Here is a 55,917-nt window from a genome sequence, read left to right as displayed (position 1 = left end):
GACGGTGAGGCGCATCTCGCACCAGCGCAGGAACTCCTCACGCGAACCCCGGAAACGCTCGCCCTCGGCCCGGCGGGTCTCCTCGGTGCGGTAGCGGCGCACGCGCTCACGTGACTCGGGGGTGACCTCCCGGCCCTCGAACGCGGCCAGCAACGCGGGCACGTCCTCGGGGGCGAGGGTGCGCACGCCCGGCAGGAGTGCCTCGACCTCGGCGCGCTCGTAGGGGGAGTCGTCGACCAGGAGCAGGGCGTCCACCGCTATGCCGAGGTCCTTCGCGATGATCCGCAGCGACTCGCTCTTGTCCTGCCAGGACACCTGCGGGGCCAGGAACCGCTCACGCAACGCCGGCACGGTCTCCAGCCGGTCGAGCACCGAGGGCGCGCTGCGGCTCGCGATGCTGCTGAGCACGCCGAGGGCCGCCAGCGCGTCGATCGCGGCGAGCGTCCCGGCGCGGGGCGTGGGCAGCGCGTCGGTGGCCGACTCGACGGCGACCTCGTCCCACAGGGTGCCGTCGAGGTCCCAGACGACGCACTTGACCCGGTCCGGGTCGAAGCTGTCCGTGACGCTCATCGTGCGCCGTCCTCCTTCGGCAGGAACAGCTTCATCGACAGGCTCGTCGGATCGAAGCCGAACTTGCGGTAGACCGTGCGCATCGGGACATTGCCCACGTGCACCCGGCCGACGACCTCGGTGATGCCGTTCGCCAGACAGAACTCCAGGCCCGCCGTCAGCAGGAGTTCGGCGACGTCGCTGCGGTTGTCCACCGGGGAGGCCGCCAGGGAGCGGAAGTTGGCGTAGCGGTCGCCGGTCATCGCGTTCTGGTTGATGCTCACCCAGCACCAGCCGACCGGTTCCTCACCCGGCCGGTGGGCGACGATCATGCCCTCCTTCGACTTCTCCATGGCACGGCCGAGACGGGACTCCCAGCGGGCCGGGTCGTCGATGGCGTCCTCACCGAACGACACCCGGGCGATCTCGGCCTCGAACCGCCCGATGGCCGGCAGATCGCGCTCGTCGGCCTGCCGGGTGACGTACGGCCGCGCCCGCTCGGCGAGCGCGGCGCGGTCGGCGTCGGTCGGGGGACGCCAGCCGTACGCGCGTCCGGCGGGGGCGGCGGGGACGGTGGCGGGCGCTACGGCGGCGGCGGGGGCGGTGGTGGCGGCCGCGACCGCGGTCACGGGTGACTGGGCGGGGGATTCCGGAGCCGTGGTCGTGACCGGGGCCGCGGCTTGTCCTGCCGGGGCCGGGGCCGGGGCTTCCTCCACCGCCACCAGGCGGCCCGGGCGGAAGGGGCCCTTGCCGCATTCGGGGCAGCCGTCCTCGCGCAGGGCGGCGACCGACGTCCAGCGGGCGCCGGGGCCGACCCGCACCCGGGCGTCGCACGCCACGCACGTGTACTCGCGCTGACGGGTCCGCTTGTCGCCCGTGTAGAGGGGGCCGCTGAATTCGCCCTGCTGGGACGGGGCGGTCGAGCTGGTGGTGAGGAGGTGCTGGAAGAAGCCGACCCCGCCGAGGATGCCGCTGCCCTCGTACTCGTTGAAATTGCGGATGTAGCCGTTGGTGACCAGGCCGAGCGCCATGATCTCCCGCTGCACCTCCAGCATCTCGTCCGGGCTCTTGCCGCCGAAGGAGAAGAAGACGCTGTGCGCGGGACCGGGCCGCAGGCCCTCCACGGCACGGGAGAGGAAGAGCCGGGCGCCTTCCGGGGTGTACGGCGGGTCGGTCATGGCCACGTCGTGCCGGCCGTGGAGCTCGGCGGGCAGCGGAGCACGCAGATCGTGCTGGACCGTCTCGACGCGTGTGCCGAGGCCGGTCGACATCTTCTGGATGTGGTCGAGGATCTCCGGGGAGATGTCCACGACGGTGATCCGCTCCACGATGGGGCCGCCGAGGACGTCTCCCACCACGGCGACGGCGAGGGAGACGAGGTCGTCGTCGCCGATCAGCAGCAGCGAGCCGCCCGGCAGCGCGCCCGCCGTGAGCAGCGCGAGCACCCGGCGCACCTTGGTCTCGGCCGTGCAGTGCGACTGGTCGATCGCCATGTCCGCGGCGGGGCCCGACTCCATGAGCGCGCGCAGCCGTGGCACGGCCTCGGCCAGCACGTCGGGGATGACCAGCTCGCGTCCGTCGCAGGTGCGGCAGGTGGCGTCGAGGACGAGATCCATCCCCAGCCGGGCGACCAGGTCCGCCCCGGCCTCGGTCAGCCGGGACGGACGCGCCTCGGTGACCAGGCCCCGGCGGCGCAGCTCGTTGCCCAGGGCCGCCACGATCGGGACGGGCAGACCGGTCGCGCGGCTGAGTTCCTTCGTGGAGGCGGGGGCCAGCCGGCGCAGGGCGCGCAGGACGGACCGCACTCCGGGCGGACCCTCCTGGAGCCGGACGGCGTCCGCGACTTCCGTGAGCACGGAATCGGCGGTGGTACTCCGAGGATGCCGACGCGCGTTCGTCACAATGCTGCTCCAGGCAAGCTGATTGGTGGATTCCGGGGCTATCGAGTATACGGGCTGGTGGGGAGCCGTCCGGCCCCGCTCCGACGGCGGGGAAACGAGGGAGGGGCCGCGGGGATAAAGAGAGAGGCGCGGCGGGGAAAGGAGAGAGGGTCGGCGGGGAATTCGAGTAGGTGAAAAGGGAAACCGAGTATTTCGAGCCGAGGCTCTCCCCGTTCTTCTCCATCCTGTTTTCCAGGGAGGATCGGGCGGGGGATCGGGCGGGGCTTTCCGGAAGGGCTCGGGCTGGTTTTCCGCTGAATCCGTCCGGTACCCCCCGGCCCCCTTGCCCCTCTGTGCGCGCGAGCCCCGGGGCGTCCCGGATGCTACCCTGGGCACCACCGAGCGCCTATATGAAAGGAGACGGGGGCAGCGGTTCGTCACCCCCGGTTTCCCCATGACCAACTCCGCCAGCCTCGCCACCGAGGGTATAAACGTCGACGATCTCTGCTCTTATGCCGTCGACGTGTGGGTGAGCGACCACAGCATCCTGACCGACGAGGAGCGCCTCCTCCAGGTGCTGCGCACGGCCGCCGAAAAGGGAAACGCCACGGTACTCGGTGAGGCGTCGCACGTTTTCCCGAACGGTGCCGTCACCGCGATTCTTCTTCTTTCCGCCTCGCATCTGAGCATTCACACCTGGCCCGAATTCAGCCTGGCCAACGTGGATCTGCTCGCCTATGGCCGCCTCAACGGCGAGCGGATGATGCAGAGCGTGGAACTCGGCCTTTCGCCGACGCGCATCAACGTGACGCGCATGCTGCGCGCCGTGCACTGATCGGCCTTTCGCCTCCGCCGTCCGGACGAGGCCCCGCGCCGGGACACCCCGTGCAGGTGTGGTGGGCCCGTCTGGACGACGCCCGCGCGGCTCTCCTGGGACTTCTCGACCCCGTGGAGCGCCGCCGGTACGAGACGACCGTCGACCAGGCGGCGCGGGAGCGGTTCCTGGTCGGCTGCGCCCTGAGCCGGCTGGTCCTGGGCGAAGCGCTCGGCCTGCCCCCGGCGGACGTCCCGCTGCGACGCGTGTGTCCGCGTTGCGGCGGCCCGCACGGCAAGGTCCGGCTGGCCGTGCCGTCGGACGAGCCGTCGAACATGCCGCCCGACACGCCCCGGGAGGGGCCGGCCGAGGAGCCGCCGGCCGGTCGGCCGCCGTACGACTTCTCCGTCACCCACAGCGGCGCGCTGATCGGCGTCGCCCTCTGCGCACACGGACAGGTCGGCCTCGACGTCGAGGAGGCCGACGTCCGTCTGGACGTCGACTCCGCCGCCCGCGTCGCACTCGCCGACTCCGAACTCGCCGCGCTGTACGGCCGTCCGCCCGCCGAACGGAAGTCCGCCTTCCTGCGCACCTGGACGCGCAAGGAGGCCGTGCTGAAGGCGCTCGGCGTGGGCCTGGGGGCCCCGCTGCGCGACCTCGAGCTGTCCGGCCCCGAACAACCCCCGGCGGTGCTCGCCTGGCCCGGACGGCTCAACGCTCGGCCCGACACGCGTCTCACGGACCTGCTCGTGGACGGCGTGCATCCCGCGGCGGTCGCGGTGGTCGGTGTCCCGGGGAGTGTGGGCGCCACGGAGGCGATGGGCGGGATGCGAGTCGTCCCGCGGAACGGCTCGGCGGTTCTCGCCGAGTACGTACGGACAGCGACCCTCCCATGAACGCCGCAGTCGTGCGGGTCCGGCCGACGGGAGGCGTCCCTTCACCCGGTCACAGCCACCCGGGGGCCGCTGACCACGGAGGAGAAGACCTCGTGGTTCTCCTGACGGCCGGTCACCCGGACCGCGGCGACAGAGCTGCCCCGGGTGGGCAGCGGCGTGGCCTCGATCCAGCAGGGTGAGTCCAGTTCGGCGTAGCGGTAGAACGTGGTGGAGATCGCTGACGGGCGCATCGGGGGGACGGCGCGGTGACGGGTCGCCGCCTGCCGGGCCGCCTCCAGCAGCACCATCCCGGGCAGATGGTCGCCGGCGTGGTCGAACAGCACGGGATGGCCCGGATCCGGGGTGAGCAGCCACCTGTTCGGCCGGGTGGTGGAGGAGAGGACCACGTCGCTCGGCCTGAGCCGACCCCCCGGCGGCGGCACGGCGACGCTCGACCGGTCCGCTCCCGGGCCGCGCAGCCTGCGGTACACGGCCGGCGCGACGCAGGTGAACTGCCCGCCGCCGGTGGCGATGACCGCGCCGTCGCGGCGCAGCGTCAGATCCATGCGGAACCCGCCGGTCGTGCGGCCTCGGCGGGTGATCTCCCCGCAGACGGCGGTCAGCGTTATGTCCGTGGGCGTCAGACCGACGGACAGCCGGTGAAGTCGGGCGGCGAACGCCAGATCGCGCATGACGAAATGGTGACCGAGCGGTACGCCCAGCTCGGTGTGCGCCAGGAAGAGACCGGTCTGCCGGAAGGTTTCCGCGACCAGCAGCGGATCGTGCTCCCTGCCGTCCGCACTCTGGAAGAAGGTGTGTGCGCGCGGCCATTGGCCGGTGAGTTCGAAGTGCGTCCCGTCCTGCTTGGTGCAGGCGGTGAGAAAGACCTCGGCCAGACTCGCTCTGTGGACGTACTCGCGGGGAACGGTCGACGTCAACCGTGGCAGTTGCGCGGCGGGCGCATCGATGGGGGGCTGAACCAAGGTCATCGACATCTCCACTGATCGAGTGAAGGACGGGTAGCTGGTGCCGGGCCCCTAAGATACGTACCTACCGGTTTTCTTCTCAACTGCCGCCTGGGTAAAAGTCGTTTCAAACCATGCGGATGGCGATATTCCGTAAATGAGGGTCATTGTGCGCCTTTTCCTGGCTGTGTCGTGTCAGTAGGTTGGGCGGACCGGCCGCTCGGTCCCCGAGCGGCCGAAGCGGCCCACGACATTGCGAGCTGCCCATGGCGAAAAGAACCGACCGTGCGGTAACGAAACCAGTGACGCTGGACCCGACCGGGCGAGACGTCCAGGCGGAGGCGGCGCTGCTACGGGACCGCGGCCCGGTCACCCGCGTGCTGCTGCCCGGCGGGGTGGCGGCCTGGGCCGTCACCCGGCACGCCACGGTCAAGCAGTTGACGGTCGATCCCCGGGTGTCGAAGGATGCCTACCGGCACTGGCCCGCCTGGATCGACGGCGAGGTCGACGACTCCTGGCCCCTGGCCATGTGGGTGTCGGTGCGCAACATGCTCACGGCCTACGGAGACGAGCACGCCCGGCTGCGCAAGCTCATCGCCCGGGCGTTCACGGCTCGGCGCACCGGCCAACTCCAGCCCCGGATCGCCGACATCACCGAGACTCTGCTCGACGGGTTGTCCCGCCTGCCCGCGGACCGACCCGTCGATGTGCGACGGGAGTTCGCCGTCCCGCTGCCCATACAGGTGATCTCCGAACTGCTCGGCCTGCCCGAGGCCGTCCGGGAGGACCTCCACCGCGTGGTCGACGTCCTGTTCACCACGAGCACCACCTCGGAACAGGCCCAGTCCAACCAGGCCGAGCTGTACGCCCTGTTGAGCGATCTCGTGGCCCACAAACGCGCCCGCCCCGCCTCCGACATGACCAGCGACCTCATCGCCGTGCGCGACGACGAGGGAGCCGGGCTCTCCGAGAAGGAACTCGTCGACACGCTGTTGCTCGTCATCGGCGCCGGCCACGAGACGACCGTCGGCCTGCTGGACCACGCGATCACCGTGCTGCTGGCCGAACCCGGGCAACTGCGCCTGGTCCGGGACGGCGGCGTCGACTGGGAAGCGGTCGTGAACGAGACGCTGCGCTCCCAAGGTCCGATCGCCAACGTCCCGTTGCGCTTCGCCGTCGAGGACATCGACGTCGACGGGGTGAGGATCGGCAAAGGAGAACCGATCCTCCTCTCCCTGGCCGCGGCGGGACGCGACCCCGACCGGTACGGGCCCCACGCCGACCGCTTCGACCCCACCCGGGCCGCCTCCCACGACCACCTCGCCTTCGGGCACGGCGTCCACCACTGTCTCGGCCGACCGCTGGCGATGGCGGAGGCGACGACCGCCCTGCCCGCCCTCTTCGAGCGTTTCCCCGAGATGGCCCTTGCCGTTCCGCGGGAGCGCCTGCGCCCGCTCGAATCGTTCATATCCACCGGTCACCGCGAGCTTCCGGTGCTCCTCGGGCCATCCCGCGCGGTCCGGTCGCGATCCGACCGAGAGAGGGGCTGACGTGCCCGTCCCCTTGCAGCACCTGCGACTCGCCGCCGTCAACATCGACGGAGTCCTGCTCAACGACACGTTCAGCCCCGTCATCCGGGAGATGGTGATCGCCCACGGGGGCGCGTACACGTCCGAGGTCGAGTACGCCCTCCTCTCCCAGCCGCAGATCGCCGCGGCCACCGTGTTCGCCGAGGCGACCGGGGCGAGCGTGCCTCCCCGCGAACTGGTCGCCGAGTACCTCGCACGGCGGGACGAGTACGTGACCCGGCACCCGGTGCGGGTGCGCGAGGGGGCCGAGGAGCTGTTGCGGTCGCTGCGCGACCTGGGCTTGCTGGTCGTGTGCTACGGAGGTCTCGACAGGTCCCACTTCGACGGCTGTCTCGGCGCGTTCGCCTCCCTCTTCGACGGCCCCGGCTACATCTGCACGGACGGCTTCCGCCCAGGCGTCCACGAGATCACCCGCGACGTCTTCGGCCTCGGATACGACCGGGCCGTCTTCGTCGACGACGTGGCCCGTGTCGCCGAGACCGCCCGATCGCTCGGCGTGCCGTTCATCGGGCACCCCAGCGCCGAATCGGCTCACCAGCGCCGCCTGATGGCGGCGGCCGGGGTGCGGCACGTCGTCGACGCGCTGAGCGACATCGACGAGAGTCTGCTGCGGACCGTCGACCGCGAGGCGGCGACCGGGACGGCGTGGAGTCGCGGGCCGGACGGCGACGACCGTCCCGCGACGGAGGGGGTGGACGATGGCCGGTGACCGGGCGCCGCTGGGCGAGAAGATCGTGCTCATCACGGGCGCCGGCAGCGGCATCGGCGAGGCGGCGGCCCACGTCTTCACCCGGCAGGGGGCCACCGTGGTCCTCGCCGGACGCCGGGCGGAACGACTGCGCCGGCTCGCCGAGCGACTGCGGGAGAAGGGGGCGTCGGTGAGCTGGGTCGCCGCCGACGTCGTGGACCCGGCCGACGTCCGGGCCATGGTCCAGTTCGCGCTTTCCGAGTACGGCCGCCTGGACGCCGCCTTCAACAACGCGGGGGTCGGCGTGGAGAAGAGACCCCTGCACCTGACCGACGACGCCGACTACCGACACGTCATGGACGTCAACGTGACCGGGGTGTGGAACTGTCTGCGGCACGAGATCGCGGCGATGCTGCCGAACGGGAGCGGTTCCATCGTCAACACCAGCAGCGTGGGCGGGCTCGTAGCCACATCGGTGGCCGCGCCCTACATCGCCTCCAAGCACGCGGTCATCGGATTGACCAAAGCGGCGGCGGTCGAATACGCGGAACACGGCATCCGCGTCAACGCGCTGGCTCCGGGGCTGACCCGCTCCGAGATGGTCGACCAGTGGTTCACCGTGCACCCGGAAGCCGAGCAGGCAGCCCTTCGGTCCGCTCCGCAACGGCGAGCCGCCGATCCCGACGAGGTGGCCGAAGCGGCCGCCTGGCTCTGCAGCGACCGGGCCTCCTTCGTCACCGGTGCCACCCTCACCGTTGACGGGGGGCGAACCGCCTGGTGAGCCCGGCCCTCCTGGTGATCCGGACGTCTCCTCAACGGGAGCCGGCTGCATTAAAATACGTGCTATTCGGTTTGATATCGGCGGGAAGGCTCCCCGGTGGCTCAGCAGGAACGTGCTGTACGTACCCGCCGTGCCGTGTTGGAGGCCGCCGCGGCGGTCTTCGCCGAACGCGGCTACGCGGCAGCCACGATCGTCGAGATCCACAATCGCGCCAAGGTGACCAAGGGCGCGCTGTACTTCCACTTCGACTCGAAGGCGGCGCTCGCCCAGGGTGTGCTCGAGGCCCAGATAAGCGATGAGTACCGGCTGCCCCGCGAACTCAAGCTGCAGGAGTGGGTGGACGCGGGCATGACCCTCGCGGCACGTCTGCCGCGGGAGCCGATGCTCCTCGCCGGAGTTCGGCTCTCCTCGGATCTCCAGGGCCGCGACATCTTCGGCAGCGCGTGGCCGGCCTGGACGGAACTCACCGCCGGTTACCTCTCCGAGGCCAAGGCGCGGGGCGAGGTGCTTCCCCATGTGGTGCCGGAGCGGACCGCGGAGGTCTTCCTCGGCGCGTGGATCGGCGTGCAGTTCGTCTCGCAGGCCAGGTCCGGGTGGGCCGATCTGGAGCTGCGCATGTCCGAACTCTTCGACCACGTCCTGCCGTCCATCGCGACACCGGCCGTGCTCGTGCGGCTCGACACCTCGCCGGACCTGGGGGGCCGGGTCCTGGCGGAGGTGCACGCGGCGTCGGCGGAGGCGGGCGCCGACGCGGACGTCTGACCCGAGGAACGCGAGTCCTCACCCGGTTCGATCCCGGTTCGATCCCGGCTGGGCGCGGCCGTCCGACCGTTCCACGCGCGCACACGTCACCAGCGACTCCGGACCGGCTCTCGAGCTGTTCCCGGTCAACTCATGATCCGGATGCGGCCGAGCATTAAAAACCGTCTATACGGTTTGCTAACTTGGTCGGGCAGGTGCCGTAGAGGAGGCGGGGCGAGGCGGTCGGCCGCGGCCGCGGGCGTTCCGGAGCCGGGGAGGCGTGGATGGCGAGGCAGGGCCGTGCGATTCGAACCCGTGAGGCGTTGGAGCAGTCCGCAGCCGAGATATTCGCCAGGGAGGGCTTCGCGCGAGCGTCGCTTCCCCTGATCAGCCAGGTCGCCGGGGTGAGCAGGGGGGCTCTCCACTTCCACTTCGGCAGCAAGGACGACCTGGCCAGAGCGATCGAGGAGGAGGCCGGAGCGCGCGTGGAACGCGTCCTGGAGCGCATTCAGGGGAACGGCGGGCAGGCAGCGTTACAGCTGGTGGTCGACGCCACGCACGGGCTCATGGAGGGCGTGGAGAACGATGCTGTCGTACGTGCCGGCTTCCGGCTGGACGCGGACGTCGCTCGGGAGAGCAGCGTCGATCTGTGGGGGCGCTGGCAGGCCTGGGTGCGGGCGATGCTGGTGAAGGCCGAGGAGTCGGGGGAGTTGGCGGCCGGGGTGTCCGGGCCCGCCGTCGGTGCGGTCGTTCTGGCCGTGATGGTCGGTTTCGAGACGCTGGCGATGAGGGACGAGGCGTGGGTTTCCCGCGAACGGCTCGACCGTTTCTGGGGTCTGATGCTTCCTCTGTTCGCGGCACATCCGTACCGGACCCGGGCGGCGTCGCGGGCCGGGTCCGGTACGGCCGGGACTTCTGGCGTGGCCGGGGGGCCGGGGACGTTCGGGGCGTCGGAGTTCTATGGGGTGCCGGAACACATGGACGAGAAGAAACCGTCCATCTAGTTTCTTAACGGTGAGGTAAATCAAGCTTTGCCGTTTCATTGCTCGCACTTCCAATGATCCATTGAGGAAATTTCGTCCGCCTTTCACCTTGTTTGTGGAGGTGACATCGCGGGTCGGGCTCGTCGAACGGGGTGTCTCCTGCCTTCGTTGACAAACCGTCTGGATTGTTTTTCGATGACGTGGTCACTGGGATCCGTTGTTCGAACGGGACCGCGCAGCCGACAGCGACAGGGGGACAAGGCGTGCACATCCAGGTACTGGGCACATTGGCCGTATCGGTGAACGGGATGACCGTGACTCCGACCGCACCCAAGGCACGGCAGGTACTCGCTCTGCTGGCCGTACGGGCGGACCAGGTGGTTCAGGTGGACGCGCTGGCCGAGGAGCTGTGGGACACGGACCCGCCGCGTAGCGCACGGACCACCATCCAGACGTACGTTCTCCACCTGCGGGAGCTGATCACCACGGCGCTCGAGAGCTCGCCCGAGGGGGAGGGGCGCACTGCCAAGGACGTCCTGATGACCCTTCCGGGGGGCTACCTCCTCCGAAGCGGTGACGGCACCAGTGACGTCCACGAGTTCGAACGGCTGTCGGGCCTGGGCTACCGGGCCATGGACGCCGGCGACTTCTCGCAGGCGGCACGGTATCTGTGCGAGGCGCTCGCCCTGTGGAGCGGCCCCGCCCTCGTCGACATCCAGGCCGGCAAACAGCTGGAGACGGAGACCCGGCGGCTGGAGGAGACCCGGCTGTGCGCCTTGGACCGGCGCATAGAGGCCGAACTGAGGCTGGGGCAGCACAGGTCGCTGCTCGCCGAACTGACGGTGCTGGTCAGGCGGTATCCCACCCATGAGACGCTGTGCGGCCAGTACATGCTGGCCCTGTACCGGTCGGGCCGGCGAGGGGAGGCCCTCGACGCCTACCAGCGCCTGCGCAACACCCTGGTGCGCAGCATGGGACTGGAGCCCTCGGCCTGGCTGCGCAAGCTTCAGCGCTCCATACTCATGACCGGCGGGGACGGCGGCCGGTCGGCCAGGGACGAACACGGCGACGTTCGGCTCAGCACGGTGGGCTGACGCCGGCGACCCGTCCTGCCTGCCCAGCCCCGCCCGTGGCTCCACGTGCCTGCCCGTGCCGGTTCCGGGTCCCGTCAGGCCCTGCCCCGGGTGTTCCGCCGGTCGCTTTTCCGGTCCTTCAGAGGAACATGAGACGCCGGCCTCAGGCTTGCCGCCGGCGTCTCACCGCGGGATTCCGGAGGGAGTGCACGTGGCGGCTACGGAGGTACTGATCGTCGGGGCCGGCCCCAGCGGACTGGTCCTCGCCTGTGACCTGGCCCGACGGGGCATCCGCTTCGACATCGTCGAACGTGCGGACGGAGCGCTGCCCGGCTCGCGCGGCACCGGCGTGCAGCCGCGCACCCAGGAGGTCTTCGAGGACCTCGGCGTACTGGACGCCGTACGAGCCGCGGGCGGCCCCTGCCAGCCGATGCTGTCCTGGGACGGAGAGACCCCGCTGGGCACCTGGGACCTCGTCGAACGACGCGCGCCGGACCCGCACGTCCCCTACGGGGAAGTCCTGATGCTGCCGCAGTGGAGGACGGTCGAACTGCTCACCGACCGGCTGCTCGCACTGGGCGGCCGGGTCCGGTACGGCACCGAACTCACGGAGCTGGTCCAGGACCCGGACGGCGTCAGCGTCCGGCTGCGGCACGGCGACGGTTCGCGACGCACCATGCGGGCGGCCTACGTCGTCGCGGCGGACGGTGGACGCAGCGCCACCCGCAAAGCGGTCGGCGTGGCCCTGACGGGAGACGACGTCGACCCGGGTCCGGCGCTCGTCGCGGACGTCGCGGTCGAGGGGCTCGACCGCGACCACTGGCACATGTGGCCCCACGCCGAGGGCGGGGTATTCCTGTTGCGCCCCCTCGAAGGGACGGATCTCTACCAACTGGTGGCCCGCTTCGACACCATGGAGGAGGCGCCCGACGCCGACCCCGAGGCCGTCCGGCGTCTGATCGCCCGCCGTACGCGGCAGCCGCGCCTGCGGCTGCGCGAGGTGGCATGGGCCTCCGTTCACCAGGCCCGCGCGGCTCTGGCCGACCGCTTCCGGGCCGGCCGGGTCTTCCTCGCGGGCGACGCCGCCCACGTCCACACGGCCGCGGGCGGCCAGGGCATGAACACCAGTGTCCAGGACGCCTACAACCTCGGCTGGAAGCTGGAGCGGGTGCTGCGCCACGGTGGGGACGACGCTCTCCTGGACACCTACGAGGAGGAGCGCCGGCCGGTCGCCGCGGACGTACTCGGGATCAGCACCCGCATCCATCGCTCCTACCGAGGGCGTCAGGAAGGCCAGGACGTCCGGCGCAGCGGAGATCTGCAACAGCTGGAACTCGGTTACCGCGGTGGACCGCTCTCCCGTGAACTGCGCTCCGGCGTCGCCGAGGACGCCCTCCAGGCCGGCGACAGGGCTCCCGACGCCCCCTGCGCGGATCGTTCGGGCGCGCCGACGCGCCTTTTCGAGGCGTTCAGGGGCCCGCACTTCACTCTGCTCTCCTTCGGTACGGCCCCACTTCCAGCCCCTTTCGCGGACAGAGCGGCGGTCCGTGCCCTGCGCGTCGGTCACCCGGGGGAGGATGCGGACCTCGTCGACGTCGACGGCCACGCCCACCGGGCGTACGCGGCGCACGGGCTGTTCCTCGTTCGCCCGGACGGATACGTGGGCCTCGCCGCCACCGACCCGGCGAGCGTGCGCGACTACCTGCAGTGACAGAGGCTTTCCAGGAAGTCCTCAGTGGCAGAGGACAACGTGGGGCCCGATGCGGGACACGATGCGCTCGTGACGGCCGGCCTCGGCAGGCCGACGGGCGTCGTCCGCCCCGCATGCCGCCGTCCGCGGCCGCTCGCAGTGATCCGCCCGTCGTCCGCCGTCATTGTGCGGCTCAGGGTTCGAGGAGAGACCGTGATGCGTATCGCCGTCACAGGATCGATCGCAACTGACCATCTGATGACCTTCCCCGGCCGTTTCTCGGAGCAGTTGCTCACGGACAGGCTGGAGCATGTCTCGCTGTCCTTCCTGGCCGACCGGCTCGACGTCCGGCGCGGGGGAGTGGGCGCCAACATAGCCTTCGGACTCGGCAGGCTCGGGCTGCGCCCCGTGCTCGTCGGCGCCGCGGGTCTCGACTTCCCGGAGTACGACGCTCTGCTGCGAGCGGCCGGCGTCGACACCGCCTGGGTCCGTGTCAGCGACACCCTGCACACCGCCCGTTTCGTGTGCACCACGGACAACGACCAGAACCAGATCGCCACGTTCTACGCGGGCGCGATGGCCGAGGCCAGGATGATCAGTCTCGCCGAGGTGGGACGCGGCTGCGGGGGCCTGGACCTGGTGCTCGTCGGCGCCGACGACCCCCGGGCCATGCTGCGTCACACGAGGATCGCCCACGATCTCGACGTCGCGGTGGCGGCCGATCCTTCCCAGCAACTCGCCCGTCTCGACGGCCGGCAGACCAGAACCCTGATCGAGGGAGCCCGCTGGCTCTTCACCAACGAGTACGAGGCGGCCCTGCTGCAGGAACGCACCGGCTGGAGCGCCCCGGAGGTGCTGCGCAGGGTCGGCGTGTGGGTGATCACCCGGGGAGCGGAGGGCGTGACGATCGCCTCCGCCCACACGACGAGCGTGACCGTGCCGGCTGTGCCGGCCGAGACGGGCGGTGAGCCCACCGGCGCCGGCGACGCCTTCCGCGCGGGATTCCTTGCCGGGATCGCCCGGGAACTGACCTGCGAGAGCGCGGCCCGCCTCGGCTGCGCGCTGGCGACCCTGGCACTGGAGTCGGTGGGCACGCAGGAGTACAAGCTCGTGGGAGCCGAGCTGGTGAGCCGGATCGACCGGGCCTACGGACGTGCGGCCGCCCGATCGGTCGAGCCCCTGCTGGCGGGTGTGTCGTGAAAGGGGACCGGGCGTGGCGCACCCGGGCGTTGCGAGAGGCCCTGGCCGCCCCTGTGGTGGCGGCCGACGGAGCCATGGGCACGACGCTCCAGGCCCAGGAGCCGACCCTCGAGGACTTCGAGAACCTCGACCGCTTCGACACGGGAGGCGGGCGGGCATGACGACGTTCTCGTTCGAGTTCTTTCCACCCCGTACCGACGACGGCGAGCGGACCCTTTGGGAGTCGATCCGCCGGGTGGAGGCGCTGCGCCCCGACTTCGTCTCGGTCACCTACGGCGCGGGGGGCTCCTCCCGTGATCGGACCGTCGCCGTCACGCGCCGCATCGCCGCCGAGACCACCCTGCGTCCGGTCGCCCACCTGACGGCGGTCGGCCACTCCGTCGCCGAACTGCGCCACATCATCGGGCAGTACGCCGACGCCGGGGTGCGGGACGTGCTGGCGTTGCGGGGCGACCCACCCGGCGACCCGAAGGGGCCGTGGACTCCGCACCCGCACGGCTTCACCCATGCCTGGCAGCTCGTCGAACTCGTCCGCTCGCTCGGCGGGTTCACCATCGGGGTCGCGGCCTTCCCGGAGGCGCACCCCCGATCGCCGGACTGGGAGTCGGACGTCCGCCACTTCGTGGCCAAGTGCAAGGCGGGCGCCGACTACGCCATCACCCAGATGTTCTTCCGGGTCGAGGACTACCTGCGGCTGCGCGACAGGGTGGCGGCGGCCGGCTGCGACATCCCGATCGTCCCGGAGATCATGCCCGCCACCGACTACCGGCAGATCCGCCGCTTCGCCGGGCTGTCCAACGCGGCCTTCCCCGAAAACCTCGCCCGGCGACTGCACGCCGCGCGCCACGACCCGGCCGCCGGCCACCGCATCGGCGTGGAGCACGCCGCCGCCATGGCGGAACGGCTGCTCGCCGAAGGCGCCCCAGGACTGCACTACATCACCCTGAACCGTTCGTCCGCGGCACTCGACATCCACCGCACGATCCGGACCCCAAGGAGCCTCAGTGTCCGCTGACTCCACCGACGTCAAGGTCGCCGACCTCTCCCCGGCCGGCTTCGGCCACAAGGACCACTACCGCTACTGACCCTGTCAAGGAGGACATCGTGTACGACGAGGAGACTGACGAGACCTCCCCACGAGCCGCCACGGCACCCCTGATCCATCTCGCGGGCACGGACGAGGACATGGAGGAGGAGGCGCACATCGTCCGGGGCATCGACTGAGGCGCGTGACCGGGTGTGGGCCCCCTGCCCCGCCCGCCTCACCCGGGTCTCTGGACGACCGATCGACGCCCGCTCGACAGGCGCTCAAGGAGTCCGGAACGCGGTCCCCCGGCCGAATACGGTTCCTGAACCGTACTCACGTACTGGCTTGGTACGGGACTCCGACAGGTCTGGAGGAGACTGTGAAGGTTCGAATTCTGGGCCCCTTCGACGTCACGGCGAACGGAACGTCGATCCTGCCGACGGCGGGCAAGCCGCGTCAGATCCTCGCCCTGCTCTCCCTGCACGCCGGATCGATGGTCCCGCTGGCGACGCTGATGGACGAACTCTGGGGCGCCGAGCCGCCGCAGAGCGCGCTGACCACCCTCCAGACCTACGTCTCCCAACTGCGCAGAAGACTCGACGCGACGCCGGGGCCGGACATCCCGCGCCCCGCCAAGGACGTCCTGGTCACCTGCCAGGGCGGATACGCGCTGCGGATCCCGCCGGCCGCGGTCGACGTGCACGCGCAGGAGCAGCTCGTCGCGGCCGGCCACGCGGCCTTCGAAACCGGGCATGACGAGAGGGCGGCGGCCTCCTACCACGCGGCGTTGGCCCTGTGGCAGGGGCCGGTGCTGGCCGGCGTGCCCTGTGGCCGGATCCTGGGCATGGAACGGCGGCGTCTGGAGGTGGCCCGGCTGGTGGCGCTGGAACGCCGCATAGACGTGGATCTGCGACTCGGCCGCCACAGCGAGCTCCTGGCCGAACTGGCCGGGCTCGTCACCCACCATCCCCTGCACGAGGGGCTGCACTCGCAGGCCATGGTCGCGCTGTACCGGTCCGGCCGGCGGGCCGCGGCCATCGGCGTCTACCGGCGCTTGCGCAGGCTCCTCGTCGGAAGGCTGGGCGTCGAGCCCGCACCGCAACTGCAACGGCTCCACCAGGCCATCCTCACCGTCGACCCGGCGCTGAACGTCGCCGCGGGTCCCCGCCACACGCCGACCTTCGACCTCTACCCGGCCTGAGCCCCCCGGGATGCCCGGCGCGGGTCCGACCCAGTAGGACGTGACGAGATGGAATTCAAGCTGCTCGGACCGGTCGAGGTCGTCCATGAAGGGCGGCCGCTCCCGCTCGGCGGCAGCAAGCCCAGGACACTGCTGGCCGCTCTGCTCCTGGCCGAGGGAAGGGCCGTGTCCGAGACCCGGCTCAGCAGGATGCTCTGGGACAACAGGCCGCCCCGCACCCGGCGTGCACAGATCCACACGTACGCTTCCCGGCTGCGCAAACTGCTCGCCCCGTACGCCGACGTCGTGCACACCGGGTCCGGGTACGCGCTGCGCACCCGGCACGGGAGCCTCGACCTGACGGAGTTCCGCCGCCGTGTCGAGCTGGGGCACGACGAGGCACGACGCGGCCACCCCGTGCAGGCCTCCATCCAGCTGGCCGACGCCCTGGCCATGTGGCGCGGCCCGGCCCTCGGCGGGACCACCGACTTCCTCGTGGAGGCGGAGCGGGCGCGGCTGGAGGACGCCAGGCTCGCGGCGCTGGAGGAGCGCGTCGGCGCGGACCTGGCGCAGGGCAGGCACGGCCACCTCCTGGTGGAACTGGGCGGTCTGGTGGAGGAGCATCCACTGCGGGAACGGCTGCGCGCCCAGCTGATGACGGCGCTGTACCGCTGCGGCAGGCAGGCGGACGCGCTGGAGGTGCACCAGCGCGGACGCGACCGGCTCGCGGCGGCGGGATTGCGCCCGGGGCCGGTCCTCGACCGGGTGTTCCACGCCATCCTCGACGTCGACCCCGCGCTCGTCGTCCCGCCCCTCGCCCCGCCGGCCGCGGCACTCCGGAGCCGGCCGCGCGCCGACGGACCGAGCCTCCTCCCCGCGGACCTCGCCGACTTCACGGGCCGGGAGGAGTGTCTCGACCTGCTCGGCGCCCGGCTCCGGTCCAGGACCCCCGGCCCCGTGGTGATCTCCGGTGCCATCGGCGTGGGGAAGAGCGCGCTGGCGGTCCGTCTCGCGCACCGTTGCGCCGACCGCTTTCCCGACGGCCGGCTGTACGTCGACCTCGGCGGCATGCCTTCGGGCCGGGAGCGGGTCCACGTCGCGGCGGGCCGTCTGATCGGCGCCCTGGATCCGGGGCGTCCGCTGCCCGACTCCGCCGAGGAGCGCGCCGCTCTCTACCGCGCCGTCGTCAGCGAAGGCAGGGTCCTCGTGCTGCTCGACGGCGCCGACGACGAGGCCGAAGTGCGCCCCCTGCTGCCCGGCCCCGGGCCGGCTCGGGTCGTCGTGACCGCGCACGTCAGGCTGGCCGCGCTGGGCGACGCACAGCGCGCCGACCTCCGCGCCTTCACGACGTCGGAGGCCCTGGAACTGTTCGGCAGGACCGCCGGAGCGCAACGGGTCGCGGCCGAGCCGGAGGCGACGGACCGGGTCATGACGTCGTGTGAGCGTCTTCCGGTGGCGGTGCGCGCGGCCGGCGCCCGGTTGGCGGCGCGCCCGCACTGGACCGTGGCCCGGCTGGCCGCCCGGCTCGCCGATCCGACCCGCAACAGGCTCGACGAACTGAGCGTGGCCGACCTGGACCTGCGCGTCGGGCCGGCCAGGTTCTGCCGCGAGCTGTCCGCCCGGTCCAGGAGCACCCTGACCAGACTGGCCTTCCTGCGCAGGCGTCTGATCACCTCGGACGAGGCCGCGGAAGCCCTCGGCGTGCCGGAACGCGACGCGGAGGACCTGCTGGAGGCTCTGGCGGACGCCCGCGCCCTGGACGTCGTGCACCCCGACGAATCCGGTGACACCGCCTACGCCCTCTCGGAATTCCTCTCGCTGTTTCTGCGTGAACAGTACGTAAGCGATCGTGACGTGTGGGAAGGCCTGTCGATTCTCTCGTCAAGAGCTCCTCTCTAGCTTTCGTATAGCGCAGGCGGTCTCTCATATAGGGGCGTTCGACAGTATGGCCGAGGACGGGGGCCCGAACGGAACACCGATGTTGCGCTCACTATGCGGTCCCGGCATCACGACGGCAATTCCGTGATAAAGCCGAGGTGGTCGAGTGAAATTCCGCTTGCTGGGAAACCTTGAAGCACAGTCGGACGAGGGCGGCGAACCATTGGTGCTCGCTCCGAAACTACGCGCCGTACTCGCCTTGTTGCTGATCTCCAGGGGACGCACGGTCCCCATGAGCCAGTTCGTCGAGGAACTGTGGCTGGACCGGCCGCCCGCCACGGTCTCGGCCACCATGCAGACCTACATCTATCAGCTGCGCAAACTGCTGAGCACCGTGGGCGGCGAGGCGGGATCGGCGGCCCTGGCCACGGACTCCGCCGGCTACGCCTTCCGGGCGGCCGTCGAGGACGTCGACGTGCATGTCTTCGAATCGTGCTTCGACGCGGGCCGAGCCGCCATGCGGGCGGGGGACCACGAGCAGGCCGTCGAGAGCTTCGACCGGGCCCTCGCCGTGTGGCGCTCCACGGCGGTGCTCGCCGACGTGCCCAAGGGGCCGTTCCTGGAGGCATACGCAGTCCGGCTGGAAGAGGCCCGGATGCAGACGATCGAGCTGCGCATCGAGGCCTACCTGCGACTCGGCCGGGAGCTGGACGTACTGCCCGAGCTCAGGGCGCTCACCCTCAACCACCCTCTTCACGAGGGGCTGCACGGCAGGCTGATGCTGGCTCTGCACCGGGCCGGGCGTCGGCACGAGGCGCTGGCGGCCTACCGGACGGTACGGGGAGCCCTGGCGCAGGAGTTGGGCCTGGAGCCGTGCGAGGCTCTCCAGCGGCTCCACCGGTCCTTGCTCGCCGGAGGCCCTGAACTCGATCACCTCGCCGACCCGGCCGGCGCCGCCGCCCCCACCGTGGTCCCCGCTCAACTCCCTCCGGACATACCGGAGTTCTGTGGACGCCAGGCGGAGACGGTGCGGCTGGAGGGGCTGCTGACCGCGACCTGCGGATCCGGCCCCCGCATCGTGGCCCTCAGCGGAATGGCCGGCGCGGGCAAGACCGCGCTCGCCGTGCGGCTGGCCCACCAGGTGCGCAAGCGGTATTCCGACGGCCAGTTCTTCGCATGCTTCCAGGGAAGCCTCGCCGCTCGCAGCGGCCTGCCCCCCGACCCCTACACGGTCATCGGCTCGTTCCTGCGCGGCGTCGGCTTCCTGCCCGGACAGATGCCGGACGACCTGGCCGGCCGCAGCCAGCTGTTTCGCAGCTGGTGCGCGGACCGCAGCGTGCTGATCCTGCTGGACGACGTCCGCTCCGCGGAGCAGGTGCGTCCGCTTGTCCCGGCCGGTCCGAACTGCGCGGTCGTGACCACCAGCCGCTCCCCGCTCTACGCGCTCAGCGGCGCCAGGAGCGTCGAGGTCGGCCCCTTCGAGCCCGCCGACGCCGTCGAGTTGCTCTCCCGCGTCTCGGGGCGCACCTGGGACGCCCACGACCGGGCCATGGCCCGGTCGATCGCCGACGACTGCGAACATCTGCCGCTGGCCGTCCGCGCCGTGGGTTCGCTGCTGGCGCTGCCTTCGCGGATGCCTCTGCGCCGGGCGGCGCATCGGATGGCCGACCGCAGACAGCGCCTGCAGCTGCTCAGGAGCGGCAGCGCCGATCTGTGCGCCAGGCTGGAGCACTCCTACGCCTGTCTGGACCCGGTCGCCAGGCGTCTGCTGCGGGTCCTCAGCCGGGCGACGGTGGCGTGTTTCGCCGTGGAGGCCGTCAGTCGGCTGTCCGGTCTGGACGAGGCAGAGGCCGAGGCCGCCCTGGACCGGCTGTACGACGCCAGGTTCCTGTTCGCCCGCGCCGACGAGGAGCAGGGCGCGACCCGTTACGGGCTGATGGAGCTCACCCGTCTGTTCGTCCAGCAGCAGGGCTCCGACGACCTCGCCGACGAGCTGTCCGAGGACGCCCAGGACCGTGACCCTTCGCTCTTCACCGCAGTGTGAGGGTTTCTCTAGAAGCCTTTGTCACGCTCTTCCGGAGCGAACCGGAGGAAAAGCGAAACAGGACTGCTGAGGGGAGAAAGAGCGTGCAGGAATTCACCCTCGACGACCTGGTGGGTCTCACCCGGACTCACGCCGGAGAGGCGGAGGAAGGTGTACTCGACGGTGACATCGTCGACGTCCTCTTCACACACCTCGGCTATGACTCGGTGGCTTTGATGGAGGTCCTCAGTCACATCAGGCACGAGTACGGAATCGATCTCGCCGAGGACGCCGTGGACGCATTGAGAACCCCGCGTGCGGTCATCGAGAAAGTCAATGAAGTCATCCGATCCCAGAGCGACGAACGAAAGAAGGTTGTGTAGTGAGTGAGGCCGAGAAGACTGCCGCGGAACAGTTCCTCCCCAACGATCTGTACGGGCTGCAGCTGGTCCTGCTCGCCTCGGGCGGACGGCTGTTCCAGATCGTCAACGCCCTAGCGGAGCTGGGCATCGCCGACCACCTCAAGGGTGGCCCGCTGCCCGTCTCGGAGCTGGCCGAGCGCGCCGGCGCCGACGAGCAGGCCCTTCAGAGGGTGCTGCGGGCCACCGCGATGCTGGGCATCTTCGCCGAAGGGCCGACCGGGGTCTTCAGCTCCACGCCGGTCACGAAGTCGCTGACGCAGGACAACCCGCACGGTGTGTTCCCGCTCATCCGCTACAACCACATGGAGCTCACCGCCCGCCCCTTCGAGGACATCCTGCACAGCCTCAGGACCGGCGAGCCGGCCTTCAAGCAGACCTTCGGCACGACGTTCAACGAGTACCTGGAGCAGAACCCGGAGGCCGACCGGTTCTGCGACGAGTTCCAGACCTACTGGGCCGAGCAGTTCGCGGAGGAGGAGCTCGACCAGTGGGACCTCGGACGCTTCTCCAGCATCGCCGACCTGGGGGGCGGTGACGGCTATTTCCTGGCGCAGGCCCTGCGGCGCTACCCGGAGATGACCGCGCACCTCTACGACCTGCCGTGGATGGCGAAGAAGGGCGAGAAGATCTTCGCGGAGCACGGGGTCGGCGACCGCGTCGAGATCGTCGGCGGCGACCTCCTCAAGGACCCCCTGCCCGTCGGCGCCGCCTGCTACTTCGTCAAGGCCGTCTTCATGCGCTTCTCCGACGACGAGGCCGAGCAGGCCCTTCGCAACATCCGCAAGGCCGTCGGCGACGACGCCGAGGCCCGTCTGCTGATCGTCGACTCCGTGCTCAAGCCCGGCAACGAGTGGGACCACGGCAAGCTGCTCGACATCGACATGCTCGTGCTGCACGGGGGCCGCAAGCGCACCCTCGACGACTGGAACCAGCTCTTCTCGCGCACCGGCTTCGCGCTGCTCAACGAGCCCGTCTACCACTGGGACCTGCTCGAGTGCAAGCCGGTCTGAGACCCCGAACCAGCCCAGCCCCACGGAGGCAGACATGGCGCCGACAGGCGTGACCCGATCGAGGCTGCACGACATCCTCGCCACCCACATCGGCCTGGAGCCGGAGGTCATCGACGGGGCGAACGACTCCTCGCTCGCCGACCTCGGGGTCGACTCGATCGGCCTCATCGAACTGCAGAAGGCCGTCTCCGACGAGTACGACACGGAACTCCCCGACGAGGCGCACGCATGGAGCCTCGACCAGATCATCAACCACCTGAACTCGACGACGAGGAAGGCAAGCTGATGGCGAGCAGCACGGACAACTCGGTGTACATCGCGGCCCCCCTGGACACGGTGTGGCGGCTGACCAACGACGTCAGGACCTGGCCGGACCTCTTCACCGAGTACGCCGCGGTCGAGGTGCTCCACGAGGACGGCCCCACCGTCCGCTTCCGGCTGACCATGGTCCCCGACGACGACGGCACCGTGTGGAGCTGGGTCAGCGAGCGCACCACGGACGTCGGCACGCACTCCGTTCGCGCCCACCGGGTGGAGACCGGGCCCTTCGTGTACATGCGCATCCACTGGACGTACGAGACCGAGGGCCAGGGCACGACGATGCGCTGGCGCCAGGAGTTCGAGGCCAAGCCCACCGCTCCCTTCGACGACGCGTCCATCACCAAGCGCATCAACGACAACACGCGCATCCAGATGGCAGTGATCAAGCAGAAGGTCGAGGCGGCCGTCGCGGCTTCGGCCTGAGCAGGCCGCTGACGCACGCCTATTCCGACGAGGGCGCCCGGACGGGGAGACGATGAAGGACCGAACGCTGCACGAGTGGTTCGCGGAGTCCGCGGCCCGGCACGAGGACGCGGTGGCCCTCGAGGTCGGCGGACGGACGCTGACGTACCGACAGCTCGACCGGGCCGCGGACCGGATCGCCGGGGAGGTCCTTCGCCGTTGCGCCGGCCGGCCCCGGCGGATCGGCCTGTACGCCTCCCGGTCGGTCGCCGCCTACGCCGGTTACCTGGCCGCCCTCCGGCTGGGCGCCGCCGTCGTACCGCTGAACCCGTCGTTTCCCGCGGCCCGCAACGAGCGGATCGTGCGAGCCGCGGCCCTGGACGCGGTGATCGCACAGCGGCCCGCCCCCGGGCTCCCGGCACCCGTCGTCGAGGTGGACCCGTCGCGGCCCGCGCATGAGTCGTCGGCATCGGCGACCCTCCGGCCGTCGCACCGCCCGGGGAGCCTGGAGGCCGCCTACGTCCTGTTCACCTCCGGGTCCACCGGGGCGCCCAAGGGGGTGCCCGTCAGCCACCGCAACGTCGACGCCTATCTGCGGCACGTCGTCCCGCGCTACCGGCTCGGCCCCGGCGCGCGGGTGACGCAGAACTTCGAACTCACCTTCGATCTGTCGGTCTTCGACCTCTTCGCCACCTGGGGCTCGGGCGCCACGCTGGTCGTGCCCACCCGCGGCGAGCTCCTCGCGCCGACGCGGTTCGTGACCGAGCGCGGCATCACCCACTGGTTCTCGGTGCCCTCCGCCGTCTCCGTAGCGCTGCGCCTGGGGCGGCTGGACGAGAACTCCATGCCCCACCTGCGCTGGAGTCTGTTCTGCGGCGAGCAACTGACCGTCGAGCAGGCCGAGGCGTGGCGGCGGGCGGCACCGGGGAGCACCGTCGAGAACCTCTACGGTCCGACCGAACTCACCCTGAGCTGTGCCCAGTTCAGGCTCCCGGCGGACCGCTCGGCCTGGCCGGAGCCGGCCAACGGCACGGTGCCGGTGGGCGAGATGCACCCGGAGCTCGAAGCCCTCGTCGTGGGCGAGGACGGACGCCGGGCCGCGACAGGAGAACTGTGCGTGCGCGGGCCCCAGCGATTCGCCGGCTACCTGGACCCCGCAGACAACCGAGGGCGCTTCCTGACCCTCGACGGCGACCGGACGGCGGTCTGGGAGCGGGACGCACCGCCGCCCGAGGCCGCCTGGTACCGCACCGGCGACCTGGTCCGCGACGAAGACGGCTGCCTCGTCCACCTCGGACGCCTCGACCACCAGGTCAAGGTGCAGGGCTACCGGATCGAGCTCGGCGAGATCGAGGCGGTGCTGCGCGGGCACGAGGCGGTCGCCGAGGCGATCGTGGTGGCCGTCCGGACGGACGGCGGGCCGGTCGTGCTGCACGCGGTGTGCACCGGGGCCGAGGAGGCCGGCGACGAACTGCGGACGTTGCTGCAGTCACGGCTTCCGCAGCACATGATTCCCCGGTCCATCGCCTTCTGGCCCCAATTGCCGCTGAATTCCAACGGGAAGGTCGATCGCAACGCGATCACGACGGAGCTCGCCGGCGAATGAGACGGGTTCCGACGAGTCAAGGCGACGTACACGGACGGAGAACATCACCATGCAGCGAGTCCTTTTCATCGATCGAATGCACCCGCAGGACGCCGACGAGGTCGCGCAGATCTGGCAGGCGCACGACGCGACGGGCCTTCCGCAGGAGATCGGGGTCGCGAGCCGGCGCCTCTACCGGTTCCACGGCTTGTACGTGCATCTCGTCGAGGCGCAGGAGGGCGTCGAGGAAGACCTGACCGACCGGATCTTCGCAGCTCGCGATGCCCGGGAGTTCATCGAGACCCGTGACGCGCTCGCGAAGTTCCTGACGCCCTACTCGCCCGAGTTCAGGAACCTGAAGGCCACCAGGGCCGAGGAGTTCTACCGCTGGCAGGCCTGACCTGCCGCCCGGGCCCGTATCTGTACCGAAAGCCCGCCTGAAGCCCGTCTGAAGCCCATGAGAGGGCTCGAACGAAGAAGGAGAACACCCCTATGTCGGGTCCGGTCAAGATCTCCATGGAGAACGCACCGGTGAGCACGCGGCTGGGCGGGACCATTCGCCCGCTGCTGACGCCGAAGTCGGTCGGCGCGAGTTCGGGATTCCTCGGAACGATGACCCTGGAGCCCGGCGAGTTCATAGCCGAGCACTACCACCCGTATTCGGAAGAGTTCATGTTCGTCGCCCAGGGCGAGATCGTCGTGCGGATCGACGGCGAGGAGATCACGGCGCGCGCCAACGAGGCCATGCTCGTGCCCAAGTTCGGCTCGCACCGCTACGAGAACCGCGGCTCGGAGACGGCCCTGATCGTCTTCCAGATGGCGCCCCTCGCCCCCAGTCCCGAAGAGGGGCACGTCGAGGTGGAGAAGCCGCCGTTCCCGACGGCGACCCCGCCCGTGGTGGGGCAGTGACCATGCCCCGAGCCGTCATCACGGGCCTGGGCGTCGTCGCCCCCGGCGGAGTGGGCGCCAAGCCCTTCTGGGAACAGATAACCTCCGGCCGCTCCGCCACCCGCCCGGTGTCCCTGTTCGACGCCACCGGCTACCGCTCGCGCATCGCCGGCGAGGTCGACTTCGACCCGATCGCCGCGGGTCTGTCCGCGCACCAGGCCGAGAACCTGGACCGCATGGTCCAGTTCGCCCTGGTCGGCCTGGCCGAGGCGGTGGCCGACAGCGGCATCGAGCTGGACACCCTGGACCCCGCGCGGGTCGGCGTCAGCGTCGGCACCGCGGTCGGCCTGACCATGGGCCTGGAACGCGAGTACGCCAAGGTCAGCCACCACGGCCAGAAGTGGCTGGTGGACCACACCCTGGCCGCCGACACCCTCTTCGACAACTTCATCCCCTCCTCGCTCGCCCGCGAAGTGGCCTGGGCGGCCGGAGCGGAGGGCCCCTCGACCGTTGTGTCCACCGGATGCACCTCCGGCCTGGACGCCGTGGGCTACGCACTGGACCTGATCCGCGAGGGGGCGGCGGACGTCGTCATCACCGGCGCCACCGACGCCCCCCTGTCACCGATCACCTACGCCTGCTTCGACGCCCTGCGGGCCACCTCCCCGGACAACCACGACCCGGCCGGGGCGTGCCGGCCCTTCGACCGCACGCGCAACGGATTCGCCCTCGGCGAGGGCGCCGCCGTGTTCGTCCTGGAGAGCGAGGAACACGCCCGGCGGCGCGGTGCGCACGTGTACTGCGAGCTCGCCGGGTTCGCCACCCGGTGCAACGCCTACCACATGACCGGACTGCGTCCCGACGGCGCCGAGATGGCAGAGGCCATCCGCGTCGCGATGGCCCAGGCCGAGGTGGCCCGTGACGGCTTCCAGTACATCAACGCCCACGGCTCCGGCACCCGGCAGAACGACCTGCACGAGACCGCGGCCTTCAAGGACGCCCTGGGCGCAGCCGCCTACGACACCCCGATCAGCTCGATCAAGTCGATGATCGGGCACGCGCTGGGCTCCGTGGGGTCCATCGAGATCGCGGCGTGCGCGCTGGCGATCGAACACGGCGTCGTGCCGCCGACGGCCAACCTGCGGGAGCCGGACCCCGAGTGCGACCTGGACTACATCCCCCTGATCGCCAGGGAGCTCCCGGTGGACACCGCGCTCACGGTGGGCAGCGGGTTCGGCGGCTTTCAGAGCGCGGCGATCCTGCGGCGGGCGAAGGGAGGCCGGAAATGACGGAGCGGATCGTCGTCACCGGGCTGGGCGTGGTGGCGCCCAACGGCCTGGGCACGGACGAGCACTGGAAGGCCACGCTCGCCACCCGCAGCGGCGTGCGCACCCTCGCCCGCTTCGACGCGAGCGGTTACCCGGTCCGAGTGGCCGGCGAGGTGAGCGAGTTCACCCCTGCCGAGCACGTGCCCGGAAGGCTGGTCCCGCAGACCGACCGGACCACGCAGTTCGCGCTCGCGGCGGCCCAGTGGGCCGTCGAGGACGCGGGCGTGGACCTCGCCGCGCTCGGGCTCTACGACGTCGGCGTCATCACCGCAGGCGGGTGCGGCGGCTTCGAGTTCGGTCAGCGGGAACTGCAGAAGCTGTGGAGCGAGGGCCCGCAGCGGGTCAGCGCCTACCAGTCCTTCGCCTGGTTCTACGCGGTGAACACCGGCCAGCTCTCCATCAGGCACGGTGCCCGCGGCGCGGGTTCGGTGGTGGTGAGCGAACAGGCGGGCGGCCTCGACGCGCTGGCGAGCGCCCGACGGCGGCTGCGGCGCAAGGACCTCACGGTGGTGCTCGGCGGCGGCCTCGACGCGCCGCTGTCCCCGTGGGGCCTGACCGCGCAGATCCCCGTCGGCCTGCTCAGCACCCGGCAGGACCCCGACCGCGCGTTCCTGCCCTTCGACGCCGACGCCTCGGGCTACGTCCCCGGCGAGGGCGGCGCCGTCCTGGTGATGGAGGAATGGGAGGCGGCTCGGCGCCGCGGCGCGCCCGTGGTGTACGGGGAGCTCGCCGGCTACGCGGCCACCTTCGACCCCCGCCCCGGCTCGGGCCGTCCTCCCGCGCTGGCCAGAGCGGTCCGCGGCGCGCTCGACGACGCCGGTCTGCGTCCCGCGGACATAGACGTCGTCTTCGCCGACGCGAGCGGCGTGCCCGCGCAGGACGCCGCCGAGGCGGCCGCGCTGCGGGAGGTGTTCGGGCCGCGGGGCGTGCCCGTGGCCGTGCCCAAGACGATGACCGGTCGGCTCTATGCCGGAGGAGCCCCGCTCGACGTGGCCGGGGCCCTGCTGAGCATCCGTGACTCCGTCGTGCCGGCAGCCGCGAACATCCGGGACGTCCCGGACGCCTACGACCTCGACGTCGTCGTGGACGGCCCCCGCGAACTGCCCGTGCGCGCGGCCCTCGTCGTGGCCAGGGGCCACGGCGGGTTCAATTCCGCACTCGTCGTGCGCGCCGTCTGAGAAGGAGACCCCGACCGATGGGAACCATCGCCCAAGAGAACGACTACTACACCCTGGTCAACGTGTTCACCGTGACGCCGGAGAACCAGGAGCGCATCTACGACGCCGTCGTCGAGGCCACCGACATCATCGAGACGTTCCCCGGCTTCGTCTCCGCCAACGTCCACAAGAGCTACGACGGCACCCGCGTCATCAACTACGCGCAGTGGCGCAGCAAGGACGAGTTCGACGCGATGCGCGCCCACCCGGACGTGCAGGACCACTTCCGGGCGTGCCGTGCCATCACGGACGACATCGTCCCGATCTTCTGCGAGGTCACGCACGTCCACCGATCTCCCACGGCCGGGTCGCGCCATGCCGACTGATACGCACGAGAGGTGGTTCCTGGGCGGGGCGCCACCGGTCGGCGCCGGAACCGTCCTGTACTGCCTGCCCAACGCCGGCGGGGGAGGCACCCACTACCTGTCGTGGCGTGGCCTGCTCCCCAAGAGCCTGTGGGTGCAGCCGGTTCAGCTGCCGGGCCGCGAGAACCGGTTGGCCGAGGATCCGCGTTTCGACGTGGCCGAGTTGGCCGACGCCCTGACGGAACGCGCAGACCGGCCGTACGTCCTGTACGGCCACAGCATGGGCGGCGTCCTCGCCTTCGAGGCGACGGCCGAGCTGGCCCGGCGCGGAGCCTCGTTGCCGGAGCGGATCCTGGTCGCGGCCAGCCCCGCACCGCACGTGGACGCCGGCTGGGCCCGCCGCTGGGCCGCCCTCGGCGAGCAGGCACTTCTCGACGAGGTCGTCGCGCTGGGCGGAGTGCCCCGGCAGGTGCTGGAACACCCCCGGCTGTGCCGGCGCATCACCAAGGTGCTCGCCTCGGACGTCGCCTGGCTCGCGAACCGGCCGATCGGGCCACGCGCCGCCCTGCCCGTGCCGATCGTCGCCCTGGCCGGTGAGCGGGACCCCCTAGTCCGCGCCGAGTCCATGGCGGACTGGGCCGACTGCACGTCCGAACACTTCCGACTGCACGTGATCGACGGTGGCCATCTCTTCCACACGGAACGGGCCGACGCCGTCACGTCAGCGATTCTGCAGAGTTTTTCCGCCGAGAGAGGAGACCTCCATGGGGTCCGTTGACGCTGATGCCGAACTGCAGCACGTGATGGACGTCGCCAGTGGGTTCTGGAGGGCGCGTGCGCTCTTCAGCGCCGTGGAACTGGGACTGTTCACCCGGCTGGCCGAAGGGCCGGCGACACGGGAGGAGATCGAGCAGTCCCTCGGGCTGCACCACAGCGCCGCGGCCGACTTCCTGGACGCGCTGGTCTCGCTGGGCCTGCTCGACCGCGAGGACGGACGCTACGTCAACACATCGGCGGCCGCCCGCTTCCTGGACAAGACCAAGGACGGCTACGTCGGAGGCTTCTTCACCTTCATGAGCTACGCGCTCTACCCGGCCTGGGGCCGCCTCACCGGGCTGCTGCGCAGCGGATCGCGCCAGGAGGGGCAGGACGACTTCGGGGACTGGTACAAGGACCTTGACCAGGTCCGCGGCTTCATGGACGCCATGGACAGCGTCTCCGCACCCGTCACCGAGGAACTCGCCCGGCGCTTCGACTGGTCCGCGTACTCGACGATCGCCGATCTCGGCGGCGCGCGCGGCAACCTCACCGGCCGCCTGGTGCAGGCCCACCCGCACCTGCGCGGCATCACGTTCGACGTCCCGGCCGTCAAGCCGCTGTTCGAGGAGCACGTCACCAGGCTCGGCGTCGCCGACAAGGTGGCCTTCCAGGGCGGGGACTTCCGCACCGACCCGCTGCCCGAGGCCGACGTCCTGATCTTCGGCCACGTCCTGCACGACTGGGACGACGAGACGCGGGCCCTGCTGGTCGGGCGCGCATACGAAGCCGTCCGCCCGGGAGGGGCTCTGCTCATCTACGAGGAGCTGCTCGACGACGACCGCCGGGGCCCGGCCCGTTCGCTGCTGATGAGCCTGAACATGCGGCTCGTGCGCAGCGGCGGTTCCGAGTACACGGCGGCGGAGAGCCGCGTCTGGCTGGAGGCGGCCGGCTTCGCCGACATCACGGTGGAGGACCTGACGGCCACCGAGCGCCTCATCGTGGCGCGCAAGAAGTAGCCGGCCCGGCGCCGCGCGGCGGCCCGGACTCCGTTTCGTACCCGGAGTCCGGGCCGTCGCGCGTGTCCGGGCCGACCGCGGCACCGGCGGGCGGCCGGCCGCACAGCACCGCACAGCACGATGCCGGCCCCCTGGCGAGGGCCGGCATCGGGGTGCGCAGGGTCAGGAACGTGAGCGGTGCCGGGCGGTGAGCTTCTCCAGGAGGGGGACGACGTCGTTGGGGCTGGGCATCCGCCCCACCTCCTCGTGGAGCGCGTCCGCCCCGGCCCGGAAGGACCGGTCGCCGAGGATCCGCTCCAGCTGCGCCCGCGCCTCGGTGGCTGAGAAGTCCTCGCTCTCGATGTCCGCGGCGATCAGTCCCGCGCCCCGCCGCTCGACGTAGCGCGCGATGTCCATGGACTGGCCCGAGGGACGCGAGGCGATGAGCTGGGGGGTGCGGTGCGCCACCGCGGCCGCGAACGTTCCGCCGCTGCCGTGGTGCATGATGGCCGCGCAGGTCGGCAGCAACTGGTTCAGCGGCACGTAGTCGACCGTGCGGACGTTGTCGGGTATCCGTCGCACGGAGGCCAGCTGGTCGGCGTTGAGCGTGGCCACCAGCTCGATGTCCATGTCGGCCACGGCGTCGAACAGCTCGGCCATCGGAAGCCTGCTGTCCTGGCCGAAGAACTTGCGGTTGCTCACGCCCAGGGTCAGACAGACGCGGGGCTTGCGCGGCCGCTCGTGCAGCCACTCGGGAACGGCCTGCGCACCGGTGTAGGGGACCCTGCGGACCGGCACGTACTCCAGGTCGACCGGCAGGCGCATGTCCGCCGGCATGGGGTCGACGCTCCACTGGCCGACCAGCAGTTCCTCGTCGAAGGTGAGCCCGAGGCGCTCGAGGGTCGGCGCCGTCATCGCGGCCATCAGGTCCTCGCGCGTCCCGTCCGTCGAACCGGACAGCCAGGTGCGGTACTTGCTCCTCGTCCACGCGAAGTAGTCCGGGGCCCACAGCAGCCTGGCGTGTGCGGCGCCGGACGCCCGGGCCGCGACGGCGCCGGGGAAGCACATCGGGTCCCACAGCACCAGGTCGGGCTCCCAGTTGCGGGCGAAGGACACCAGCGCGTCGGTGAAGGGCCGCTCCCCGGACGCCGGGGCCTCGGCGGGGAAGTGCATCCAGAACGGCGACATCAGGATGTTGCGGATCACCTTCCACAGACCCGGCTCGGCGGGGTCGACCAACGGGTCGATGATCGGGTCCAGCCGCTTGTCCGCGGCGCAGTCGTCGACTGCGGCCGCGAGGTCCACGGGGTCGCCCAGCCCGACCGCCGTGAGCCCGGCCTCCGTGATGGTGTCGACCATGTCCGGATAGCTGGCGACGCAGACGTCGTGCCCCGCACCCTGCAGCGCCCACGCCAGGGGAACGAAGGGATGCAGGTGGGTCGGGGATGGCATGATCGCGAACAGGACTCGCATCGAAACTCTCCAATTGTTGGTCCCTGGGCGAACACGTAATTTTCTCCGGAGCATCCCGGACGATTCAAGCGGTCCGTGAATGGGAATTCCTTTTCCCGGCAATTCTTCAGCGTTTCTTCAGTAACCCTGTACCGGTCATGGGGAGTATTTCTCGACCTGTCGGACCTGAATAATCGGAGAGACCTCATGGCGAGCCCGGACGGCAACAGGAGCGTCATCCTTCGTCTGTACGACGAGGCGCTGAACCAGGGGAATTTCGAGAAGATCACCGATGAGCTCGTGGCCCCGGACGCGGTCATGCACCACGCGCCCTATCACGACCAGACCGGGCCCGAGGTTCTCAAGGCGACCTGGCGCGCGCTGCACGAAGCGTTCAGCGACCTGCACTTCGAGGTCGAGGACCTGCTGGTGGACGGCGACGTGGTGGCCGTGCGCGGCACCACGACAGGCACTCACACCGGGACCTTCGCGGGGACCGCGCCCACCGGTCTGCGCGTCTCCGAGCGGGCGCACGTCTTCTACCGGCTCGACGACGCGTCGAGGGTGACGGAGATCTGGCCCATGGTCGACCGTGCGGGTCTGCTGCAGCAGCTGAAGTCCCTCTGACCTGGACGCGCATGAGTGAGCCGCCGGCCCGCTGGGGGCCGGCGGCTCGTCCGTGCGTGAGGTGACGGGGGACGAACACCCGCGCACGGAGTCGGTGTGTCAGTGGGCCTCGGCCGCCTCCTTGCCCGCCGGGGCGTGCGGCGGCGCGGCCTGGGCGCGCTTGCGGATGAAGACGGCCGTGCCGAGCGCCGCCACCAGGGCGAGGCCTGCGGAGGCCAGGTACACGGAGGTCAGACCGTGTGCGCCGGCGTCGTGCAGCACGTCCAGGGTGGTGCTGCGCCCGCTGGTGAGGGCGTCCTCGGCGGCGGACGGGTCGTCGACCTTGCCCTTCAGGTCGCCGCGGATGACGTTGGCGAAGACCAGGCCGAGGACGGCCACGCCCAGCGCCTGTCCCAGCTGACGGAAGGTGGCCATGGCTCCCGAGCCCATGCCGGCCCGCTGGGGCGGCACCGAGGCGAAGACGGCGGACCCGGTGGCCGGCATGCCGACGCCGACGCCGACGCCGATGACGAGCAGTCCCGGCAGGGCCGCCACCCAGGACGAGTCGCCGTCGATCACAAGTCCGTTGACGGCGCAGCCGGCGCCGATCAGGACCAGCGCCGCGGTGATGGTCACCCGCGGGGAGACGTCGTGCAGGCGCTTGCCGGTGAGCGTCGAGGCGGCGAACGTCGCTGCGGCCAGTGGCAGCAGCGCCAGACCCGCCTTGATCGGGGTGAGTCCGACGACCGACTGCAGCCACAGTGAGGTGAACACCAGGCTGGAGAAGCCCCAGGCGGAGGCGATGGTGCTCAGCATGATGGCGAGGAACGAGGGGTTGCGCATCAGCGAGATGTCCAGCATCGGGCTCGGATGACGCTGCTCGACGACGACGAAGAGCACGGTGCTCAGGATCGCGAGCGCGAACAGGCAGAGGGTGAACGCCGAGGTCCAGCTGTCCTCTCCGGCCCGGATCAGACCGTAGGTCAGGGCGCCGGAGGCGAGGGCGAAGGTGATGATCCCGGGGAAGTCGATGCGGGCGCCGCCCGGCTTGCGGGACTCCGTGAAGCACGCCCTCGTCAGCAGCATCGTCACCAGGCTGATCGGGATGTTCACGTAGAAGATGGCGCGCCAGCTCATGCTCTCGGTGAGCAGACCGCCGAAGATCGGTCCGACCGCGGCGGCGACGCCGATGACGGCGGACCACACGCCCATGGCGGTGCCGCGGTCCTTGCCCTCGTACGTGGTGCCGAGCAGCGCCATGCTGGTCACGAACATGGCGGCCCCGCCGATGCCCTGGAGACCGCGGGCCGCGATGAGCACCTCGGGGCTGGGGGCGAGGGCGCACAGGAGCGAGGCGCCGGCGAACACCGCGAGCGAGAGCAGGTAGACCCGCCGGCGGCCGAGCAGGTCGCCCACGGAGCCGGCGCTGAGCGTGAGCGCGGCCAGCACGAGCGTGTAGATGTTCATGACCCACTGCAGGCTCGACAGTGAGGCGTCCAGACCCGTGCCGATCTCGGGCAGCGCGACGGTCACCACGGTGGTGTCCACGATGAGCATGAACGACCCGAGGCACACCGCGACAAGCGGCAACCACTTGCGCATCAGATGTCCTTTCGTTTGCGGGAACACTCACAGAGTGGCGGCGAAGGGTCGTGCACACCTAACCGGCGGTGAGATTCTGACGGATATCCGCACCGAACGATGATCCGGAAGTGGAAATCGTCGAGTCGATCGGCCTCACAGGAGGGCCGCCTCACGGAACGCCTCGCTGGGCAGGGCCGTCCCGGCGCGCTTGACGGTGCGGTCGACAGTGGCCATCTCCACGTTGTGGACACCGTCCAACGACGCCACCCGTTCCGTGAGATAGCGGTAGAGGTCGGGGTGGTCCTTGCAGATGACGGAGGCCATGAGGTTCGTGGGGCCGGTGGTGACGGCCGCGAAGGAAACCTCCGGGTGCGCGGCCACCGCCTGCGCCGTCGCGACCAGCTCGGACGGGCGCACCGACATCCACAGCCGGGCCTCGGCGCGGTAGCCCAGTGCCGTCATCGGCAGGTCGACCTCGTAGCGCAGGACGCCGGTGCGCCGCAAGTGCTCCATGCGGCGCCGGACTGTCGACTCCGACCAACCGGTGGCGTCCGCCAACTCCCCGAAACCCGCCCGTCCGTTGCGGGAGAGGACCTCCACGAGGGAGTGGTCCTCGTGCGAGAGGTCCGTCGGGCCCTCGTCCGCGTCGGCGGGTTCCGGGCGCAGGGCTTCGGCCTGTTCGGGCGAGAGCGACGTCAGGCCCGACCACTGCGCCGGGCTCGCGAACCCCTGGAGCATCGCGTGCGCGCTGACCGACACCACGCGCGTGGTGCGCGACAGCTTGTGCAGGAGCAGCGAATCGCCGCTGCCGCCGCCGGTGCGCGCCTGCGTGCTGCAGGAGATCTCGGTGCCACCGGACAGCAGATGCACCCAGAACGTGTCGGTGCGGCGGGCGAGCGCGGCGGCGATGCCGCCCGCCGCGTCGGGGGTGCACTGCAGCCGGATGGTCCACGGCACGTATCCGAGCCGGGAGAGGTTCACCGAGGCCACCACCCTCAGCAGGCCGGCCGAGTAGAGACGGTGGTAGCGGCGGGCGACCGTGCTGTCGGAGATGCCGAGGACCTCGGCGATCCTGTTGAACTGGACGCGCCCGTCGATCTGCAGCGCGTGCGCGAGGTCGCGGTCGACCTTGTCGAAGACGGTGGAATTCATCTCCCGATGCTATGCGCGTGCATGGATCCGTCAAAGAGTGCGCCCTGTGTGCACCTGGACGGGAGGGCCCGGCCGATGCCGGAGCGGGTCAGATGCCCAGGCCGAGGCACATCCCCCCGGTGGCGTCCAGGAGGTGTCCGGTCACCCACCTGGCGTCGTCGGAGGCGAGGAAGGCGACGATGCCGGCGATGTCGTCGGGCTGCCCGATCCGGCCGAGCGCGGTGGCGGCCGCGACCGAGGCCATGGCCTCGGGGTACTGGCGCAGGAGGGCGATCATGTCGGTGTCCGTGACGCCGGCCGCGACCGAGTTCACCGTGATGCCGCGGGCGCCCAGACTGTGGGCGAGCGTACGGGCCATGGTGTCCAGCCCCGCCTTCGTCATGCCGTAGACGAGTTCGTGGGAGACCGCGATCCGGGTCACCGACGAGCTGATGTTGATGATGCGCCCCCCGTCGCTCAGCAGGGGCAGCACCTGCTGGGTGAGGAAGAACGGCGCCCGCAGATTGACGGCGAAGACCCGGTCGAAGTCCTGCGGCGTGGCGCTGTCGATCGAGCCGGTGTGACCGACGGCCGCGTTGTTGACCAGGATGTCCAGCGGCCGCCCCGACAACTCCTCGCGCAGACCGGCGACCAGCCGGTCGACGTCGCCCTCGGTGCCGAATTCCGACCGCAGGACGAAGCCCCGTCCGCCCGCCGCCTCGACCCCCGCCAGAGCTTCCTTCGCCTCGGCCTCGTCCGTCGCGTAGTGGACGGCGACCAGCGCGCCGTCGGCGGCCAGCCGTTCGGCGACGGCCCGTCCGATTCCGCGGGACGCCCCGGTGACCAGCGCCGTCCTGCCCGAGAGATTACCCATAGCGCGCTCCTGTAGATGAGTCGACACAGTCGCCCCACCGTCGCCGGGCCGGCTGAACGACCGCTCGGACGACGCTGAACCCGCGGCCGGCGCCCGCCGCCGACATCCGCGGCGGCCGACCGTGCGCCTCCCCGGGGACCGCTCCGACGTGCCGGTTCATCGACTCTTCAGTTCGTGTGGAGAGCTGCTCGACATTCTTTTCGCAGCGAATTGGAGAAGTTTCGTCGAATGGCACCGGATAGGAAAAACATCATGGCAGACGTTCAGGTTCCGGTTCTGGTGGTCGGTGGTGGCATGTCCGGCCTCGCCTCCGCGTTGTTTCTTCGCCAGCAGGGAATCGACTGTCTCGTGGTCGAGCGCAATTCGGGCGTCTCCCAGATGCTGCGCTCCACGCATGTCAGTCCACGCACCATGGAGTTGTTCCGCACGCTCGGCATCGAGCAGGGAGTGCTGGACGTGGCGGAGAAGTTCGTGCTCGGAAAGCACTGGGCGGACCGGGATCTCCCGCCGCACCATCTCCCGCGCGCCATCCTGCGGGCCCAGTCCCTGGCCCACATCGTCGAAGGCGACGTCGTGGTCATGGCCGAGGGCGAGAACGACTTCCACGACATCGGACCGTCGGAGGCGGTCTGGTGCGGCCAGGACAAGGTCGAGCCCGTCATGCTGGAGGAGGCGCTCCGGCTCGGCGCGCAGATCTCCTTCCGCACCGAACTCACCTCCTTCGTCCAGGACGAGGACGGCGTCACCGCGCAGCTGCGCGACCTGGAGAGCGGCCGCACCAGCTCGGTCCGGGCCCGGTACCTGATCGCAGCGGACGGGGCGCACAGCCCCCTGCGCAAGGAACTCGGCATCGAGCGGCACGGCCACGGCGCACTGGGCCACGTGCTGAACATCCTGTTCACCGCGGACATCGACTCGATACTCGACGGCCGCCGCTTCATGATCCTCTACCTGCAGAACCGTGACGCCCCCGGCATGCTCTTCAAGGTCGACGACGAGCGCTGGATCTACGGCATCTTCGGCGACCCACGGGTCCTCGACGCCTCGAAGATCACCCCTGAGGAATGCGTGGAACTGGTCCGCAAGGCGACCGGAGTCCCCGGCCTGGAGGTGAACATCCTCGAGTCCAAGGGATGGTGGATCGGGCACGGCATAGCCGAGACCTATCGCGAGAACCGGGTGTTCCTGGTCGGCGACTCCGCCCACGTGCTGCCGCCGACCGGCGGCTTCGGGGCCAACTGCGGCGTCCAGGACGCCCAGAACCTGGCCTGGAAACTGGCCGGCGTCCTGCGCGGCTGGGCGGGCGAGGGACTGCTCGACACCTATGAGACCGAACGCCGTCCCGTCGGCCGGGCCACCATCGACCAGGCCTGGATGCGGCACATGCGGTGGAGCGACCCGCAGGACGCCGACGAGCGCGACGAGCGCGAGCAGACCATCGTGACCACTGCCTACCGCTACACCTCCCCGGTCATTCCCGGCACCGACTTCGACGACCCGCTCAGCCACGAACTCGTCATCGACGGCCGGCCCGGGATGCGCGTACCGCACACCTGGCTGACCGACTCACGGGGCGGTCGGGTCTCTCCCATCGACCTGACCGGCGAGGCCTTCCTGCTCTTCACCGGCGACCAGGGTGACGACCGGGCGAAGCGGGCACTGGCCGCCGCCGACGAGCTCGGCATGCCGCTGAAGGTGCACCGGCTCGGTCCTGACGGCGAGGTGCGCGACCCGCACGACGAGTTCCGCAAAGCGAGCGGCATCGGCGCGCACGGCGCCCTGCTGGTCCGGCCCGACGGCTTCGTCGCCTGGCGCTCCCAGGACGCCGAGGACGCCGAGGACTTCGCGGACATCCTCGCGACCGTCACTGGCCGGACCCTCTGACCTTCCCGTTCCCTCGCCCCCGTGCCGCCCGTGAGGAGCAGACATGACCAGCGCCACCATCGCGCCGGAGAAGTACTTCACCACCGTCAACATCTTCCACACGACCCCGGAGAACCAGGACCAGCTGACCGAGGTGCTGCTGAAGGGCATGCCCCTGTTGGACCTGCAGCCCGGGTTCGTGGCCACGAGCCTGCACCGAAGCCACGACGGCGGCCGTGTCATCGCCTACGTCCAGTGGGAGTCGAAGGAGGCCTTCGAGGCGATGCGGGCCCGCCCGGACGCCCAGGGTCATTTCGCCTCCGTCGGACAGCTCGTCACCTCTGTCGACGCGATCCCCTGCCGCGTCGCCTACACCCACGAACAGCCCTGAGACGCGCGCTTGCGCACTCTCCCGTACCCATTCACCAAGGAGTCTCGATGCGAGCAGTGACCATCACGTCCTTCGGAGGCCCGGACGCCCTGACGGTCGCCGATCTTCCGGTGCCCGAGCCCGGGGACGGCGAGGTACGCGTCCGCGTGCTCGCCGCCGCCGTCCACCCGCTGGACGTCGTGGCGCGGTCCGGCTTCCTCGGCCCGATGCTGCCGGCAGGGCCCCGCTACGTCCTCGGCGCCGACGTCGTCGGCACCGTCGACGCGGTGGCCGCGGACGTGAGCGGGTTCTCCGTCGGCCAGCGGGTGGTGGGCATGTCCAACTGGCCCGACACCAAGCGGGGCACGCAGAGCGAGTACGTGGTGCTGCCCGCCGACGTGCTCGCCCTCGCGCCGGCCACGTCCGACCCGGCCGCCACGGCCACCCTCCCGCTCAACGCGCTGACCGCCCTGCAGGGCCTCGACCTGCTGGCCCTCCCGGCAGGCTCGACCCTCGCCGTGACGGGCGCCGCGGGCGGGGTCGGCGGGTTCGCCCTGGAACTGGCCCGTCTGCGAGGCCTGAAGACCGTCGGTGCGGCGGGTCCGAACGACGAGTCCTTCGTCACCGACCGGGGCGCGACGTTCGTCGCGCGCTCCCAGGACGTGGCGGCCGCCGTCCGCTCGGTGGTTCCCGAGGGGGTCGACGGGCTTCTGGACGCGGCGGCAATAGGCGCCCCGGCGCTGGGCGCGGTCCGTGACGGCGGCGCCTACACCGGCGTCACTCCGCCGTTCCCGCCGCCCGGTGAGCGCGGCATCCGCACCGCTGTCGTCCTGGCCCGCGGCATCGGCGAGCAGCTCGCCGAACTGGTCGCCCTCGTGGAGAAGGGCGAGCTGACCCTGCGCACACCGCGGACCTTCGCCTTCGAGCGGGCCGGCGAGGCCCACGGAGCGCTGGCCGCCGGCGGGACGCGCGGCGGCGTGGTGCTGGTCCCCTGACTCCCCCGACTCGGCGCCCGACGCCGAACGCCGTGGGCCCCGGGCACAGCGCCCGGGGCCCACGGCGTTCGGGCGGCGCGTGGGTCGCAGCCTCTACGGCCGGCCCTCGCCGACGGGCGCACCGGATGTCTCGGCCGACCCGTTGCCCGAACCGCGTGGGCCCTCCGCGCGGGGTCGGCAGGGCGGGGGCGCGGAGGGCGGCGGCCGGGGACGGTCCGGGCGACGACCGTCACGGTCCACGGCGTCCGGCGCCGAAACCGTCATCGGCGCCGGACGCGGCGCGGCGGACGCGCTCCAGGAGCTCGGCCTGGTCGAGACAGGACTGATCCGGGCCGGTGCCGTTGCGTACCGCGTCCACGAAGGCCCTGACGGTGTTGGCCACCTGGTCGTCCGGGTCCAGCCGGATCTCCTCGACCCCCGAGCCGCGGTGCAGGAGGATCTGCGGAGGCCGGTCGACCGGCGGGGTGAAGGCCCGCTGCACGGTGATGCGCCCACCGCTGCCCCACAGTTCATAGCTGTTGGCGTAGGCGTGCTCCAGCCCGAACGAGAGCTGGGCGCCGACCTCTTCGGCGGAGGCCAGCAGGACCGCCCCCGAGGTGTCGACCGAGCGCCCGGCGCCCGCGAACAGACGGGCGCCCACGACGTCGAGGCCGCGACCGAGGAAGTGCAGCGCGGCCCGCAGCGGGTAGACGCCCACGTCCCAGAGCGCGCCGCCGCCGAGGGCGGCGTCGTAGCGGATGTCGTCCTCGGCGCGGGCGGGCACCGCGAAGGAGGACTGGAAGAACCACAGGCGGCCGATCGCCCCGTCCGCCACCAGCCGGCGCACGGCCTCGTGCTGCCGGTGGTGGACGAACATGACGTTCTCCATCAGGGCCAGTCCCCGCTCGCGGGCGAGGGCGACCAGAGCCCGGGTGCGGGCCTCCTCGGTGGTGAGGGGCTTCTCGGCGAGCACATGCAGGCCGGCCCGCAGCGCCGCCTCCACCCAACGGGCGTGCAGCGCCGCGGGCAGCGGCACATACACCGCCTCCACCTCTCCCAGCTCCAGCAACCGGCGGTAGCCGACAACGGCCCGGCAGCCGAACCGTTCCGCCGTCAGACCGGCCTTGCGGCCGTCCCGGCTCGCCACGGCGACGAGTTCCACCTGCGGGGAGGCGGCGAAGGCCGGCAGCATCCGGCGCACCGCGATGTCCGCACAGCCGAGGACGCCCAGGCGCAGCGCCCGGCCGGTCACGGGGCGATGCCCCCGACCGTGTTCAGGCAGGCCAGCAGGGTGCGTGCCTGCACGTTGACGTAATGGCCGTGCCGGACCAGTGAGCGCAGCTGGCCGGGCGTCACCCAGGCGAAGCCCGGCGGCGCCTCGGCGGGAGCCTGCTCCTCGTCCGCCTCGACCACCAGGTACCGGCTCTCGGCGGCCAGGAACCTGCCGCCCTCCTCGGAGTGCACCGCCGCGTAGCGGATCCGTGCGGCGTCCGCTTCCAGCACCTGGTCCAGGAACGGCGGCCGGTGCTCGGAGGGCAGATGCGCGTAGTTGTCCACCGTGCACTGGACGGTGGGACCCAGCTCGACCGTGTCGAGGAAGCCGCCCTCGACCCGGGCGCGCGCCAGGACGTGCGGGACCCCGTCGAAGTCACGGGTCAGGAAGGCCGTCACGCCGCGCCCCACGGGCTCGATCAGGGGCTGGGCCCAACTCTTCACCTCACGGTTCCCCGCCGTGACCGAGACGCCCACCACACGGAAGTACCGGCCGTCCGCCCGCTCGACGGTCCCTTCGTTGCGCCGCCAGCCGTCGAGGGCGCCCAGGGGCGTGAGGCGGGCGTTCACCGAGTAGCGGGCTCGTTCGCCCGTGATCCAGGACAGCAGTTCGGTGTCCGTGAACCGGGCGCGGCCGTGCCTGTCGGGCAGCGGAAGGCAGGACAGCACCGTGCGCGAGTCCATGTTCACGACGTCGTCCCGGCACATCAGTTCCCCGATCTGCCCCAGCGTCAGCCAGCAGAAGTCGTCGTGCGGCGGCACGTCGCCGGTGGCCTCGACGATCATGTTGCGGTTCGACTTCCGGAAGAACCACGAACCGTGCTCGGACTGCAGGACGTCGGCGATGACCCGATGCCGGTCCGGCCGGACGAAGTGCTCCAGATACGGCACGTCCGCGCCGCGGTGCACCTTGGTGTAGTTGCTGCGGGTGGCCTGCACGGTGGGGGAGAGCTGCAGGAGGTTCGGGTTGCCGGGCTCCATCTTGGCCTGCATGAGGCAGTGCAGGACTCCGCCGAAGTCCTTGACCAGGATGCCCAGGATGCCGACCTCGGGCTGCCGGATGACGGGCTGCTGCCACGAGGGCGGCACGTCCGCGGGCAGTCCGCTCCCGTCCGCGGACACCGTGACGTCCAGTCCCTCCACCGAGAAGAACCGCCCGGTGTGGTGGACGAGGTTCTGCGTGCCCGCGGCGAACGACCAGCCGTCCAGTGCGGTGAGGGGGACACGGTCCACCCTGAACGCGTGGGCGGCGCGGAGCTCGGCCAGCCATGGGCCGAACCGTCCGGTCGGCATCAGGGCGCCGTCCGTGGCGGCGGCCGAGCGGCTCAGCCGTTCGGCCGCCGCGTCCTGCCGGCGGCTCGGCACGGTGACCGTGGCCGCGGTCATGACCGGGCCGCCGTGAACTCCGCGATCGAGGACACCATGTAGTCGGTCATCTCGTCGGTCAGTCCCGGGTAGACCCCGATCCAGAAGGTGCGGTCGGTGACGACGTCGCTGTTGGCGAGCCCGCCGACCACACGGTGCGGCTGGTCCACGTAGGCGGGGTGGCGGGTGAGGTTGCCGGCGAAGAGCCGACGGGTGCCGATCTTGCGTGACTCCAGGAAGTCCACGAGCTCGGCCCGGGTGTAGGCCGCCTCGTCCGTGACGGTCAGGGCGAATCCGAACCAGCTCGGCTCGGACCGCTCGGTGGCCCTGGGAAGCAGCAGGCCGGGCAGCCCGTCCAACCCCTCGCGCAGCCGGGACCAGTTCCGCCTGCGCGCGGCGATGAACTCGTCGAGCCTGCTCAACTGGCTGAGCCCGAGGGCGGCCTGGAGGTCGGTGGCCTTCAGGTTGTAACCGACGTGCGAGAAGATGTACTTGTGGTCGTACCCGGCTGGCAGCGTGCCCATCTGGTACTTGAACCGCTTCAGGCACCGGTCGTTCTCGCCCGGCTCGCACCAGCAGTCGCGCCCCCAGTCGCGCAGCGACTCCACGACGCGCGCCAGCGTCAGGTCCGAGGTCAGCACGCAGCCGCCCTCGCCCATCGTGAGGTGGTGCGCCGGGTAGAAGCTGACGGTCGTCATCTCGCCGAAGGTGCCGGTGAGCCTGCCGTCGTAGAGCGCTCCGATCGCGTCGCAGTTGTCCTCGATGAGGAACAGGTCGTGCCGGGCGCACAGTTCGGCGATCTCGGCGACCTCGAAGGGGTTGCCCAGCGCATGGGCCAGGACGACGGCACGGGTACGGGGGCCGACGGCCTCGGCGACCCGCTCCGCTGTGGTGTTGTACGTGCCGAGCTCCACGTCGACGAAGACGGGCACCAGCCCGTTCTGCAGGATGGGGTTCACCGTCGTCGGGAACCCCGCGGCGACTGTGATCACCTCGTCGCCGGGGAGCAGCCGCCGGTCCTCCAGACGCGGCGAGGTGAGCGCCGACACCGCCAGCAGGTTGGCGGACGAGCCGGAGTTGGTCAGGTGCGCCTTGCGCCGTTTGAGCCTGCGGGCGAACGCGGACTCGAACCTGCGCGCGCTGGGGCCGGCGGCGATGTTCATGTTCAGCGCGGCCTCGACCAGCGCGACCCGGTCCGACTCCTCCAGCACGGCTCCCGACGGCCAGATCTCGGTGACACCCGGGACGAACCCGCCGGCGCCGTTCGCCCGCTCCTGGTGGTACTTGCGTGTCGCGTCCAGGACGAGGTCCTTGTGATCGCTCACCTGTTCATCCTCTCCAGCTTGGGTCCATGAGGGGCGAGTCCTGCGGGGACAGCAGATGGCCGAGCATCTCGTCCAGGCCTCGTCGGGGCCGCCAGCCGAGGAGGCGGTGGGCGAGCTCGATGTCGAGCAGCTGCCAGTCGGCCGCCGTGGCCCGGCCGCCACCGGGCGCCTCGACCACGGTCAGCGGGACGCCGCCGAGCGCGACGGCCCGGTCCACCAGCGCCCGCATGTGCACGGCGCGTCCCGCACCCACGTTGATCACGCGTCCGGCCACGGCGGCCTGCGGCGCGCAGGCCGCGACGACCGCGTCCGCCACGTCCCGTGCGTCGACGACGTCCCGGTGGGCCCGCAACGGCGACACCCGCAGGGCAGGCGGCGTCCGGCCCGCGGCGCGCGCTCGCCCGGCCTCGCGCACACTCGACGCGACCAGCCCGAAGAGACTGCCCCGGGGCGCTCCCGCACCGCACACGTTGGCCACGCGCAGCACGGTCGCGTCCAGCTGCCGGCGGTCCACGGCGTCCAGCACCGCGCGGGTGGCCTCCAGCTTCGTTCGGCCGTACGGGGTGACGGGACGCGGCGGGTGGCTCTCCGCCATCGCCGTGCCCTGCTCGGCCGTCCCGTATTCGTGCACGCTGCCCAGCTGCACGAGGCGTGGCCGACGGCCAGTCAGGTGCAGCGCTTCGAGCACGTTCCGCACCAGGCGCACGTTCCCCTGGGCCATGTCCCGCGCGTCGGCCTGCCAGGCCCGGCCCGCCGCGTTGACCACCGCGTCCGCCTCGTCGAACACGGCGGCCAGGGCCTGCGGAGCGCTCCGCAGGAGATCCAAGGGCCTCGGTCCTGCGCGGGCGACGGCATGTACCGGACGGCCCGCGTCCCGCAGGGCCGCACAGATGTGCCGTCCGAGGAAGCCGGTGGCTCCGAGCACCACGACGGTCATGCGGGGGCCTGCCGGTACTTGGAGCCCTTCCACCAGTCGGGGTGGTCGCGATACCAGGCGACCACCGCGGCCAGGCCGCGGTCGAAGTCGACCTGGGGAACGTAGCCGAGTTCGGACCGGATCTTGCTCTCGTCGATGGAGTACCGCAGGTCATGACCCTTGCGGTCGGGAACCCGGCGGATCATCGAGGAGTCCGCGCCGCAGAGCGCGAGCAGCCTGCTGGTGATGTCGATGTTGGTCTGCTCGTTGCCGCCGCCGACGTTGTAGACCTCACCGGCCCTGCCGCGTGCCAGCACCAGGTGCAGGGCCCGGCAGTGATCGTCGACGTGCAGCCACTCCCGGATGTTCATCCCGTCGCCGTACAGCGGCACCGGGATGCCCTCCAGCAGGTTGGTGATGAACAGCGGGATCAGCTTCTCGGGGTGCTGGTGCGGCCCGTAGTTGTTGGAGCAGCGGGTGATCGAGATGTCCAGCCCGTGCGTCTTCCAGTAGGAGCGCGCGACCAGGTCCGAGGCGGCCTTGGAGGCGGCGTACGGGGTGTTCGGCTGGAGCGGCCACTCCTCGGTCCAGGAGCCCTCGGCGATCGATCCGTACACCTCGTCGGTGGAGACGTGCACGACACGCTCCACGCCGGTGCGCCGGCATGCCTCCAACAGGCACTGCGTACCGCCCACGTTGGTGTGCACGAACGCGGCGGACGCCTCGATCGACCGGTCGACGTGGGACTCGGCGGCGAAGTGCAGCACCGCGTCGTGCCCGGGCAGCACGTCCAGCAGCAGCGGCAGATCGCACACGTCGCCCCGTACAAACTCCAGACGCGGGTGCCGGGCCGGGAGGTTGTCGCGGCTGCCGGCGTACGTGAGCTTGTCCAGGACGGTGACGTCGACGGCCGCGCTGTCGGGCAGTTCGCCGTTCAGCACCGCACGGACGTACGCCGAGCCGATGAACCCGGCTCCGCCGGTCACGAACAGTCTCATCCCGTCACCTCGATCCGGCAGTGGTCGCCGACGACGAGCCGGTGCTGCGCCGGGTCCTGGGCGCCGAGGGAGATCCTGGCCTCCCGGCCGATGAGGGAGCCGCTCAGCCGGCGCACTCCGGTGATCACCGCTCCGTCCAGCGCGATCGACGCGTCGAGCCGGGTCCACCGCACGACGCACCCGCTGCCCAGGCAGGTGTAGGGGCCCACGGCGCTGTCCTCGACCACCGTGCCGGGGCCGATGATCGTCGGACCCTCCACGAGGGAACGCACGACGCGCGCGCCTTCCTCGACGACGACGGGCCCCTTGATCACGCTGGCGTCGTCCACCTCGCCCGAGATCCGGCTCTCGACGCCTTCGAGCAGAACCCGGTTGCATTCGAGGACGTCCTCCACGTGTCCGACGTCCTTCCAGTAGCCGCTGTACTGCGTGGCCTCGACGGGCGCTCCGTGATCGACGAGCCACTGGATGGCGTCGGTGATCTCCAGCTCTCCGCGCGGGCTGGGGGCGATCGCGGCAACCGCTTCGTGAATGGCCGGAGTGAAGAAGTAGACGCCGATCAGGGCCAGATCACTGCGCGGATTCTGCGGCTTTTCCACGAGGTTCTCCACCCGGCCCGCGGAATCGAGTTCGACGACTCCGAACGCGCTGGGATCGGCCACCTTGTGCACGACGACATGTGCGGCCGGCCGGTTTTCCGTGAAGTCGGCGGCCACCTGGCCGATCCCGGCCGGCAGCATGTTGTCGCCCAGATACATCACGAAGTCGTCCTCGCCCAGAAATTCCCGCGCCAGCCGGACGCAGTGGGCGAGGCCGAGCGGACTCTCCTGGCGCAGATAGGTGATGCGCACACCCGATCGCGCGCCGTCGCCGACCGCACGTCTGACGTCCGCCGCCCGGTCGCCCACGATGACGCCGACGTCGGTGACACCCAGATCGCGGATATTGGCCAGGACGTGTTCGAGCACCGGTTTGTTGGCCACGGGTATGAGCTGTTTGGGCATGGAATGGCTGAACGGTCGTAGGCGGGTACCGGAACCGCCCGACAGCACCAGAGCCTTCATGGAGGCATCCCCTCAGGTGGACTGCTACCCGGTGTGATGACTTGGACCATCGGGGACGGCTCTGAAGAAGCGCTCATGTGCCGGTGTTGACGCAGATCACCCCGAAAGGATCCCGGAGTCGAGCGCCTCCTTCAGGCTCTGCGCCGACGCGTCCTTGTCCGACAGCACCGGCGGCTCGTCGAACCCCCAGGGCAGCGCCAGCGCGGGATCCAGCGGATCGACGTCGATCTGGGTGCCCGGCACGTACACGCTGGACAGCACGTAGCAGACACAGCTGTCGTCGGCCAGGGTCAGGAAGCCGTGCCCGACCCCTTCCGGCACGTAGACCGCCCGGCCCGACGCGGCGTCCAGGGTGTTGACCGCGTGGGCGCCGAAGGCGGGCGAGCCCGGCCGCAGATCCACGACGATGTCCCGTACCGCCCCGCGGACACAGGTGACGTACTTCGCCTGACCGGGCGGGGAGGCGACGCTGTGGATTCCGCGCAGCGTATTTCGCCGAGACGTCGAGCAGTTGACCTGGAGCGGACGAAAAGCGTGACCGAGAACGTCCTCCAGCAGATCGACGCGCAGCGATTCGAAGAAATTTCCCCGTGGGTCCGGATGAATCTCCGGGGTGATCACATAGGCCCCGGGAACGGAAAGCTCGTCAAAACGCATATAGGAACCCCTCGATGACGGCACAACCGGGTTCTGTGAAACGCCCACAGGCTAAGCGGCGGGCGTTGAGCGCGGCAACGACCTCCCGTTCCCCTTCAGTCGTTCTCCAGAGTCTCTGTATGCGGCGCCGCTGACATGGTTTTCGGCATCCACGATCCGTGGCATGTTCCAGCGCCCACGAGCACGGAGTGAATCGATGACGAGCACAGCCGAGGCCAACAAGGCCGTCATTCTGCGCCTGTACGAAGAGGCCGTGAACCGGGCCGATTTCGAGGTCGCCGACGAGATCACGGCGCCTGACGCCGTGATGCACAACGCCCTTTACTCGGGACGGACGGGCCCGGAGGTGATCAAGTCGACCTGGGAGTCCCTCCACGAGTCCTTCAGCGACCTGCGCTTCGAGATCGAGGGCATCGTCGCCGACGGCGACTCGGTGGCGGTGCGAGGGGTGACCACGGGGCGGCACACCGGCACCTTCCGCGGCCACGCGCCGACGGGCAGGAGCGTCTCCCAGCGCGCCCACATCTTCTACGGGCTCAAGGGCGGCCGGATCACCGAGGTCTGGCCGCTGGTGGACCACATGGGACTGCAGCAGCAGATCACCGGAGCCTGACGCGGGCGCGACGGGGTCCGGCAGGTCCGGCCCGAGAGCCGGGTCGAAGGCCCTCGTCCCCTCGGGGCGCGTTCGTACGCCGGCCCGGCCCCCGTCACCCCTTCCCGCCGCTTCGCCCCCAGTCCGCTCCGTTACAGGAGGTACGCGTGTCTCGACGTCTTTTCACCTCGGAGTCCGTGACCGAGGGACATCCCGACAAGATCGCCGACCAGATCAGCGACACGATCCTCGACGCGCTCCTGCGCGAGGACCAGGCTTCCCGCGTCGCAGTGGAGACCCTCATCACGACCGGGCAGGTGCATGTGGCGGGCGAGGTGACCACCACCGCTTACGCCCCGATCGCCCAGTTGGTGCGGGACAAGATCCTGGAGATCGGTTACGACTCCTCCGCGAAGGGGTTCGACGGGGCGTCCTGCGGCGTGTCGGTGTCGATCGGCGCCCAGTCGCCGGACATCGCCCAGGGCGTCGACAGCGCGTACGAGGCGCGCGTCGGCGCCGAGGCGGACGACGGCTCCGCCGGAGCAGTGGACGATCTCTCCCTCCAGGGGGCCGGCGACCAGGGGCTGATGTTCGGCTACGCGTGCGACGAGACGCCCGAGCTGATGCCGCTGCCCGTTCACCTCGCGCACCGCCTGGCGCGCCGCCTGTCCGAGGTGCGCAGGAGCGGTGCCGTCCCGTATCTGCGGCCGGACGGCAAGACCCAGGTCACCGTCGAGTACCTGGGGAGCAGGCCGGTCCGTCTCGACACGGTGGTGGTCTCCTCCCAGCACGCGGCCGACGTCGACGTGAACGCGCTGCTCGTCCCGGACGTCCGGGAGCACGTCGTCGAGCACGTGCTCGACGAACTGCAGGAAGAGGGCGTCAAGCTCGAGGTGGACGGCTACCGCCTGCTGGTCAACCCGACCGGCCGCTTCGAGATCGGCGGTCCGATGGGAGACGCCGGTCTCACCGGCCGCAAGATCATCATCGACACCTACGGCGGCATGGCCCGCCACGGTGGTGGCGCGTTCTCCGGCAAGGACCCCTCCAAGGTGGACCGTTCGGCGGCGTACGCGATGCGCTGGGTGGCGAAGAACGTGGTGGCCGCGGGCCTCGCGACGCGCTGTGAGGTGCAGGTCGCCTACGCCATCGGCAAGGCGGAACCCGTCGGCCTGTTCGTGGAGACCTTCGGGACCGCGACGGTGGCGCAGGAGGTCATCGAGCGCGCCATCCGCGAGGTCTTCGACCTGCGCCCGGCCGCCGTCATCCGGGACCTGGACCTGCTGCGCCCGATCTACGCGCAGACCGCCGCCTACGGCCACTTCGGCAGGGAGCTGCCGGACTTCACCTGGGAGCGCACGGACCGCGTCGACGGCCTGCGCCGGGCCGCGGGGGTCTGACATGGCTCTCACCGAGCACCTGCAGACCGGCGCTCCCGTCCCGGCACACCGACGGGCGGACCGGGACGACGGGCCGGCGCCCTCGCAGCGCCGTCTCGCGGAGGAACTGGCGCAGCGGCGCGGCGAGGTGCTGCGCGGCCCCGGCACCCAGGCCACCGACGCCCAGCATGCCAAGGGAAAGCTGACCGCACGGGAGCGCCTGCAACTGCTCTTCGACGGCGGCGACTTCACCGAGGTGGAGCCCTTCCGCCGGCACCGGGCCAGCGGGTTCGGCCTGGAGGACAAGCGGCCCTACACCGACGGCGTGGTCATCGGATGGGGTCTGGTCGACGGCCGCCCGGTGTTCGCCTATGCCCATGACTTCCGCATCTTCGGCGGAGCGCTCGGCGAGGCGCACGCCCAGAAGATCCACAAGATCCTCGACATGGCGGAGGCGGCCGGCGCGCCTGTGGTCGGACTGTGCGACGGAGCCGGGGCCCGCATCCAGGAAGGCGTCACGGCACTGGCCGGCTACGGCGGCATCTTCCAGCGCAACGTGCGCAACTCGGGTGTGATCCCGCAGATCAGCGTCATCCTCGGGCCGTGCGCCGGTGGCGCGGCCTACTCTCCGGCCCTGACCGACTTCGTGTTCATGGTGCGTGGCACCTCGCAGATGTTCATCACGGGACCCGACGTCGTCCAGGCGGTGACCGGCGAGCAGGTGACCCACGAGGAGCTGGGCGGCGCGCAGGTGCACGCGTCCCTGTCCGGGGTCGCCGCGTTCGTCTACGACGACGAGGAGTCCTGCCTGGAGGAGGTGCGCTACCTGCTGTCGTTGCTTCCCTCCAACAACCGTGACCTGCCTCCCGAGCAGCCGACCGACGATCCGCCGGACCGTTCCTGCGAGGCGCTCACGGACCTGGTCCCGGCGGACGCGAGCGTCTCGTACGACATGCGCAGGGTCATCGAGGAGATCGTGGACGACGGCGACCACCTGGAGGTGCACGAGGCTTGGGCACCCAACGTCGTGTGCTGCCTGGCCAGGCTGGGGGGCCGTGTCGTCGGCGTCGTGGCAAACCAGCCGTGCAGTACGGCGGGGGTCCTCGACATAGGCGCCTCCGAGAAGGCGGCCCGCTTCGTTCAGATGTGCGACTCGTTCAACATTCCCCTGGTCACGCTCGTGGACGTGCCGGGCTTCCTGCCCGGCGTGGACCAGGAGCACGGCGGAGTGATCCGTCACGGGGCGAAACTGCTCTACGCCTACTGCAATGCGACCGTGCCGAGGATCTCGGTCGTCCTGCGCAAGGCGTACGGCGGCGCGTACATCGTCATGGACTCACGGTCGATCGGGGCCGATCTCGCCCTGGCCTGGCCCACGAACGAGATCGCGGTGATGGGCGCCGAAGGCGCCGCCAATGTGATCTTCCGCAGGGAGATAGCGGCCGCCGACGACCCGGAGAAGGTGCGCAGGGCACGGGTCGAGGAGTACCAGCGGGAGCTGATGCACCCGTACTACGCGGCCGAGCGGGGCCTCGTCGACGACGTCATCGACCCCGCGGACACCCGGCGCAGGCTAATCGACGCACTGTCGGTGCTGCGTTCCAAGAGCGCTCCGGTGCCCACCCGCAAGCACGGGAACCAGCCGCAGTGAGCGTCGGCGAACCGGTCGGTGAGGCGCTGCGGATCGTGCGGGGACGGCCGACTCCGGAGGAACTGGCCGCCGTTTCGGCGGTGTTGTACGCCCTTGCGGCACAGCGCCGTGAGCGATGGGAGGAGCAGGCCGAGCGGGAGGAGCGGGAGTACTGGGAGCTGGTCGCCGCCGAGCACCCGTCGTCCCGGTCGCGCCTGCGGCGTCTTCGCAGAGCCGCGCGCCCCTGGACCGCGATCCCCTTTCCGACGTGGCGCGCATGGCGGGGCTGAGCCGGCCCTGGGCGGGGTGCGCCGCCGCCCGCCCGGGCTGGAAGAATGGCCGGCGGACGGGTCCGCAGCTGCTGTCTTCAGCTGCGGACCCGTCCCTCCGGCGGAGCCCGGCCGGCGCGGTGCTACTTCACCGGGCGCGGAAACGCGTGGACGTGCAAGCGCAGGGCCAGGTCGTCCGCGGGCTTGTCCGCCTCCTTCTCGCGGTAGCTCTCGATCAGGTCGTGGATCTTCCCTTCCAGCTCACGCGCGTCCGCGGGCGAGAGCCTCAGTGTGAAGTTGCTGATGTCCCAGCTGCCGTTCCACTCGGCAGGCATGTCCTCCATGGAGCGCAGCCAGGCCGAGAGTTCCTTGGTGTGGTTGTGGGCGGCCTCGTGGATGTGAAGGCCGAGCGCACCGCGGACGGCGCGGTCGGGGTGATGCACGAAGTCCTCGATGTTGTCCGCCCGCACGCCCTTGTTCGTGGCCTCCCAGAAGCGGTCGCGGCCGGTGCCGCGCTCGGTGTTCTCCTTGATGAATCCGTGTTCGGCGAGCTGGCGCAGGTGGTAGCTCGCCGTGCCGCTCGTCTCGCCGAGCCGGCTCGCGAGCTGTGTCGCCGTGGCCGGTCCGCCCTCCCGCAGCGCGGCGATGAGCCGCACCCGCAGGGGGTGGGCCAGCGCCATGAGGGCTCGGGGGTCGTGGGACGAGGAAGTGCGTTCCGTGTTCTCCATGTGTCTCACCGTACAACAGCAGAGACATCTCTGCAAAGAAACCTCGGCAAAATTATCTCGGCAGACATTTGTCTGCCGAGATCTCTCTGCATGGGAGGCACGTCGTGAGAGGTGGAAGAGGGCGCGATGTGCCGGGGCGATGGCTCTGGCGGTTCGTGGGTTGGCTGGCCGGTGCGGGCAGCATGTGGATCGCGGCGGAATGGTGGACCGCGACGCAGCAGGGGCCGCCGGAGGGTCACCCCGAACGACTGCGCACGGACGTCCCGCTCACCCCCGCCGAAAGGGCACTGCGTCGAGGCCTGCCACGCGAACTGCGCCGCGCTCCCGGGCCCTTCCTGTGACAGCGGGCGTCGGCCGCCCCCGGCGACCGGGTGACTGCAAGCCAAAGTCCCCGGAACGGCGAATGGCCCGCCTCGGACGATCCCGTCCGGCATGCTGGAGGCGCTCAGTGTGCTGGACGGCTCGCTGAAATCGGATGTGATGCTGCTGACCGGGCTGACCGCGGAGGAGATCGACGCGGTCGGGGGAATCGAAGAATGAGCGGACCCGGCTCGCTGCGCCCGGCCCGCCCGACGCTGCGCTGCTGACGCGAGGATTTATGCCTCGCGGTGCCGCCGGTCACGGTGCCGCTGGACGAGATCGACCACCCGGTGCTGGCCAAGGCGTCCGAGCAGTTCGCGGACGAGGACGGCAAGCACGAACGCATCCGGTCCGTGGACGATCCAGTGCTGTTCAAGGTCAAGGTGCAGCGATGGCGCGGCGCGGTATGGCTGGACGCCGATCTGCCGTGGCTGGTCGCGGCGGGTCGGCGCGAGGACGGCTCGGGTGATGACTTCTATGCAGCCCTGGAGGCCGACGGCCGCGCCGTCCGGCTCGCTACAACGCGGAACACTCCGACGAGCTGAAGACCGCGACACACACCGCTCACCTCCTGCCCGCACGCGAGGACCATGTCCGGTACCGCGCCGAGGCCGGTGTCCGCTTCGTGCGCCGTCTGCGGGCGACTCTGCTGGACCTGGCGCACGCCACGCTGCGCGACGGCCGTGAGCACACACGCGAGTTCGACACCTTCACCCTTGGCCTCCAGGTGCGTGCGGACGACGGCCACGAGACCTACCTCGCCGTCCGGATCACCGGCTCCGTACCGCCGAACCCGACTGTGCTGATCCTGCGCAACGTCCCTGGCTGCGAGGCTGAGCGCTGGTATCCGGAGTACGCCCTGCCGGAGCGGGACCTGCTCCCGGCCGAACAGGCGTGGTCCAACCTCATGGACCCACGCGCGGCTGCCCAGGTACTGGACGAGGAGCGGTAGCCGGGCATCCACCTCCTGGGGGTGAGCGAACCGCACCGCTTCTGAAACAGCAGCCGCAGACTGGTCCCACGGCCCCGCCGAATTCCCCGGGCGGGGCCCCCATGGTGCCCGGCGTGGCACCATGCCCCTTCAGCACACCGTTCATGGGGGGACACATGCGCACCCGCGCCACCATCGCGCTCACCACCGCCCTGCTCGCCACCCTCGCCGCCTGCTCCTCGTCCAGCGACGACAAAGCCGACACCCCGAACAGCAGCCCCACCATGGCCGCCGAGACGCCGACCACCACCCCGACGGCGCCCGACGCCAACGAACTGGAGCGCGTCGCGGACACGTACGTGAACCTCTACTTCGGAGGGGCCGGCGAGGGCGCGTACGCCTTCCTGTCGAAGCGCTGTCGCGCCAAGGCGGACCCGGCCACGTACGCGGCCACCGTGGAGCAGGCAGCGAAGAATTACGGGCCTGACCATCCGGCGACGGACGTGCACGCCACCGTCTCAGGGGCCATGGGCCGCGTCTCGTACAAGGTGAAGGGCCTGCCGAAGTTCGACCAGCAGGGACAGCCGTGGACGGTTGAGGGCGGCGCCTGGAAGTACGACGCCTGCTGACCCTGCGCCACCCAGGGCACCATCGACCAGCGTCGGCGGTGCCCCTGTCGTGCCCGGCGGATTGCAGCCCTCAAGATCCTGCCGCGCCCGGCCCACCGACGACAGCCCGCCACGACGGCGGGTGCGCCGACGGACAGGGCGGGCCCGTATGTCTCGCTGCACCCCCACCGGCCTCAGCCACGCTGCACGGTTCCGCCGACCAGAGCAAGCCGTGATGGCCGGCACATGCTGACGAGGCCTGAGTCCTTAGCTTGGGAAGCTTGATTTCTCGGTGGGGCTGCTTGGCTGACCTGGGGCGGAGCGGGCGCGGGGCCTGACTGGCCAGCGGCCTGGTCCTCGCCGTTCCCCGTGGTTCCCCGCACCATCTGGCACATGTCCGGCACGGGATCGGCCGTCCGACGAAGAAGCTCAATCGGAGACACGAGGTCTTCCGGCGTTGACGGCGCACACTGCCAGCCCCGCCGGGCGAAGCCAACGCGCAGCGTACGGGCAGACGTTGAGGTCGCGTCACGACGGGACAGAGCCGGGGCCGCTGGCCGAGCGCGGCCCCGATCGCTTCAGCGACGATCCCTCTGATCCTCTCGCCTCGCTGCTGGCCAAGGTCAACAAACAAACACATTTCGACTCCTGGAGATAACGCGGGCGGCGAAGACCGCGACCCCCATGACGAGGAGTGGCGGGAACATGATCGCCACGGCCCCTATGCGCAGGGACGTCGCCGGAGGAACTAACGCTCAGGGCGGAGTCCCCGTCTGCGGCAGCGCAGGCGGGGGCTTGTTGTGGAGTGCTTTGCCTGTAGTACGTAGGTCGGGGAAGCCGGTCACTCCGCCCAGGGAAGCGCTCTGACCTGCGGCTTTCGTGCACTTCTACAGGTGAGGCGGATAGCAAGGGGGAGCCTGCTAAGGGTCCCTCGCGCCGCGCATATGCCGAGCGACGCGTCAGCCACCCTCGATCGGGGGCGTTCAACTGGGTTCATGGGTGGTCGGTCGGGGGAGCGGCTACCGGCTTCGGTCTCGTCTGAACGACCGTGAGCGGTGCTGAATGAGACGGAAACTGAGATGGGCGGCGGGGCCGGGGTCGCTAGCATCGTCGCTGCTGAAAGGGGGAGCGATGGCGCTGGTCCGCAGGGGATCACGACGAATCGTTGTCGACGGCACGGCTTACCGCTGGCGGCTGCGGGGCAGGCCGACGTACTCCCAGGGGCTGGCCTGGTCGCCGTGCACGTTCGCGGTCGAGCATGCGGACACCCCGGGGACGACGCTCGTGGTCACTACCGACCAGCCGCATCCGAGCAACTGGATCGGCCGCGAGGCTGAGCCTGTACTGCCGTCCGCTGTTGCCGCGGCTGTTCGGCTTGCCCTGCGTGTGGGTTGGCCCCCGACGGCTTCTGGCTCCACGTTCCACCTCGACCAGTCCGCCGGCTTCACGCCTTCGCACTGAACGGACCGGAGGTCTGAAACCACCGGTGTTGTACGCGCACGATGTGATCTTGAACGAACACGCACTGGGTCTCAGACCGACTGCCAAGGGTGTGCTCAAGCCCGGTGATCTGCTGTTCCAGGGGGAGACGGGCGGCATTCTCGCCGGCTCGGTCATTCGTCGGGCGTGGCGCAGTGCACGCAAGGCCGTCCTGCCCCCGCACGTCTTCGAGTCGCCCACGGGGAAGCGGGTGTACGACAACCGGCACACGCGCCTCACCAAGTGGCTCAATGACGGGATCCCGCCCGCTCAGGTCGCCGAATGGGCCGGGAACAGCGTGCCGGTCCTGCCGGCCACTTACGCACGGTGTGTCGAGGGGCAGCTGCCTGACCTGAAAAGGCGGCTGGAGGCCGCTGGAGATCTCCCCGAGTCGGCCGACGCAGGCTGACGCTTCTCGCCGAAAACTTCGACACGTATTCGTCCCAGCCACCCGCGAAAACCCGATGACAGCCGGACAGCCCCGGCACTTCCCCATGATCGTCGGGGGAGTGTCCGGGGCTTCGCCGTATCGCGTGAAACATGCTCTGACCAGCAAAAATGCCCTCCCAAAGGGAGGGCGGAGACTTGCGCCCCCGGCAGGACTCGAACCTGCGGCCAAGCGCTTAGAAGGCGCCTGCTCTATCCACTGAGCTACGGGGGCCGGTGTGGTGGCCTCGTACGTGCTGCCCGGGTGTGGGCTGATCCGTGACGCTGCCGGGGACAAGGATAGGGCTCCCGGTTCCTTGTCCTGGTTGCTTCGCCTCCGTGGCTCAATGTGGAGGTTCAGTGAAGCGGTCCTGATAATCGCAGGCAGGTGCGAATCGTGCATCGCTTTTGGCGTCCGGGAACGCGGGTGTTGTGCACTCGTTATGCCTGGGCTGTGCCTCTGTCCCAGTCGCACCTTCCGTCCCTTGTGTTCTATCGGCGCGCAGACATGCCTATATGCTTCATAAATCCCTCAAAATTGGGCATTCTTCGCGTGTGGTGACCTTGGACGTACGGCCTCAGCTGCTCGACGCACTCTCCGCCCTGCGCGACCGTGTCGCCGCCGCACGCTTCCCGCTGCCCCTGGCGGGGGCTCCACGCGCGCGTGCCAACCGCGACGAACTGCTCGCCCAGCTCGACGACTATTTGGTGCCCCGGCTCAGGCAACCCGAAGCGCCGCTGCTGGCGGTGGTGGGCGGGTCCACCGGGGCCGGCAAGTCCACACTCGTCAACTCCCTCGTGGGGCGGCGCGTCAGCGAAGCGGGCGTGCTGCGGCCGACGACACGGACTCCGGTGCTCGTGTGCCACCCGGAGGACCATCACTGGTTCAGCGGCATGCGGGTGCTCCCCGGCCTCACACGCGTGTGGGCGCCCCACCAGGAGGCGACGGAGGACCTGTTGCTGCCCGGCGAGGACGCCAGACGCGTGCTGCGGATCGAGACCACCGACACCCTCCCGCCCGGTCTCGCCCTCCTCGACGCGCCCGACGTCGACTCCCTCGTCGCCGACAACCGTGTCCTCGCCGCCGAACTGATCTGCGCCGCCGACATCTGGGTGATGGTCACGACGGCCGCCCGCTACGCCGACGCCGTGCCCTGGCATCTGCTGCGCACCGCCAAGGAGTACGACGTCATGCTCGTGACCGTCCTCGACCGCGTACCCCACCAGGTCGTATCCGAGGTGTCCCGGCAGTACGGCGCCCTGCTCACCAAGGCCGGGCTGGGTGACGTGCCGCGCTTCACCGTTCCCGAACTGCCCGAGTCCGCGTGGGGCGGCGGGCTGCTGCCGGCCACCGCGGTGGCGGCGCTGCGGACCTGGCTGGTCCATCACACCCAGGACGCCGCCGCCCGCCGTTACGCCCTGGCCCGCACGGCCCACGGCGTCCTCGACTCCCTCAAGGCCCGCATGCCCGAACTGGCCGGTGCGGCCGCCGCGCAGTACGCGGCGGCCGTGCGGCTCACCTCGGCCGTCGAGACGGCGTACGACATCGAGTACACGCGTGTGCGGGGCCGTCTGCAGAGCGGCGCCGTACTCGCCGGCGACGCGCTCAAGCGATGGCGGGCCTTCCCACTGGACTGCACCGCCGGTGAACTCCTCGACGCCCTCTCGGAGAGTCTCTGCGCGCTGCTGTTGTGCGCCGTCACCGCCGCCGACGAGCGCGTCGACGAGGCCTGGCGGCGCGAACCGGCCTCAGCCGCCGAAGAGCTGACGGACCGTGACACGTCGTCGGAGAGCATCGAGCACCGGATCGGCCTGGCCGTACGACGGTGGCGGCGCGAGCTCGACGAGTACGCCGAGGACGAGGTGCGCAGCCTGGAGCGAGGCGGCACGCCGGAC

At 70.6% G+C, this 55,917-nt stretch carries 57 protein-coding genes and 1 tRNA gene (2 of these 58 running past the window's edge); 42 read left to right on the top strand and 16 right to left on the bottom strand.

Annotated elements, in window-relative coordinates; translation table 11 throughout:
- Both ACZ7DE_RS08025 and ACZ7DE_RS08020 read right to left on the bottom strand, forming a co-directional pair.
- On the bottom strand, positions 1-570 hold the 5' portion of the coding sequence (locus ACZ7DE_RS08025; RefSeq protein WP_470758864.1) for an HAD-IIIC family phosphatase. Its footprint begins 525 nt before the window's first position; the window shows 570 of its 1,095 coding nt (coding positions 1-570); it begins with the start codon at positions 568-570; the stop codon falls past the left edge of the window.
- Positions 567-2,405, bottom strand: a complete 1,839-nt coding sequence (locus ACZ7DE_RS08020) for a GNAT family N-acetyltransferase (protein WP_470758863.1) — start codon at positions 2,403-2,405, stop codon at positions 567-569. Before ACZ7DE_RS08020 ends, ACZ7DE_RS08025 begins: the two co-directional genes overlap by 4 nt.
- A 478-nt stretch (positions 2,406-2,883) precedes the next feature.
- Here ACZ7DE_RS08020 and ACZ7DE_RS08015 point away from each other — a divergent pair, with 478 nt between their 5' ends.
- Both ACZ7DE_RS08015 and ACZ7DE_RS08010 read left to right on the top strand, forming a co-directional pair.
- Positions 2,884-3,264 (top strand): S-adenosylmethionine decarboxylase family protein, encoded by a 381-nt coding sequence (locus ACZ7DE_RS08015; RefSeq protein ID WP_069773010.1) that lies wholly within the window; start codon positions 2,884-2,886, stop codon positions 3,262-3,264.
- A 50-nt stretch (positions 3,265-3,314) separates the two neighbouring features.
- Complete coding sequence (locus ACZ7DE_RS08010) at positions 3,315-4,139, top strand: 4'-phosphopantetheinyl transferase family protein (protein WP_470758862.1); 825 nt, start codon at positions 3,315-3,317, stop codon at positions 4,137-4,139.
- 41 nt (positions 4,140-4,180) lie between these two features.
- Here ACZ7DE_RS08010 and ACZ7DE_RS08005 read toward each other — a convergent pair whose 3' ends face one another.
- The gene (locus ACZ7DE_RS08005; protein WP_470758861.1) at positions 4,181-5,107 is read right to left on the bottom strand and encodes a ScbA/BarX family gamma-butyrolactone biosynthesis protein; all 927 of its coding nucleotides are present in this window, start codon (positions 5,105-5,107) and stop codon (positions 4,181-4,183) included.
- A 278-nt stretch (positions 5,108-5,385) separates the two neighbouring features.
- Here ACZ7DE_RS08005 and ACZ7DE_RS08000 point away from each other — a divergent pair, with 278 nt between their 5' ends.
- From ACZ7DE_RS08000 to ACZ7DE_RS07880, 25 genes are all read left to right on the top strand, one after another.
- The gene (locus tag ACZ7DE_RS08000; protein WP_470758860.1) at positions 5,386-6,633 is read left to right on the top strand and encodes a cytochrome P450 family protein; all 1,248 of its coding nucleotides are present in this window, start codon (positions 5,386-5,388) and stop codon (positions 6,631-6,633) included.
- A gap of 1 nt (position 6,634) precedes the next feature.
- Positions 6,635-7,381: an HAD family phosphatase gene (locus ACZ7DE_RS07995; RefSeq protein WP_470758859.1), complete on the top strand. Its 747-nt coding sequence runs from the start codon at positions 6,635-6,637 to the stop codon at positions 7,379-7,381.
- Positions 7,371-8,141 (top strand): SDR family NAD(P)-dependent oxidoreductase, encoded by a 771-nt coding sequence (locus tag ACZ7DE_RS07990; RefSeq protein WP_470758858.1) that lies wholly within the window; start codon positions 7,371-7,373, stop codon positions 8,139-8,141. Before ACZ7DE_RS07995 ends, ACZ7DE_RS07990 begins: the two co-directional genes overlap by 11 nt.
- Positions 8,142-8,237: 96 nt before the next feature.
- Positions 8,238-8,903 (top strand): ScbR family autoregulator-binding transcription factor, encoded by a 666-nt coding sequence (locus tag ACZ7DE_RS07985; RefSeq protein ID WP_470758857.1) that lies wholly within the window; start codon positions 8,238-8,240, stop codon positions 8,901-8,903.
- A 263-nt stretch (positions 8,904-9,166) separates the two neighbouring features.
- Positions 9,167-9,886, top strand: coding sequence for a ScbR family autoregulator-binding transcription factor (locus ACZ7DE_RS07980; protein WP_470758856.1), 720 nt, complete (start codon positions 9,167-9,169; stop codon positions 9,884-9,886).
- 242 nt (positions 9,887-10,128) lie between these two features.
- Complete coding sequence (locus tag ACZ7DE_RS07975; protein WP_470758855.1) at positions 10,129-10,959, top strand: AfsR/SARP family transcriptional regulator; 831 nt, start codon at positions 10,129-10,131, stop codon at positions 10,957-10,959.
- Between the two features lie 190 nt (positions 10,960-11,149).
- Positions 11,150-12,649, top strand: coding sequence for an FAD-dependent monooxygenase (locus ACZ7DE_RS07970; RefSeq protein WP_470758854.1), 1,500 nt, complete (start codon positions 11,150-11,152; stop codon positions 12,647-12,649).
- Positions 12,650-12,844: 195 nt separating this feature from the next.
- A complete protein-coding gene (locus tag ACZ7DE_RS07965) occupies positions 12,845-13,828 on the top strand; it encodes a carbohydrate kinase family protein (RefSeq protein ID WP_470758853.1) in 984 nt (327 codons plus the stop codon).
- Positions 13,825-13,989: a hypothetical protein gene (locus ACZ7DE_RS07960; RefSeq protein WP_470759003.1), complete on the top strand. Its 165-nt coding sequence runs from the start codon at positions 13,825-13,827 to the stop codon at positions 13,987-13,989. Before ACZ7DE_RS07965 ends, ACZ7DE_RS07960 begins: the two co-directional genes overlap by 4 nt.
- Complete coding sequence (gene metF, locus ACZ7DE_RS07955; protein ID WP_470758852.1) at positions 13,986-14,843, top strand: methylenetetrahydrofolate reductase [NAD(P)H]; 858 nt, start codon at positions 13,986-13,988, stop codon at positions 14,841-14,843. The genes ACZ7DE_RS07960 and metF overlap by 4 nt, the downstream gene beginning before the upstream one ends.
- Before the next feature lie 391 nt (positions 14,844-15,234).
- Entirely contained in the window at positions 15,235-16,056 is an 822-nt protein-coding gene (locus tag ACZ7DE_RS07950; RefSeq protein ID WP_470758851.1) for an AfsR/SARP family transcriptional regulator, read from the top strand.
- Between the two features lie 48 nt (positions 16,057-16,104).
- A complete protein-coding gene (locus tag ACZ7DE_RS07945) occupies positions 16,105-17,934 on the top strand; it encodes an AfsR/SARP family transcriptional regulator (RefSeq protein ID WP_470758850.1) in 1,830 nt (609 codons plus the stop codon).
- 145 nt (positions 17,935-18,079) lie between these two features.
- The gene (locus tag ACZ7DE_RS07940) at positions 18,080-19,957 is read left to right on the top strand and encodes an AfsR/SARP family transcriptional regulator (protein ID WP_470758849.1); all 1,878 of its coding nucleotides are present in this window, start codon (positions 18,080-18,082) and stop codon (positions 19,955-19,957) included.
- Positions 19,954-20,319, top strand: a complete 366-nt coding sequence (locus ACZ7DE_RS07935; protein WP_470758848.1) for an acyl carrier protein — start codon at positions 19,954-19,956, stop codon at positions 20,317-20,319. Before ACZ7DE_RS07940 ends, ACZ7DE_RS07935 begins: the two co-directional genes overlap by 4 nt.
- The gene (locus tag ACZ7DE_RS07930; RefSeq protein WP_470758847.1) at positions 20,319-21,368 is read left to right on the top strand and encodes a methyltransferase; all 1,050 of its coding nucleotides are present in this window, start codon (positions 20,319-20,321) and stop codon (positions 21,366-21,368) included. The genes ACZ7DE_RS07935 and ACZ7DE_RS07930 overlap by 1 nt, the downstream gene beginning before the upstream one ends.
- 34 nt (positions 21,369-21,402) lie before the next feature.
- Complete coding sequence (locus ACZ7DE_RS07925) at positions 21,403-21,654, top strand: acyl carrier protein (protein WP_470758846.1); 252 nt, start codon at positions 21,403-21,405, stop codon at positions 21,652-21,654.
- Positions 21,654-22,112 (top strand): SRPBCC family protein, encoded by a 459-nt coding sequence (locus tag ACZ7DE_RS07920; RefSeq protein WP_470758845.1) that lies wholly within the window; start codon positions 21,654-21,656, stop codon positions 22,110-22,112. The genes ACZ7DE_RS07925 and ACZ7DE_RS07920 overlap by 1 nt, the downstream gene beginning before the upstream one ends.
- A 52-nt stretch (positions 22,113-22,164) precedes the next feature.
- Positions 22,165-23,697, top strand: coding sequence for an amino acid adenylation domain-containing protein (locus ACZ7DE_RS07915; RefSeq protein ID WP_470758844.1), 1,533 nt, complete (start codon positions 22,165-22,167; stop codon positions 23,695-23,697).
- Positions 23,698-23,746: 49 nt separating this feature from the next.
- Positions 23,747-24,076, top strand: a complete 330-nt coding sequence (locus ACZ7DE_RS07910; protein ID WP_470758843.1) for a TcmI family type II polyketide cyclase — start codon at positions 23,747-23,749, stop codon at positions 24,074-24,076.
- A 92-nt stretch (positions 24,077-24,168) separates the two neighbouring features.
- Entirely contained in the window at positions 24,169-24,585 is a 417-nt protein-coding gene (locus ACZ7DE_RS07905; protein ID WP_470758842.1) for a cupin domain-containing protein, read from the top strand.
- Between the two features lie 2 nt (positions 24,586-24,587).
- On the top strand, positions 24,588-25,853 hold the full coding sequence (locus tag ACZ7DE_RS07900) for a beta-ketoacyl-[acyl-carrier-protein] synthase family protein (RefSeq protein WP_470758996.1): 1,266 nt from the start codon (positions 24,588-24,590) through the stop codon (positions 25,851-25,853).
- The gene (locus tag ACZ7DE_RS07895) at positions 25,850-27,070 is read left to right on the top strand and encodes a ketosynthase chain-length factor (protein WP_470758841.1); all 1,221 of its coding nucleotides are present in this window, start codon (positions 25,850-25,852) and stop codon (positions 27,068-27,070) included. The genes ACZ7DE_RS07900 and ACZ7DE_RS07895 overlap by 4 nt, the downstream gene beginning before the upstream one ends.
- Positions 27,071-27,087: 17 nt before the next feature.
- Entirely contained in the window at positions 27,088-27,435 is a 348-nt protein-coding gene (locus ACZ7DE_RS07890; RefSeq protein WP_470758840.1) for an antibiotic biosynthesis monooxygenase family protein, read from the top strand.
- Complete coding sequence (locus tag ACZ7DE_RS07885; RefSeq protein WP_470758839.1) at positions 27,425-28,192, top strand: thioesterase II family protein; 768 nt, start codon at positions 27,425-27,427, stop codon at positions 28,190-28,192. Before ACZ7DE_RS07890 ends, ACZ7DE_RS07885 begins: the two co-directional genes overlap by 11 nt.
- The gene (locus ACZ7DE_RS07880; RefSeq protein ID WP_470758838.1) at positions 28,179-29,189 is read left to right on the top strand and encodes a methyltransferase; all 1,011 of its coding nucleotides are present in this window, start codon (positions 28,179-28,181) and stop codon (positions 29,187-29,189) included. The genes ACZ7DE_RS07885 and ACZ7DE_RS07880 overlap by 14 nt, the downstream gene beginning before the upstream one ends.
- Before the next feature lie 162 nt (positions 29,190-29,351).
- Here ACZ7DE_RS07880 and ACZ7DE_RS07875 read toward each other — a convergent pair whose 3' ends face one another.
- Entirely contained in the window at positions 29,352-30,641 is a 1,290-nt protein-coding gene (locus ACZ7DE_RS07875) for an activator-dependent family glycosyltransferase (protein ID WP_470758837.1), read from the bottom strand.
- A 186-nt stretch (positions 30,642-30,827) separates the two neighbouring features.
- On the opposite strand from ACZ7DE_RS07875, the gene ACZ7DE_RS07870 reads away from it, so the two are divergent.
- Positions 30,828-31,247 carry an ester cyclase gene (locus tag ACZ7DE_RS07870; protein ID WP_470758836.1) on the top strand — a complete coding sequence of 140 codons (420 nt, stop codon included), beginning with the start codon at positions 30,828-30,830 and terminating at the stop codon, positions 31,245-31,247.
- A gap of 99 nt (positions 31,248-31,346) precedes the next feature.
- Here the strand turns inward: ACZ7DE_RS07870 and ACZ7DE_RS07865 are convergent, their stop codons facing one another.
- The 3 genes from ACZ7DE_RS07865 to ACZ7DE_RS07855 all read right to left on the bottom strand — a co-directional run bounded on the left by ACZ7DE_RS07865 (position 31,347) and on the right by ACZ7DE_RS07855 (position 34,815).
- Positions 31,347-32,828, bottom strand: coding sequence for an MFS transporter (locus tag ACZ7DE_RS07865; RefSeq protein ID WP_470758835.1), 1,482 nt, complete (start codon positions 32,826-32,828; stop codon positions 31,347-31,349).
- Positions 32,829-32,963: 135 nt separating this feature from the next.
- Positions 32,964-33,962, bottom strand: coding sequence for an Lrp/AsnC family transcriptional regulator (locus tag ACZ7DE_RS07860; protein WP_470758834.1), 999 nt, complete (start codon positions 33,960-33,962; stop codon positions 32,964-32,966).
- Positions 33,963-34,050: 88 nt separating this feature from the next.
- Entirely contained in the window at positions 34,051-34,815 is a 765-nt protein-coding gene (locus tag ACZ7DE_RS07855) for an SDR family NAD(P)-dependent oxidoreductase (protein WP_470758833.1), read from the bottom strand.
- Positions 34,816-35,067: 252 nt separating this feature from the next.
- Here ACZ7DE_RS07855 and ACZ7DE_RS07850 point away from each other — a divergent pair, with 252 nt between their 5' ends.
- From ACZ7DE_RS07850 to ACZ7DE_RS07840, 3 genes are read left to right on the top strand one after another with little or no spacing between them, the layout of a single operon-like run.
- Positions 35,068-36,699 carry an FAD-dependent oxidoreductase gene (locus ACZ7DE_RS07850; protein ID WP_470758832.1) on the top strand — a complete coding sequence of 544 codons (1,632 nt, stop codon included), beginning with the start codon at positions 35,068-35,070 and terminating at the stop codon, positions 36,697-36,699.
- 43 nt (positions 36,700-36,742) lie between these two features.
- Entirely contained in the window at positions 36,743-37,069 is a 327-nt protein-coding gene (locus tag ACZ7DE_RS07845) for an antibiotic biosynthesis monooxygenase family protein (protein ID WP_470758831.1), read from the top strand.
- Positions 37,070-37,116: 47 nt separating this feature from the next.
- Positions 37,117-38,043, top strand: a complete 927-nt coding sequence (locus ACZ7DE_RS07840; protein WP_470758830.1) for an NADP-dependent oxidoreductase — start codon at positions 37,117-37,119, stop codon at positions 38,041-38,043.
- Between the two features lie 229 nt (positions 38,044-38,272).
- Here ACZ7DE_RS07840 and ACZ7DE_RS07835 read toward each other — a convergent pair whose 3' ends face one another.
- The 7 genes from ACZ7DE_RS07835 to ACZ7DE_RS07805 all read right to left on the bottom strand — a co-directional run bounded on the left by ACZ7DE_RS07835 (position 38,273) and on the right by ACZ7DE_RS07805 (position 45,619).
- On the bottom strand, positions 38,273-39,274 hold the full coding sequence (locus ACZ7DE_RS07835) for a Gfo/Idh/MocA family protein (RefSeq protein ID WP_470758829.1): 1,002 nt from the start codon (positions 39,272-39,274) through the stop codon (positions 38,273-38,275).
- A complete protein-coding gene (locus ACZ7DE_RS07830; RefSeq protein WP_470758828.1) occupies positions 39,271-40,680 on the bottom strand; it encodes an NDP-hexose 2,3-dehydratase family protein in 1,410 nt (469 codons plus the stop codon). Before ACZ7DE_RS07830 ends, ACZ7DE_RS07835 begins: the two co-directional genes overlap by 4 nt.
- Complete coding sequence (rfbH, locus tag ACZ7DE_RS07825) at positions 40,677-41,984, bottom strand: lipopolysaccharide biosynthesis protein RfbH (RefSeq protein ID WP_470758827.1); 1,308 nt, start codon at positions 41,982-41,984, stop codon at positions 40,677-40,679. Before rfbH ends, ACZ7DE_RS07830 begins: the two co-directional genes overlap by 4 nt.
- A 4-nt stretch (positions 41,985-41,988) precedes the next feature.
- Positions 41,989-42,921, bottom strand: coding sequence for an NAD-dependent epimerase/dehydratase family protein (locus ACZ7DE_RS07820; RefSeq protein ID WP_470758826.1), 933 nt, complete (start codon positions 42,919-42,921; stop codon positions 41,989-41,991).
- Positions 42,918-43,898 (bottom strand): dTDP-glucose 4,6-dehydratase, encoded by a 981-nt coding sequence (gene rfbB, locus ACZ7DE_RS07815; protein ID WP_470758825.1) that lies wholly within the window; start codon positions 43,896-43,898, stop codon positions 42,918-42,920. The genes ACZ7DE_RS07820 and rfbB overlap by 4 nt, the downstream gene beginning before the upstream one ends.
- Entirely contained in the window at positions 43,895-44,962 is a 1,068-nt protein-coding gene (locus ACZ7DE_RS07810) for a glucose-1-phosphate thymidylyltransferase (RefSeq protein ID WP_470758824.1), read from the bottom strand. The genes rfbB and ACZ7DE_RS07810 overlap by 4 nt, the downstream gene beginning before the upstream one ends.
- Before the next feature lie 96 nt (positions 44,963-45,058).
- The gene (locus tag ACZ7DE_RS07805; protein ID WP_470758995.1) at positions 45,059-45,619 is read right to left on the bottom strand and encodes a dTDP-4-dehydrorhamnose 3,5-epimerase family protein; all 561 of its coding nucleotides are present in this window, start codon (positions 45,617-45,619) and stop codon (positions 45,059-45,061) included.
- 196 nt (positions 45,620-45,815) lie between these two features.
- On the opposite strand from ACZ7DE_RS07805, the gene ACZ7DE_RS07800 reads away from it, so the two are divergent.
- The 4 genes from ACZ7DE_RS07800 (at position 45,816) to ACZ7DE_RS07785 (ending at position 49,510) form a co-directional block, all read left to right on the top strand.
- On the top strand, positions 45,816-46,232 hold the full coding sequence (locus ACZ7DE_RS07800; protein ID WP_470758823.1) for an ester cyclase: 417 nt from the start codon (positions 45,816-45,818) through the stop codon (positions 46,230-46,232).
- 146 nt (positions 46,233-46,378) lie between these two features.
- The gene (metK, locus tag ACZ7DE_RS07795) at positions 46,379-47,611 is read left to right on the top strand and encodes a methionine adenosyltransferase (protein ID WP_470758822.1); all 1,233 of its coding nucleotides are present in this window, start codon (positions 46,379-46,381) and stop codon (positions 47,609-47,611) included.
- Position 47,612: 1 nt separating this feature from the next.
- Positions 47,613-49,241 (top strand): acyl-CoA carboxylase subunit beta, encoded by a 1,629-nt coding sequence (locus tag ACZ7DE_RS07790; RefSeq protein WP_470758821.1) that lies wholly within the window; start codon positions 47,613-47,615, stop codon positions 49,239-49,241.
- Positions 49,238-49,510 (top strand): acyl-CoA carboxylase subunit epsilon, encoded by a 273-nt coding sequence (locus ACZ7DE_RS07785; protein WP_470758820.1) that lies wholly within the window; start codon positions 49,238-49,240, stop codon positions 49,508-49,510. Before ACZ7DE_RS07790 ends, ACZ7DE_RS07785 begins: the two co-directional genes overlap by 4 nt.
- Positions 49,511-49,632: 122 nt before the next feature.
- On the opposite strand, the gene ACZ7DE_RS07780 is transcribed toward ACZ7DE_RS07785, so the two are convergent.
- On the bottom strand, positions 49,633-50,217 hold the full coding sequence (locus ACZ7DE_RS07780; protein ID WP_470758819.1) for a helix-turn-helix domain-containing protein: 585 nt from the start codon (positions 50,215-50,217) through the stop codon (positions 49,633-49,635).
- Positions 50,218-50,321: 104 nt separating this feature from the next.
- Here ACZ7DE_RS07780 and ACZ7DE_RS07775 point away from each other — a divergent pair, with 104 nt between their 5' ends.
- The 6 genes from ACZ7DE_RS07775 to ACZ7DE_RS07750 all read left to right on the top strand — a co-directional run bounded on the left by ACZ7DE_RS07775 (position 50,322) and on the right by ACZ7DE_RS07750 (position 54,004).
- Positions 50,322-50,558, top strand: a complete 237-nt coding sequence (locus tag ACZ7DE_RS07775) for a DUF6059 family protein (RefSeq protein ID WP_470758818.1) — start codon at positions 50,322-50,324, stop codon at positions 50,556-50,558.
- 267 nt (positions 50,559-50,825) lie between these two features.
- Positions 50,826-51,122 carry a hypothetical protein gene (locus tag ACZ7DE_RS07770; RefSeq protein ID WP_470758817.1) on the top strand — a complete coding sequence of 99 codons (297 nt, stop codon included), beginning with the start codon at positions 50,826-50,828 and terminating at the stop codon, positions 51,120-51,122.
- 80 nt (positions 51,123-51,202) lie between these two features.
- Positions 51,203-51,529 (top strand): hypothetical protein, encoded by a 327-nt coding sequence (locus tag ACZ7DE_RS07765; RefSeq protein WP_470758816.1) that lies wholly within the window; start codon positions 51,203-51,205, stop codon positions 51,527-51,529.
- A 155-nt stretch (positions 51,530-51,684) separates the two neighbouring features.
- On the top strand, positions 51,685-52,137 hold the full coding sequence (locus ACZ7DE_RS07760) for a hypothetical protein (RefSeq protein ID WP_470758815.1): 453 nt from the start codon (positions 51,685-51,687) through the stop codon (positions 52,135-52,137).
- 1,110 nt (positions 52,138-53,247) lie between these two features.
- Entirely contained in the window at positions 53,248-53,577 is a 330-nt protein-coding gene (locus ACZ7DE_RS07755; RefSeq protein ID WP_470758814.1) for a hypothetical protein, read from the top strand.
- Positions 53,578-53,626: 49 nt separating this feature from the next.
- A complete protein-coding gene (locus tag ACZ7DE_RS07750) occupies positions 53,627-54,004 on the top strand; it encodes a hypothetical protein (protein ID WP_470758813.1) in 378 nt (125 codons plus the stop codon).
- Positions 54,005-54,183: 179 nt separating this feature from the next.
- On the opposite strand, the gene ACZ7DE_RS07745 is transcribed toward ACZ7DE_RS07750, so the two are convergent.
- Positions 54,184-54,256, bottom strand: a tRNA-Arg gene (locus tag ACZ7DE_RS07745).
- A 320-nt stretch (positions 54,257-54,576) separates the two neighbouring features.
- Between ACZ7DE_RS07745 and ACZ7DE_RS07740 the strand changes: the two genes are divergently transcribed.
- Positions 54,577-55,917 carry the 5' portion of a dynamin family protein gene (locus tag ACZ7DE_RS07740; protein WP_470758812.1) on the top strand. The gene runs 267 nt beyond the window's last position, so only the first 1,341 of its 1,608 coding nucleotides appear in the window; it begins with the start codon at positions 54,577-54,579; its stop codon lies beyond the right edge, outside the window.

It is taken from the genome of Streptomyces sp. NPDC037083 (assembly GCF_055606485.1).
Note: the sequence above shows the minus strand (reverse complement) of the source record. Positions and strands in the feature narration are given on the sequence as shown.

Bases quoted from the DNA above. Each gene is read 5' to 3' on its own strand.
- ACZ7DE_RS08015 (WP_069773010.1), top strand. From the start codon at position 2,884: ATGACCAACTCCGCCAGCCTCGCCACCGAGGGTATAAACGTCGACGAT.
- ACZ7DE_RS08005 (WP_470758861.1), bottom strand. From the start codon at position 5,107: ATGACCTTGGTTCAGCCCCCCATCGATGCGCCCGCCGCGCAACTGCCA.
- ACZ7DE_RS07990 (WP_470758858.1), top strand. From the start codon at position 7,371: ATGGCCGGTGACCGGGCGCCGCTGGGCGAGAAGATCGTGCTCATCACG.
- ACZ7DE_RS07980 (WP_470758856.1), top strand. From the start codon at position 9,167: ATGGCGAGGCAGGGCCGTGCGATTCGAACCCGTGAGGCGTTGGAGCAG.
- ACZ7DE_RS07965 (WP_470758853.1), top strand. From the start codon at position 12,845: ATGCGTATCGCCGTCACAGGATCGATCGCAACTGACCATCTGATGACC.
- metF (WP_470758852.1), top strand. From the start codon at position 13,986: ATGACGACGTTCTCGTTCGAGTTCTTTCCACCCCGTACCGACGACGGC.
- ACZ7DE_RS07945 (WP_470758850.1), top strand. From the start codon at position 16,105: ATGGAATTCAAGCTGCTCGGACCGGTCGAGGTCGTCCATGAAGGGCGG.
- ACZ7DE_RS07925 (WP_470758846.1), top strand. From the start codon at position 21,403: ATGGCGCCGACAGGCGTGACCCGATCGAGGCTGCACGACATCCTCGCC.
- ACZ7DE_RS07920 (WP_470758845.1), top strand. From the start codon at position 21,654: ATGGCGAGCAGCACGGACAACTCGGTGTACATCGCGGCCCCCCTGGAC.
- ACZ7DE_RS07915 (WP_470758844.1), top strand. From the start codon at position 22,165: ATGAAGGACCGAACGCTGCACGAGTGGTTCGCGGAGTCCGCGGCCCGG.
- ACZ7DE_RS07910 (WP_470758843.1), top strand. From the start codon at position 23,747: ATGCAGCGAGTCCTTTTCATCGATCGAATGCACCCGCAGGACGCCGAC.
- ACZ7DE_RS07905 (WP_470758842.1), top strand. From the start codon at position 24,169: ATGTCGGGTCCGGTCAAGATCTCCATGGAGAACGCACCGGTGAGCACG.
- ACZ7DE_RS07900 (WP_470758996.1), top strand. From the start codon at position 24,588: ATGCCCCGAGCCGTCATCACGGGCCTGGGCGTCGTCGCCCCCGGCGGA.
- ACZ7DE_RS07895 (WP_470758841.1), top strand. From the start codon at position 25,850: ATGACGGAGCGGATCGTCGTCACCGGGCTGGGCGTGGTGGCGCCCAAC.
- ACZ7DE_RS07890 (WP_470758840.1), top strand. From the start codon at position 27,088: ATGGGAACCATCGCCCAAGAGAACGACTACTACACCCTGGTCAACGTG.
- ACZ7DE_RS07885 (WP_470758839.1), top strand. From the start codon at position 27,425: ATGCCGACTGATACGCACGAGAGGTGGTTCCTGGGCGGGGCGCCACCG.
- ACZ7DE_RS07880 (WP_470758838.1), top strand. From the start codon at position 28,179: ATGGGGTCCGTTGACGCTGATGCCGAACTGCAGCACGTGATGGACGTC.
- ACZ7DE_RS07875 (WP_470758837.1), bottom strand. From the start codon at position 30,641: ATGCGAGTCCTGTTCGCGATCATGCCATCCCCGACCCACCTGCATCCC.
- ACZ7DE_RS07870 (WP_470758836.1), top strand. From the start codon at position 30,828: ATGGCGAGCCCGGACGGCAACAGGAGCGTCATCCTTCGTCTGTACGAC.
- ACZ7DE_RS07865 (WP_470758835.1), bottom strand. From the start codon at position 32,828: ATGCGCAAGTGGTTGCCGCTTGTCGCGGTGTGCCTCGGGTCGTTCATG.
- ACZ7DE_RS07860 (WP_470758834.1), bottom strand. From the start codon at position 33,962: ATGAATTCCACCGTCTTCGACAAGGTCGACCGCGACCTCGCGCACGCG.
- ACZ7DE_RS07855 (WP_470758833.1), bottom strand. From the start codon at position 34,815: ATGGGTAATCTCTCGGGCAGGACGGCGCTGGTCACCGGGGCGTCCCGC.
- ACZ7DE_RS07850 (WP_470758832.1), top strand. From the start codon at position 35,068: ATGGCAGACGTTCAGGTTCCGGTTCTGGTGGTCGGTGGTGGCATGTCC.
- ACZ7DE_RS07845 (WP_470758831.1), top strand. From the start codon at position 36,743: ATGACCAGCGCCACCATCGCGCCGGAGAAGTACTTCACCACCGTCAAC.
- ACZ7DE_RS07840 (WP_470758830.1), top strand. From the start codon at position 37,117: ATGCGAGCAGTGACCATCACGTCCTTCGGAGGCCCGGACGCCCTGACG.
- ACZ7DE_RS07830 (WP_470758828.1), bottom strand. From the start codon at position 40,680: ATGACCGCGGCCACGGTCACCGTGCCGAGCCGCCGGCAGGACGCGGCG.
- ACZ7DE_RS07820 (WP_470758826.1), bottom strand. From the start codon at position 42,921: ATGACCGTCGTGGTGCTCGGAGCCACCGGCTTCCTCGGACGGCACATC.
- rfbB (WP_470758825.1), bottom strand. From the start codon at position 43,898: ATGAGACTGTTCGTGACCGGCGGAGCCGGGTTCATCGGCTCGGCGTAC.
- ACZ7DE_RS07810 (WP_470758824.1), bottom strand. From the start codon at position 44,962: ATGAAGGCTCTGGTGCTGTCGGGCGGTTCCGGTACCCGCCTACGACCG.
- ACZ7DE_RS07805 (WP_470758995.1), bottom strand. From the start codon at position 45,619: ATGCGTTTTGACGAGCTTTCCGTTCCCGGGGCCTATGTGATCACCCCG.
- ACZ7DE_RS07800 (WP_470758823.1), top strand. From the start codon at position 45,816: ATGACGAGCACAGCCGAGGCCAACAAGGCCGTCATTCTGCGCCTGTAC.
- ACZ7DE_RS07790 (WP_470758821.1), top strand. From the start codon at position 47,613: ATGGCTCTCACCGAGCACCTGCAGACCGGCGCTCCCGTCCCGGCACAC.
- ACZ7DE_RS07780 (WP_470758819.1), bottom strand. From the start codon at position 50,217: ATGGAGAACACGGAACGCACTTCCTCGTCCCACGACCCCCGAGCCCTC.
- ACZ7DE_RS07760 (WP_470758815.1), top strand. From the start codon at position 51,685: ATGCGCACCCGCGCCACCATCGCGCTCACCACCGCCCTGCTCGCCACC.
- ACZ7DE_RS07755 (WP_470758814.1), top strand. From the start codon at position 53,248: ATGGCGCTGGTCCGCAGGGGATCACGACGAATCGTTGTCGACGGCACG.